At 68.2% G+C, this 57,671-nt stretch carries 41 protein-coding genes (1 of these 41 running past the window's edge); 27 read left to right on the top strand and 14 right to left on the bottom strand.

Translation table 11 applies throughout. From position 1 onward, the window contains the following. The 3 genes in view from ACW0Q9_RS01140 to ACW0Q9_RS01130 are tightly spaced (at most 43 nt apart) and all read left to right on the top strand, a layout consistent with a single transcriptional unit that may run on beyond the window. Nucleotides 1–2,374: the end of a protein kinase domain-containing protein gene (locus tag ACW0Q9_RS01140; RefSeq protein ID WP_456177802.1), read on the top strand. Its footprint begins 3,860 nt before the window's first position; only the last 2,374 of its 6,234 coding nucleotides appear in the window; the start codon falls outside the window, past its left edge; its stop codon occupies nucleotides 2,372–2,374. A gap of 43 nt (nucleotides 2,375–2,417) precedes the next feature. Beyond that, complete coding sequence (locus ACW0Q9_RS01135; protein WP_456177773.1) at nucleotides 2,418–5,339, top strand: helicase-related protein; 2,922 nt, start codon at nucleotides 2,418–2,420, stop codon at nucleotides 5,337–5,339. Further along, nucleotides 5,339–9,511: an Eco57I restriction-modification methylase domain-containing protein gene (locus ACW0Q9_RS01130; protein ID WP_456177771.1), complete on the top strand. Its 4,173-nt coding sequence runs from the start codon at nucleotides 5,339–5,341 to the stop codon at nucleotides 9,509–9,511. Before ACW0Q9_RS01135 ends, ACW0Q9_RS01130 begins: the two co-directional genes overlap by 1 nt. A 175-nt stretch (nucleotides 9,512–9,686) precedes the next feature. Here ACW0Q9_RS01130 and ACW0Q9_RS01125 read toward each other — a convergent pair whose 3' ends face one another. Next, nucleotides 9,687–10,043, bottom strand: a complete 357-nt coding sequence (locus ACW0Q9_RS01125; RefSeq protein WP_456177769.1) for a hypothetical protein — start codon at nucleotides 10,041–10,043, stop codon at nucleotides 9,687–9,689. Between the two features lie 7 nt (nucleotides 10,044–10,050). Continuing rightward, nucleotides 10,051–10,287: a GntR family transcriptional regulator gene (locus ACW0Q9_RS01120; RefSeq protein WP_456177767.1), complete on the bottom strand. Its 237-nt coding sequence runs from the start codon at nucleotides 10,285–10,287 to the stop codon at nucleotides 10,051–10,053. A 421-nt stretch (nucleotides 10,288–10,708) separates the two neighbouring features. On the opposite strand from ACW0Q9_RS01120, the gene ACW0Q9_RS01115 reads away from it, so the two are divergent. Both ACW0Q9_RS01115 and ACW0Q9_RS01110 read left to right on the top strand, forming a co-directional pair. Further along, entirely contained in the window at nucleotides 10,709–11,590 is an 882-nt protein-coding gene (locus tag ACW0Q9_RS01115) for a helix-turn-helix domain-containing protein (protein WP_456177801.1), read from the top strand. Then, nucleotides 11,583–11,777 carry a DUF397 domain-containing protein gene (locus ACW0Q9_RS01110; RefSeq protein WP_456177765.1) on the top strand — a complete coding sequence of 65 codons (195 nt, stop codon included), beginning with the start codon at nucleotides 11,583–11,585 and terminating at the stop codon, nucleotides 11,775–11,777. The genes ACW0Q9_RS01115 and ACW0Q9_RS01110 overlap by 8 nt, the downstream gene beginning before the upstream one ends. A gap of 27 nt (nucleotides 11,778–11,804) precedes the next feature. Here the strand turns inward: ACW0Q9_RS01110 and ACW0Q9_RS01105 are convergent, their stop codons facing one another. Then, nucleotides 11,805–13,223 carry a hypothetical protein gene (locus tag ACW0Q9_RS01105; RefSeq protein WP_456177764.1) on the bottom strand — a complete coding sequence of 473 codons (1,419 nt, stop codon included), beginning with the start codon at nucleotides 13,221–13,223 and terminating at the stop codon, nucleotides 11,805–11,807. 1,151 nt (nucleotides 13,224–14,374) lie between these two features. Between ACW0Q9_RS01105 and ACW0Q9_RS01100 the strand changes: the two genes are divergently transcribed. The 5 genes from ACW0Q9_RS01100 to ACW0Q9_RS01080 all read left to right on the top strand — a co-directional run bounded on the left by ACW0Q9_RS01100 (nucleotide 14,375) and on the right by ACW0Q9_RS01080 (nucleotide 21,858). Further along, nucleotides 14,375–16,918 (top strand): GmrSD restriction endonuclease domain-containing protein, encoded by a 2,544-nt coding sequence (locus ACW0Q9_RS01100; protein ID WP_456177762.1) that lies wholly within the window; start codon nucleotides 14,375–14,377, stop codon nucleotides 16,916–16,918. Nucleotides 16,919–17,025: 107 nt separating this feature from the next. Next, a complete protein-coding gene (locus ACW0Q9_RS01095) occupies nucleotides 17,026–18,573 on the top strand; it encodes a DEAD/DEAH box helicase (RefSeq protein ID WP_456177760.1) in 1,548 nt (515 codons plus the stop codon). 238 nt (nucleotides 18,574–18,811) lie between these two features. Further along, nucleotides 18,812–20,884 (top strand): UvrD-helicase domain-containing protein, encoded by a 2,073-nt coding sequence (locus ACW0Q9_RS01090; protein WP_456177759.1) that lies wholly within the window; start codon nucleotides 18,812–18,814, stop codon nucleotides 20,882–20,884. A gap of 14 nt (nucleotides 20,885–20,898) precedes the next feature. After that, nucleotides 20,899–21,573, top strand: a complete 675-nt coding sequence (locus tag ACW0Q9_RS01085; protein ID WP_456177758.1) for a DUF6308 family protein — start codon at nucleotides 20,899–20,901, stop codon at nucleotides 21,571–21,573. A gap of 18 nt (nucleotides 21,574–21,591) precedes the next feature. After that, nucleotides 21,592–21,858 (top strand): hypothetical protein, encoded by a 267-nt coding sequence (locus ACW0Q9_RS01080; RefSeq protein WP_456177756.1) that lies wholly within the window; start codon nucleotides 21,592–21,594, stop codon nucleotides 21,856–21,858. A 312-nt stretch (nucleotides 21,859–22,170) separates the two neighbouring features. On the opposite strand, the gene ACW0Q9_RS01075 is transcribed toward ACW0Q9_RS01080, so the two are convergent. Next, the gene (locus ACW0Q9_RS01075; protein ID WP_456177754.1) at nucleotides 22,171–22,794 is read right to left on the bottom strand and encodes a hypothetical protein; all 624 of its coding nucleotides are present in this window, start codon (nucleotides 22,792–22,794) and stop codon (nucleotides 22,171–22,173) included. Between the two features lie 433 nt (nucleotides 22,795–23,227). On the opposite strand from ACW0Q9_RS01075, the gene ACW0Q9_RS01070 reads away from it, so the two are divergent. Further along, a complete protein-coding gene (locus ACW0Q9_RS01070) occupies nucleotides 23,228–23,527 on the top strand; it encodes a DivIVA domain-containing protein (protein WP_456177752.1) in 300 nt (99 codons plus the stop codon). Between the two features lie 7 nt (nucleotides 23,528–23,534). Continuing rightward, entirely contained in the window at nucleotides 23,535–23,774 is a 240-nt protein-coding gene (locus tag ACW0Q9_RS01065; protein WP_456177750.1) for a hypothetical protein, read from the top strand. Nucleotides 23,775–24,043: 269 nt separating this feature from the next. Here the strand turns inward: ACW0Q9_RS01065 and ACW0Q9_RS01060 are convergent, their stop codons facing one another. After that, complete coding sequence (locus tag ACW0Q9_RS01060; protein WP_456177748.1) at nucleotides 24,044–24,445, bottom strand: hypothetical protein; 402 nt, start codon at nucleotides 24,443–24,445, stop codon at nucleotides 24,044–24,046. 598 nt (nucleotides 24,446–25,043) lie between these two features. On the opposite strand from ACW0Q9_RS01060, the gene ACW0Q9_RS01055 reads away from it, so the two are divergent. Then, nucleotides 25,044–25,868: a hypothetical protein gene (locus tag ACW0Q9_RS01055; protein WP_456177746.1), complete on the top strand. Its 825-nt coding sequence runs from the start codon at nucleotides 25,044–25,046 to the stop codon at nucleotides 25,866–25,868. A gap of 64 nt (nucleotides 25,869–25,932) precedes the next feature. On the opposite strand, the gene ACW0Q9_RS01050 is transcribed toward ACW0Q9_RS01055, so the two are convergent. Further along, a complete protein-coding gene (locus ACW0Q9_RS01050; RefSeq protein WP_456177744.1) occupies nucleotides 25,933–26,418 on the bottom strand; it encodes a hypothetical protein in 486 nt (161 codons plus the stop codon). A gap of 119 nt (nucleotides 26,419–26,537) precedes the next feature. Between ACW0Q9_RS01050 and ACW0Q9_RS01045 the strand changes: the two genes are divergently transcribed. Continuing rightward, nucleotides 26,538–32,552, top strand: coding sequence for a DUF4011 domain-containing protein (locus ACW0Q9_RS01045; protein ID WP_456177743.1), 6,015 nt, complete (start codon nucleotides 26,538–26,540; stop codon nucleotides 32,550–32,552). Nucleotides 32,553–32,847: 295 nt separating this feature from the next. Here ACW0Q9_RS01045 and ACW0Q9_RS01040 read toward each other — a convergent pair whose 3' ends face one another. Continuing rightward, complete coding sequence (locus tag ACW0Q9_RS01040; protein WP_456177741.1) at nucleotides 32,848–33,414, bottom strand: helix-turn-helix domain-containing protein; 567 nt, start codon at nucleotides 33,412–33,414, stop codon at nucleotides 32,848–32,850. Nucleotides 33,415–34,387: 973 nt separating this feature from the next. On the opposite strand from ACW0Q9_RS01040, the gene ACW0Q9_RS01035 reads away from it, so the two are divergent. Further along, on the top strand, nucleotides 34,388–34,738 hold the full coding sequence (locus ACW0Q9_RS01035; RefSeq protein ID WP_456177739.1) for a hypothetical protein: 351 nt from the start codon (nucleotides 34,388–34,390) through the stop codon (nucleotides 34,736–34,738). A 22-nt stretch (nucleotides 34,739–34,760) separates the two neighbouring features. After that, the gene (locus ACW0Q9_RS01030) at nucleotides 34,761–38,111 is read left to right on the top strand and encodes a hypothetical protein (protein ID WP_456177738.1); all 3,351 of its coding nucleotides are present in this window, start codon (nucleotides 34,761–34,763) and stop codon (nucleotides 38,109–38,111) included. A 395-nt stretch (nucleotides 38,112–38,506) separates the two neighbouring features. Here the strand turns inward: ACW0Q9_RS01030 and ACW0Q9_RS01025 are convergent, their stop codons facing one another. After that, nucleotides 38,507–39,004: a thiopeptide-type bacteriocin biosynthesis protein gene (locus ACW0Q9_RS01025; protein WP_456177736.1), complete on the bottom strand. Its 498-nt coding sequence runs from the start codon at nucleotides 39,002–39,004 to the stop codon at nucleotides 38,507–38,509. Here ACW0Q9_RS01025 and ACW0Q9_RS01020 point away from each other — a divergent pair. The 6 genes from ACW0Q9_RS01020 (at nucleotide 38,915) to ACW0Q9_RS00995 (ending at nucleotide 44,084) form a co-directional block, all read left to right on the top strand. Then, a complete protein-coding gene (locus tag ACW0Q9_RS01020) occupies nucleotides 38,915–39,559 on the top strand; it encodes an amino acid permease (protein WP_456177734.1) in 645 nt (214 codons plus the stop codon). The genes ACW0Q9_RS01025 and ACW0Q9_RS01020 overlap by 90 nt on opposite strands. Nucleotides 39,560–39,569: 10 nt before the next feature. Continuing rightward, nucleotides 39,570–40,226, top strand: coding sequence for a GNAT family N-acetyltransferase (locus ACW0Q9_RS01015; protein ID WP_456177732.1), 657 nt, complete (start codon nucleotides 39,570–39,572; stop codon nucleotides 40,224–40,226). Between the two features lie 8 nt (nucleotides 40,227–40,234). After that, on the top strand, nucleotides 40,235–40,600 hold the full coding sequence (locus ACW0Q9_RS01010) for a hypothetical protein (protein ID WP_456177730.1): 366 nt from the start codon (nucleotides 40,235–40,237) through the stop codon (nucleotides 40,598–40,600). Nucleotides 40,601–40,606: 6 nt separating this feature from the next. Further along, on the top strand, nucleotides 40,607–40,837 hold the full coding sequence (locus tag ACW0Q9_RS01005) for a hypothetical protein (protein WP_456177728.1): 231 nt from the start codon (nucleotides 40,607–40,609) through the stop codon (nucleotides 40,835–40,837). Nucleotides 40,838–41,166: 329 nt separating this feature from the next. Then, a complete protein-coding gene (locus tag ACW0Q9_RS01000; RefSeq protein ID WP_456177726.1) occupies nucleotides 41,167–41,592 on the top strand; it encodes a hypothetical protein in 426 nt (141 codons plus the stop codon). A gap of 245 nt (nucleotides 41,593–41,837) precedes the next feature. Continuing rightward, nucleotides 41,838–44,084: a tetratricopeptide repeat protein gene (locus ACW0Q9_RS00995; protein ID WP_456177725.1), complete on the top strand. Its 2,247-nt coding sequence runs from the start codon at nucleotides 41,838–41,840 to the stop codon at nucleotides 44,082–44,084. Between the two features lie 262 nt (nucleotides 44,085–44,346). Here the strand turns inward: ACW0Q9_RS00995 and ACW0Q9_RS00990 are convergent, their stop codons facing one another. Both ACW0Q9_RS00990 and ACW0Q9_RS00985 read right to left on the bottom strand, forming a co-directional pair. Beyond that, nucleotides 44,347–44,676 carry a hypothetical protein gene (locus ACW0Q9_RS00990; RefSeq protein ID WP_456177723.1) on the bottom strand — a complete coding sequence of 110 codons (330 nt, stop codon included), beginning with the start codon at nucleotides 44,674–44,676 and terminating at the stop codon, nucleotides 44,347–44,349. A 19-nt stretch (nucleotides 44,677–44,695) separates the two neighbouring features. Continuing rightward, nucleotides 44,696–45,433: a hypothetical protein gene (locus ACW0Q9_RS00985; RefSeq protein WP_456177722.1), complete on the bottom strand. Its 738-nt coding sequence runs from the start codon at nucleotides 45,431–45,433 to the stop codon at nucleotides 44,696–44,698. Between the two features lie 511 nt (nucleotides 45,434–45,944). On the opposite strand from ACW0Q9_RS00985, the gene ACW0Q9_RS00980 reads away from it, so the two are divergent. Together ACW0Q9_RS00980 and ACW0Q9_RS00975 are read left to right on the top strand one after the other, a co-directional pair. Beyond that, nucleotides 45,945–46,586, top strand: a complete 642-nt coding sequence (locus ACW0Q9_RS00980) for an HNH endonuclease family protein (protein ID WP_456177799.1) — start codon at nucleotides 45,945–45,947, stop codon at nucleotides 46,584–46,586. Between the two features lie 302 nt (nucleotides 46,587–46,888). Beyond that, entirely contained in the window at nucleotides 46,889–47,218 is a 330-nt protein-coding gene (locus ACW0Q9_RS00975; RefSeq protein ID WP_456177720.1) for a hypothetical protein, read from the top strand. Between the two features lie 105 nt (nucleotides 47,219–47,323). Here the strand turns inward: ACW0Q9_RS00975 and ACW0Q9_RS00970 are convergent, their stop codons facing one another. Both ACW0Q9_RS00970 and ACW0Q9_RS00965 read right to left on the bottom strand, forming a co-directional pair. Further along, entirely contained in the window at nucleotides 47,324–50,461 is a 3,138-nt protein-coding gene (locus ACW0Q9_RS00970; protein ID WP_456177719.1) for a caspase, EACC1-associated type, read from the bottom strand. Further along, nucleotides 50,448–50,897 carry an effector-associated constant component EACC1 gene (locus ACW0Q9_RS00965; RefSeq protein ID WP_456177717.1) on the bottom strand — a complete coding sequence of 150 codons (450 nt, stop codon included), beginning with the start codon at nucleotides 50,895–50,897 and terminating at the stop codon, nucleotides 50,448–50,450. Before ACW0Q9_RS00965 ends, ACW0Q9_RS00970 begins: the two co-directional genes overlap by 14 nt. 714 nt (nucleotides 50,898–51,611) lie before the next feature. On the opposite strand from ACW0Q9_RS00965, the gene ACW0Q9_RS00960 reads away from it, so the two are divergent. Further along, complete coding sequence (locus tag ACW0Q9_RS00960; RefSeq protein ID WP_456177715.1) at nucleotides 51,612–52,151, top strand: hypothetical protein; 540 nt, start codon at nucleotides 51,612–51,614, stop codon at nucleotides 52,149–52,151. Then, a complete protein-coding gene (locus ACW0Q9_RS00955; RefSeq protein WP_456177713.1) occupies nucleotides 52,148–55,075 on the top strand; it encodes a TIR domain-containing protein in 2,928 nt (975 codons plus the stop codon). The genes ACW0Q9_RS00960 and ACW0Q9_RS00955 overlap by 4 nt, the downstream gene beginning before the upstream one ends. Here the strand turns inward: ACW0Q9_RS00955 and ACW0Q9_RS00950 are convergent. Then, nucleotides 55,035–55,649 carry a DNA-binding response regulator gene (locus tag ACW0Q9_RS00950; RefSeq protein WP_456177712.1) on the bottom strand — a complete coding sequence of 205 codons (615 nt, stop codon included), beginning with the start codon at nucleotides 55,647–55,649 and terminating at the stop codon, nucleotides 55,035–55,037. The genes ACW0Q9_RS00955 and ACW0Q9_RS00950 overlap by 41 nt on opposite strands. A gap of 164 nt (nucleotides 55,650–55,813) precedes the next feature. Between ACW0Q9_RS00950 and ACW0Q9_RS00945 the strand changes: the two genes are divergently transcribed. Next, on the top strand, nucleotides 55,814–56,029 hold the full coding sequence (locus ACW0Q9_RS00945; protein WP_456177710.1) for a hypothetical protein: 216 nt from the start codon (nucleotides 55,814–55,816) through the stop codon (nucleotides 56,027–56,029). 222 nt (nucleotides 56,030–56,251) lie between these two features. On the opposite strand, the gene ACW0Q9_RS00940 is transcribed toward ACW0Q9_RS00945, so the two are convergent. Further along, nucleotides 56,252–57,316, bottom strand: coding sequence for a DUF6745 domain-containing protein (locus ACW0Q9_RS00940; RefSeq protein WP_456177708.1), 1,065 nt, complete (start codon nucleotides 57,314–57,316; stop codon nucleotides 56,252–56,254). Between the last annotated feature and the right edge of the window lie 355 nt (nucleotides 57,317–57,671).

Here is a 57,671-nt window from a genome sequence, read left to right as displayed (position 1 = left end):
CTTGACCGCCCGCGAGCACACGGCGCAGGTCGACCCCATGGAGCGGGAGCGGCGGGAGGAGGCCTTCCGCAAGGCCGAGTTGAAGCTGCTCTACTGCTCGCCGACGATGGAGCTCGGTGTCGACATCTCCGAGCTCAACGCCGTCATGATGCGCAACGTCCCGCCGACCCCGGCGAACTACGCCCAGCGCAGCGGTCGCGCCGGCCGGTCCGGGCAGCCGGCGCTCGTCACCACCTACTGCGCCACCGGCAACAGCCACGACCAGTACTACTTCCGGCGCTCGGAGCGGATGGTGGCCGGGGCGGTGGCACCGCCTCGGCTGGACCTGGCCAACGAGGACCTGGTGCGCTCGCACGTGCACGCCGTCTGGCTGGCCGAGGCGGGCATCAAGCTGGGCCGGGCGATCCCGGAGACGATCGACATCAGCTACCTCGAGGACACCCGGACTCCGAACCCGGCGCTGGCGCTGCAGGACCACATTGCCGCGGCGTTGCAGGACACCCACGCGCAGGAGCGGGCAGTGGCCGCCGCCCGGAGGGTGTTCGCCGCGCTGGTGCCCGACTTCGAGAAGTCGACGTGGTGGGACGACAAGTGGATCGAGGACACGATCCGGACCACGCCGGAGCGGTTCAACCAGGCGTTCGACCGCTGGCGGGACCTGTTCCGGGCAGCGCTCGTCGACCAGGCCGAACAGAACCGCCGCGTGCTCGACCACACCCTCTCCGAGCGCGACCGGCGAATCGCCGTAGGTCGACGCAAGGAGGCCGAGACGCAGCTCAACCTGCTCAAGAACGAGACGGTGGAGAACCGGTCGGTCCTGTCGGACTTCAACCCGTACCGCTACCTGGCCAGCGAGGGCTTCCTGCCGGGCTACTCGTTCCCCCGCCTGCCGCTGGCCGCGTACGTGCCGACCACCGGCCGCCGCTCCGGCGACGGCGACTACCTGCAGCGTCCCCGCTTCCTCGCCATCCGGGAGTTCGGGCCGGGCGCGCTCATCTACCACGAGGGCGCCCGTTACCAGGTCACCCGCATCCAGTTGCCGCCGGACGCGGCCGGCGAGGTGGTGACGAGCCAGGCAAGGCGATGCACCAGTTGCGGCTACCACCACGACGCTCGCAACGGCGCGGTCCGCTGCGAGATGTGCAACGAGTCGCTCGGCGACACCACCTACGGTCTGCTGCACCTGCACACCGTCTACACCAAGCGCCGGGAACGCATCTCCTCGGACGAGGAGGAGCGGCGCCGGGCGGGCTTCCGGCTGGTGACGTCGTATCGCTTCCAGGACCACGGCGCCCGGCCGGGCCGGCAGGACGCCGTCGTCTCCGACGGAGAGGACCGGCTCGCCACTCTCTCCTACGGCGACTCGGCGACGGTCCGCATCACCAACATCGGCCGGGTCCGCGCCAAGCAGGACGAGCCCGACGGTTTCTGGCTCGACCCCGCAGACGGGCGGTGGATGAACGAACGCGACGCCGGCGAGGCGTCCGGCGACTCCAGCGAGATGCCGGTGGTCGACGCCGACGGCAACGAGAAGCGCCGCAAGAAGCGAGTGATCCCGTACGTCGAGGACCGCCGGAACATCCTCGTGCTTAAGCTCGACGAGCCGCTGGACCATGACGTCGCGCTGACGCTGATGTATGCGCTGGAGCGCGGCATCGAGGCGGCCTTCGAACTGGAGGACTCGGAGCTCACCACCGAGCTGCTCCCGCCCGACGATGGCCCCCGCGACCGGATGCTGTTCACCGAGGCGGCCGAGGGCGGCGCCGGTGTACTCCGGCTCATGCAGTCGGATCCGGCGGCGCTGGCTCGTGCCGCCGCCACAGCCCTGGACATCTGCCACTTCGACGCGGACGGCACGGACCGGGGCGGCCCGCACAAGGATCGCCCCTGCGCCTGGGGCTGCTACGAGTGCCTGCTGACCTACGGCAATCAGCTCAACCATCAGTCGATCAACCGGCACCTGGTCCGTGACCTGCTGCTGCGGTTCGCTAATGCGGCGGCGCGGACCACCGGTGAAGGGGAGTCCCGCACGGAGCAGCTGGCCCGGCTCACCGCGCAGTCGGACACCAAGCTGGAAGGGAAGCTGATCGCCTGGCTGAAGGAGCGCGGCCTGCGGCTGCCGGACGACGCGCAGGTATTCGTCACCGAGGCGCTGGCCCGTCCCGACTACGTCTACCGCCTGCCCGGGGCCAACGTCGCCGTGTTCGTCGACGGGCCTGTCCACGAGCACGACTCGGTCGCCGAACGCGACCGTGAGGCGGAGGAGCGCCTGTTCGACATGGGCTGGGATGTGATCCACTTCCCGTACGACGGCGACTGGTCCGCGATCGCCACCAAGAACAAGCGCTACTTCGGCACCGGCGCCAGCGCCTGACCACCCGACCGCCACCCACCACGAAGACGCGAGGAACCACTTCATGACCACCTTCAGCGCCGGAACGCTGGTCTCCGCCCGGGGCCGCGACTGGGTCGTGCTGCCCGAGAGCGCCCCCGACATGCTGGTCCTCCGCCCGCTGGGTGGCGCCGACGACGACATCGCCGCCGTCTTCCCCGCGTTCGAGCAGGTGAAGAGCGCGGAGTTCGCCCCGCCCACGCCGTCCGACCTCGGTGACGCGTATGCGGCGAGCCTGCTCCGCTCAGCCCTGCGGATCGGGTTCCGCTCCGGCGCCGGCCCGTTCCGCTCGCTCGCCGGGATCGCCGTCGAGCCGCGCGCCTACCAGCTCGTGCCACTACTGATGGCGCTGCGGCAAAAGACCGTGCGCATGCTGATCTCCGACGACGTCGGTATCGGCAAGACCGTCGAGGCCGGCCTGATCGCCAGCGAGCTGCTGGCCCAGGGGAGCGCGAGCAAACTCGCCGTGCTCTGCTCGCCGGCCCTCGCCGAGCAGTGGCAGGCGGAGCTGCGCACCAAGTTCGGCATCGACGCCGAACTGGTCCTCGCCTCCACGGTGTCCAAGCTGGAGCGCGGCCTGGACCTGGGCCAGTCGCTGTTCGACCGGCATCCCCACGTCATCGTCTCCACCGACTTCATCAAGTCGACCCGGCACCGCGACGACTTCGTCCGCCACTGCCCAGACCTGGTCATCGTCGACGAGGCCCACACCTGCGTCGCCGCCGACGACAACACCTCGTCCCAGAATCAGCTCCGCTTCGAGCTGCTGCAGCGCGTCGCCGCCGACACCGAGCGGCACCTGCTGCTGGTCACGGCTACCCCGCACAGCGGCAAGGAGAGTGCCTTCCGCAACCTCCTCGGCCTGGTCCGGCCGGAACTCGCCACCGTCGACCTCGGCTCAGAGTCCGGCCGGCGGATGCTCGCCCAGCACTTCGTGCACCGCAAGCGCGCCGACGTGCGGCAGTACCTCACCAAGGAGGACGGCCTGGCCGACAACAGCCTCGCCGAGGAGACGGCCTTCCCGTCGGACCGGGAGTTCAAGGACGAGACCTACAAGCTTTCCCCGGCCTACCGGGCACTGCTCGACGACGCCATCGCGTACGCCAGCGAGCGGGTCGCAGCCGCTGACAGCCAGGGCCGTCGGGAGGCCCGGATCGCCTGGTGGTCGGCGATCGCGTTGCTGCGGTCGCTGGTGTCGTCGCCGCGCGCCGCCGCGCAGACCCTGCGCACTCGCTCCGCGACCGCGACCGCTGTCAGCGCCGAGGAGGCCGATCGGCTCGGCGCACCGCTGACCAGCGACTTCTCCGACACCGACGCGCTGGAAGGGCTGGATGTCGCGCCCGGCGCCGAGGCCGGCGGCGTCGAGGTGGACGCCGGCCGGCGGCTGGCCGAACTCGCGGACCGGGCGGCCGAGCTGGAGGGACCGGCCGAGGATAAGAAGCTCGCCGTGCTGGTGAAGCACCTCAAGGACCTGCTCAAGGAGGGCTACCACCCGATCGTCTTCTGCCGCTACATCCCCACCGCCGAGTACGTCGCCGAGCACCTGGAGGGCGCGCTCGGCAAGAAGACCGTGGTACGCGCCGTCACCGGCACCCTCTCCCCGCAGCAGCGCCTGCAGCGCATCGAGGAACTCGCCGAGGCGGCCGGCGATGCCCCCGACGCCCGCCGCGTCCTGGTCGCCACCGACTGCCTCTCCGAGGGCGTCAACCTCCAGCACCACTTCGACGCCGTCGTCCACTACGACCTCGCGTGGAACCCCACCCGTCACGACCAGCGGGAGGGCCGCGTCGACCGGTACGGCCAGAAGCGCGACGTTGTCCGGGTCATCACCCTCTACGGGAGCGACAACGGCATCGACGGCAAGGTCCTCGACGTCCTCATCCGCAAGCACCGGCAGATCCGCAAGGACCTCGGCGTCTCCGTCTCCGTCCCCGACGCCGCCTCGCAAGGCGTGACCGACGCGATCGTGGAGTGGCTGCTGCTGCGCGGCCACGAGCAGGAGCAGGGCAGCCTTTTCGACGTCGAGGAATACCGCGCCATCGACAAGAAGGCCGCCGCGCTGGCGACCGAGTGGCAGTCCGCCGCGGAGAAGGAGAAGACGTCCCGGTCCCGGTTCGCCCAGCACACCATCCGGCCGGACGAGGTAGCCCGCGAGGTCGCCGCCATACGCGACACGCTCGGCCGAGCCGCCGAGATCCGAGACTTCGTACGCCAGTCACTCCGCGCGCTCGACGGCGTGCTCCGCGACGAGCCGGGCGGCGACTTCACCACCGACCTGAGCGGCACCCCCACCGGCCTGCGCGACGCGCTCGCCCCGGTGCTCGGGGGCGACGTCGAGCAGGGCCGCAAGGTCCCGTTCCGGACCACGGCCGCCGTCGCACGCGGCGAGGCCGCCCTGGTCCGCACCGACCCGGCCGTGGTGGCGCTCGCCGGGTACGTCCTCAACGCCGCCCTGGACGACCAGATCACCGGGCCGCGCCCGGCCCGCCGCTGCGGTGTCATCCGCACCCGGGCCGTCGCCGGCCGCACCACGCTGCTGCTGGTCCGCTACCGCTTCCACCTCACCCTGCCGTCCCGCACCGGGACACGGCAGCTCGTCGCCGAGGACGCCCGGCTGCTCGCCTTCGCCGGGGCCCCCGCCAACGCCACCTGGCTGCCCACCCAGGACGCGTTGAAGCTGCTCGACGCGACCGCCGACGAGAACACCGACCCGGACTTCGGCGAGCGCACGATGAGCCGGATCCTCGACGGACTGCCCGAGGTCATCGACCACCTCGAGGCGTCCGGCGAGGAACTGGCCGCCGAACTGCTCACCTCGCACCGCCGGGTGCGCAGCGCCTCCGGCGAGATCGTCCGCGGCCTCACCGTCACCGCGCAGAAGCCCGCCGACATCCTCGGCGCCTACGTCTACCTGCCCGCTTCCACCCCCGCCGGAGGCAACGCCTAATGTCCGCCACCGCCCGCAACCAGGTCTTCTCGGCCGTCCACACCATCGGCGGGCTGATCCCCGCCGACATGCTGGTCCGGATTGCCGAGGGCAAGGACGTCAGCGGCTCCAAGCCCGCCGACTACCGGGTGGTCGGCTCCCGGTCGGTCCGTGACGACGCCGAGCGGCACTGGGACTACCTCAAGTCGGTGTGGAAGGAGCTGCGCGACCGGCTGCCCGTCGCCCCGGAGGCCGAAACCCCCGCCGACCCGACCGGCCTGGCGGTCACCCAGTGGCTGGAGCCGCTCTTTGCGGAGCTCGGCTTCGGCCGGCTGACCGCGCTCGACGCCGCCGGCATCACCTCCGACGACGGCGCCAAGACGTTCCCGATCAGCCACCGCTGGAACCACGTGCCGATCCACCTGGCCGCGTGGAATGCGGCGTTGGACAAGCGGCTTGCCAGCGGGGGCGTGCCGCCGCAGTCGATGGTGCAGGAGCTGTTGAACCGGTCTGAGGCCCACCTGTGGGGGGTGCTCACCAACGGCCGGCAGCTTCGGCTGTTGCGCGACTCCAGCGCGCTCGCCACTGCCGCGTACGTCGAGTTCGACCTGGAGGCAATTTTCGACGGCGAGCTGTTCAGCGAGTTCGTGCTGCTGTATCGGCTGCTGCACGTTTCCCGCTTCGAGGTCGCCGAGGGCACGGTACCGTCGACGTGCTGGCTGGAGAAGTGGCGCACGGAGGCGATCAGCGCCGGCACCCGTGCACTCGACCAGCTCCGAAAGGGCGTCCAGGACGCGATCACCGCGCTCGGCACCGGCTTCTTGCGCCACCCGGACAACACTGCGCTGCGGGAGAACGTCGACCCGCAGGCCCTGCACAACGCCCTGCTGCGCCTGGTCTATCAGCTGCTGTTCCTCTTCGTCGCCGAGGACCGCGACGCGCTGCATCACCCCGACGCCGACGAGCAGTCCCGCGAGCGGTACGGCCGGTACTTCTCGTCTGCTCAGCTGCGAGCGCAGGCGCGACGCCGCCGGGGTACGACGCACAGCGACCAGTATCAGGCGCTGCGGATCGTCCTCGACGCGCTCGGCAACGAGAGCGGCCGGCCGGAGCTGGGCCTCTCCGGCCTCGGCGGCCTCTTCGACGCCAGCGACGCCGACGCCCCGCTGCGTGGCCTGTCGTTGTCGAACGACTACCTGCTGACCGCCGTGCGGCATCTGTCGCTGGTGCGGGATGCTGGCTCGCCCCGGTGGCGGTCGGTGGACTACCGCAACCTGGACGCGGAGGAGCTGGGCTCTATCTACGAGTCCCTGCTGGAGCTGGTGGCGAAGCACAGCGCGGTGGACCGCACCTTCGAGCTGGTCGAACTCGCCGGCAACACCCGCAAGACCACCGGCTCCTACTACACCCCGTCCTCGCTGATCGACTGCCTGCTCGACTCGGCGCTGGACCCGGTGATCGACGACGCGGTGAAGCGCGGCGAGCAGGCGGCCAGCGCCGCCGGACAGCCCGACGCGAGCGATGCGATCGTTGACGCGTTGCTGTCGCTCACTGTCTGCGACCCCGCCTGCGGCTCCGGGCATTTCCTGGTCGCCGCGGCCCGCCGGATCGCCAAGCGGGTCGCCGCCGTCCGCGAACGCAACCCCGAGCCGACCGTCGGCGCCGTCCGCCACGCCCTGCACGAGGTCGTTGCCCGCTGCATCTACGGCGTCGACCTCAACCCGATGGCCGTCGAACTGGCCAAAGTGTCGCTCTGGATGGAGGCCCTGGAGCCCGGTAGGCCGTTGAGCTTCCTCGACGCACACATCAAGTGCGGCAACGCTCTGATCGGCGCCACACCCGCGCTGCTCAAGCAGGGCATCCCCGACGCGGCGTTCAAGCCCATTGAGGGCGACGACAAGAAGCACGCCAAGGGCCTGGAAAAGCAGAACGCCGAACAGCGGAAGCAACAGCTCAGCCTCTTCGACCCGGACTCCGAGGCGAAGGTCGCCAACGCCGTCTTCGCCCAGGGCCTGCGCCGAATCACCGAGGCCCCCGCCGATAACCTCGGCGAAGTCCGCACCCAGGCATCCGCCTACCAGGGCTGGAGAACCTCGCAGGAGTATGCTCGCGCCCTGCACGTGGCTGACGCGTGGTGCGCCGCGTTCATGTGGAAGAAGATGGCGGATGCCCCGCCCGCCGTCACCCACGGTGTCTTCCGTGCACTGGCGGACCCCGACGTCGCAGCCGCGCCGCAGGCAACCCACGACGAGATCGCTCGACTGCGCCAGCAGTACAGGTTCTTCCACTGGCATTTGGAGTTCCCCGAGGTCTTCGAGGTCCCCGAGGACGGCGCGGGCGTCGACCCGACGACGGGCTGGGCCGGCGGCTTCGACTGCGTCCTGGGCAACCCACCATGGGAACGCATCAAGGTGCAAGAGCAGGAGTTCTTCGCGACGCGCAGCGAGAAGATCGCCAAGGCCACCAACAAGGCCGCCCGCGAGAAGTTCATCAAAGCCCTGGCGGACAGCAATGAGGAGGCCGAACGCGCGCTGCACGCCGAGTTTGTCGCCGCCCGCCGCCTGGCAGAAGGCATGAGTCACCTGCTCCGCGACTCTGGCCGGTACCCACTTGCTGGTCGCGGCGATGTAAACACGTACTCCGTCTTCGCCGAGACTGCCTCCCTCGCCATCGCTCCGCGCGGTCGTTCCGGCCTCGTTCTTCCGACTGGTATCGCGACGGATGCCACGACCGCCCCCTTCTTCTCCAACCTTGTACGTAGTGCGCGCCTCGCTTCGTTTCTGGAGTTTGAGAACGAAGCGTTCATTCTCAGCCGGGACGTGGACCACCGCGTCCGGTTCGCCCTGTTGACGGTCACAGGCAGGGATGACCGCGTAGACCGAGCCTCATTTGCCTTCGGTACCCGCTACATCCAGGATTTGGACAGCCGTCGCTTTGCGATGCCGCCCGAGGAGATCTTGCTCGCCAATCCCAACACCGGCACCCTCCCGGTCTTCCGCTCTCGCCGCGACGCCGAGATCACTCTGAATATCTACCGTCGACTGCCCGTCCTCATTCGCGAACGGGATCCAAACAGCAACCCATGGGGCCTGTCGTTCATGACGATGTTCCACATGGCTAACGACTCCCACCTATTCCGCACGCGGCAACAGCTTGAGACCGAGGGCTGGAGCCTGCACGGGAACATCTTCGAGCGCGACGGGCAGCGGATGCTGCCACTGTACGAGGCGAAGATGCTGCACCACTTCGACCACCGGCTGGGCACGTATGAAGGCCAAACCGAGGCCCAAGCCAACATGGGCACGCTGCCCCGACTAACGCCGGAGCAGCATGACGATCGGGCTTTCGTTGCGATGCCCCGGTACTGGGTGCCCGAGTTCGATGTGCCGACGGATAAGCGGGACAAGAGAGGGAACATCGTCTACGAGCCGGGCGTCAAGTCTCGGCTCGCCCAGCGAGGCTGGGAACGCGGATGGCTGATGGGCTGGCGTGACGTTGCTCGCTCTACCGATACTCGGACGGTGATCAGCTCGCTTCTCCCTTCCTATGGTGTCGGCCACAAGTTCCCCCTGATGCTCGTGGAGTCGAACGCGCCCGCCCTCGCTGCCATCCTGGCGTCGTTCGTCTTCGACTACGTTGCCCGGCAGAAGGTCGCAGGGACCTCGATGACGTACACCTACCTAATGCAGTTCCCAGCCCCCGGGCCGAACGAGCTGTTGCCATTCGCGACGTCGGATGGGGTCGAACTGAATTCCTGGCTCACCCCGCGAGCGCTGGAGCTCGCCTACACATGCGACGAGATGGCCTCGTTTGCCGCCGACTACGGTTTCGATGGACCGCCGTTCCATTGGAACGAGGAACGCCGGGCGCTCCTCCGGGCAGAAATCGACGCAGCGCTCTTTCACGTGTATGAAGTTGCACGGCAGGATGTCGAACACGTGATGAACACGTTCCCAACGGTCAAGCGCAAGGAGGAGGCCGTCCATGGCACCTACCGCACCAAGACCTTGATTCTCAGTGCCTACGATCGCATGGCTGTGGCCAAGGAGGCAGGCGCGGAGTACAGGAGCGTCCTCAATCCGCCGCCGGGACACGGCTCTCGACACTCTGCTGGGCCCGAGCAGCCGACGAGTCAGGGGCGATCGCCTCTGAGTAGGGCAGTCGAGTATGCGCTGGATGAGCGGAACCCGTAGTACTGCGCTTCGGGTCTCTCGTCACGCACTAACTGTCTGATGCCGAAGTCACCGCCGGGTACATTGGCAATGCCTGCGACCTCGTCGTGAGTAGGGGCCGCAGAAGGCGATCAAGTAGGTTAGCATCTTGCGGCGGCAGGGCCAGCAGTGCTCTTCGCAGGTAGGTGCTCCAGGCTTATGGTTTGGGAAAGGCGGCCAACTGCTTTACAAGTGGTTGCAATTCGAGCCTGCCGGGGTACGGCACCAGGCTGTCGATTCGCAGGTCGCAACCGGAGACAAAGGTGCGGCCAGCGATCTCGATCGGTGCGGCCAGCATCCGGACAGTTGATTGGGGTGTCGCCGTACCGATGATTCGGCCGCGATCACGTGTCGGGTTGTGCCACGCGCCCCGGGTGGCGTACAGGAACATCCGGTCGTCGGCGGCAAGTGCAGCGACCTCGGCGCGCGGGGTTGCAGGGAAGGCCATCCGCTGCTCGTGTAGCACCCAGGAGATTGCGTCGCGATCACCGAGGATGACCAAGTACGTGTTCATTGGTGCCCTACGAATCATGCCCTGAGGTGTCGGCGACGAAGACGCCGACACCTTGTCGGCCCTCCAGGACGCCTGCCTCTATGAGGAGGTCGATCGCCTTCCGTACGGTGACGCCCGAGGTCTCGTATTGCTCGGCCAGTTCCTTGGTCGTGGGCAGCTTGTCGCCGGGCTTCAAGATGCCGGCATCAACCTTCGCCTGGATCTCACGCCGGATCCTTCGCCACAGCGGCTCGTAGGGCGCCATGGCCGGAGTCCATCACAACCAATCTTCGATCTTGCAACCTATGCCATCCTTACAATCTATGGCTTGATTAGCTTGTTTGATTGTAAAGTGGCGTTGAGGAGCCGAACGAGAGAGGGGAGGCGCATGAGTAAGCGGTGGAAGTGGTTCTTGCGGCCGGGGCGCATCGCAGTTGACCTGGTCGGGCAGGCCGTGCTGGAAGGCAACGTGCGTGGGCGCGACGGGCGGCCAGGCGCACCTGACGTCGTACCCGATGGGCGGGTGACATCACGGTGCGACGGCGCGGTCGTCTATGAGCGGCCCGAGCGGTGGCGGGTGGATCCAACGCGGAACCAACGCGGGGACCGCTACGACCCACGGCTGTTCGGCGAGCGGGCCGCGGGGCAGTGCCGGGGATGCAGCCCGGCCCAGGGGCGCGGACCGGATGCTTGAGGACATGGGGTCGACGGTGCCTCGCCGGCAGCTCGGGCGGGCGCTGCGGGAGCTGCGGACCCAGGCGCGGATGACGCTGGACGGCGCGGCGGACGCGTTGCAGTGCAGCCGTCAGAAGATGTGGCGGATCGAGACGGGCCTCGGTGCGGTGCGCGGCCTCGACGTGCGGGCCATGTGTGAGCTGTACGGTGCGACTCCCGAACTGACCGCCGCGCTGACCGGCCTCGCCCGCGAGACGAAAGCGAAGGGCTGGTGGCATGCGTACGGCGACACCATCCCCGACTGGTTCGAGCTGTACGTCGGGCTGGAGACCGCCGCGGGCCGGCTACGGGAGCACGACGACACGCTGATTCCCGGACTCCTGCAAACCCCTGGCTACGCGTCCGGCGTCTACCGGCACCGGTCACGCGTGGCCGACGAGGAGTGGGAGCGCCTGGTCGAGGTGCGGCGGCGGCGGCAGGCGCTCCTGCGGCGACGGCTGCCCCCACCACCCCGGCTCGACGTCATGCTCTCCGAAGCGGCGCTGCTGCGGGTCGTCGGCGGCCCAGCGGCGATGGCGGAACAGCTCCGGCACCTGGCGGAGATCGGCCGGTTGCCCCACGTCTCCATCCGGGTCGTGCCGCTAGCTGCCGGCCTGCACTTCGGTGCGGTCGCGGGATCCTTCGTGATCCTCGACTTTCCGCTTGGCAGTCGCGTCGAACCCGAGCCGTCGGTCGTCTACAGCGAGTCGTTGACCGGCGCGCTGTATCTCGACCGGAAGGAGGAGTTGGCCGCCTACGAGCGGATCTGGGCGAGCCTCGACTCGATGGCCCTGGATGAGGGGCAGTCCCGACAGTTGATGATCAAGATTTCTGAGGAGGTTCATCATGGCTGACCTGTCCGGCGCTCGCTGGCGCAAGAGCACGCGCAGTGGCGACAACGGCGGCAACTGCGTCGAGGTCGCCGACAACCTGCCCGGCGTCGTCGCCGTACGCGACAGCAAGGACCGCAGCGGGCCGATGCTCACCTTCCCGTCCGACTCCTGGGCGGCCTTCGTGCGGGCGGCCAGCTCGGAGCATTGAGGCGCCGCAAAACCCTTCTTCTGTGTCTCAGCGGCGCCGGTCGGTGACGCGGATGGTGAGGACCGTGCCGTCCCGGCCGAGCGACACCACCCCGTCGCGCGGCCGGGACCGCGACCACCGGCGGCGGATCAGCGGTGCCGCACGGAGGTACGCGGCGACCTCGCCGTCCGCGAGGTGGCGGTACAGGCTGCTTTCCACGCCCCGAAACACCTCCAGGGTCTTGCCGTTCGGCAGCGGCGCGCGATAGAGGGTGCCTTCCGCACGCAGGTCGTCCGTCACGGGCTGCGACGTGGCGGTGCTCGCCGCCCACGACGGGTCCAGCTCGAACAGCCTCAGTTGGCCGGTCTGGGGTTCCTCGTCCCCACGTTGCCGTGGCGTCGCGTAATGACGGGCGGTGGCGCTATCGCCGGCGAACAGCAGTGCGGTGGCCGCCACCGCACGGGTCAGGATCTGCGTGAACCAGCCGCGCCGTTCCTCGGGCACGTCGAACACCTCGGGCGCACCCGGCGGCAGCTCGTCCGTCGGCTCCGGGCCGTTGATACCGGGCGGCGCGGCGTTCTCAACCGCCGCCGGCCAAGTCCGTGCCTCGTCGGCCGTGGCGGGCCGGGTCCGCCAGTCGTGGTCCTCCGGGCGGGCGCGCAGCAACTCGTCGAAGTCGTCGGGGCCGCCGTCCCACAGCTCGTCGTCCCCCGGCGGATCGAGGATGTACGACTTGATCTGACGCCCCGCCAGGCAGGACGCGACCATCAATGCGGGCGGGCGGCGGCCGCTGACATTCAGCGTCCTCACCTGCACGGCGGCCCGGGCGAGTTGCCCATAGGCGAAGCTCGGTGGCTGATGGGTGCCCTTGCATTCCAGCACCACGATCTTCATCCGGCTGCGACGACCCGAACTGTGGTGCCCCACCAGGAAGTAGTCCGGACGCTTCTGGCTTTTCGAGGTGCGTTCCACCACGCCCGCCCCCTCGATGAACCCTGCCTTCAGCGCCACCTCCGCGTCGACAGCGAAGAAGGTCCACTGGCGGTATTGCCGCTGCAGCACCTTCTTCGCCACCACAAGGGCCAGGCCGATGCCCAACTGCTCGGACTGGGTCACCTTGTGGTGGTACACGAGGCTCTGGGCTGACGGAGTGAGCCCGAGCATGCCGCGTTGTCGGGTCAGCGTCGCACAGTAGCGGACGTGCGCCCAGTGTCGGGCCACCTGGGCCAGAGGCGACGCGGTCAACAGCGTGGTCGCCACCCCGAGCTCGTGCAGCACCTGTGCCGGGGTGGTTTCCACCGTCGGGCCGATCGTCACCGTGACGGGGGCCTTGCCGTACCGGTACGCCTCGTTTGTCGCGGCGGCGTCCTTGGCGTACTTCTCCACGGCGTCGACAAGCTGACGGGAGGATTCGACGACGAGCCTGGACGGTTGATTGAGGGATCGTACGAGCGACTCGATCTCCATGCCCACCCCCGATGCTGACGTACCGCATGGGCTAGAACACCCAGAGTGATCGAGAAATCATGAAGTGTCAATGGAACAATGATGCCCTCGTGTCCCGCTTGTTGGCCACGGCGTTAGGAGCACCGGCACAAGCCCAATGACCCCACAACCACGCCGCATGCCTGGCAGGCATCCGGGCGGGTCCGCGGGGTGGGCAGCGGCCGGGCGGGAATCGAAGGAGTGATGCCCGCGGGGCGAGGCGGGTGCAGCAAGCGCGGCGCGCACCTCATCCTCGGTCACGGCGGGCCAGCCGCTCTTCCGGAGCTTCTGCGTCACCTTTCGAATGCCCAACCTCGGGTGCTTGCCCTGAGCTGCCTTCGCCGCGTCCGCGAGGCTCTGAGACCTCAGCGGGTTCTTCTTGGCCGGGGCCGGCCGCCGCTGTGGCTGTCGACGGTTCAAGCCCTGCAGCACCCGTCCGACCTGGTCTGCCGTGACATCCGGCCAACCCGAGCGCCGCAGATGGCGGGCCAGCGTGTTGTCCTTCGCGCCCGGCATCGTGTCGAGCAGCTTGCGTGCGGCTGTGGCGAGGGATACGCCGCGATCGCCGGTCACCTTGCCAAGTCGGGCCTTGCAGGGCATGCACTGACAGGACGTTCCCGGACGGTGCGGGGCTCCACCCGTCCCGGACCGTCGCGCTTCGGATCCGCCACCGCCTGGCGAGTGCGCAGGCGACGCGATTCCCAGGTCGTCGAGCCAGGAGTCGGGTGTGCGGTCCGGGATATCGTTGTTCTCCCAATCGCGCCCGGGATCCGATGAGCCTCGCGTCTCCGCGTCGGCGTACCAGTCACCGATCGTCCCTCTGCTGATGCCGGCACTCTCCATGTGGGTGGTCGAATAGGACTTGCCGCGGAAGGGCAGAGGTTGCCTCGCCTTGATCGTCGCCATCACGATGTGGCGCCGCAAGCCTCGACGAGGGGAAGGTGCGTCGGCCGGAAGGAGGAGTTCGTCCCGTAGTGCTGACCTTCGAATACGTGGCAGGTAATCGTCTGTCGGGAAGCCGACAAGCGAGTAGGCGTCTTGGCGGCCTTTTGGGCCTTTCGTAGGTTGCTCCGTCCGTTGTTGATCTGGTTGTCTTGCCAGCTCAGTGCGTCAAAGTAGACGGGGGACCGGGTGTGGTTGCGGCACGCGAGACGACGCTGCAGGAGTTGCTGGAGGGTGCGAAGCAGTACCAGGTGCCGCTCTACCAGCGCACATACTCGTGGACCACGTTGCAGTTGCAGCGCCTCTGGGACGACATTCTGAAGCTGGCCGACGACCGCACCCATGACGGAAGCGCAACCCACTTCATCGGGTCCCTGGTGCTCGCCCCGAGCCCCACCAACGGGCCGACGGGCGTGGCCGAGTATCTGGTGGTGGACGGCCAGCAGCGCCTCACCACCCTGACCATCCTGCTCTGCGCCATTCGCGACTACCGCGCGCAGCACGAGGGCCCGGTGCACCGGGACCGGCTCGACCAGCAGTACCTAATCAACCCGTGGAAGCCGGAGCCGCAGCGGTTGAAGCTCGTTCCTACCCAGGCCGACCGCGACGCCTACCTGGCCTGCCTGGACTCGACGCCCCAGGCCGGGGGCGCGGACCCGGTGGGCTCGGCGTACCGCTTCTTCGTCGCACAGTTGGCCGCCGCCGACGACCCGGACGACCCGCTCGACATCGAACGCATTGAGAATGCCGTCATCTCGGGCCTGGCCCTGGTGTCGGTCACCGCCCAGCCCGGCGACAACGTGTACCGGATCTTCGAGTCGCTCAACAACACCGGACTCCGGCTCACCCAGGCCGACCTGCTGCGCAACTACCTGTTCATGCGTCTGCCCACCCGCGGTGAGGCCGTCTATCAGGCCCTGTGGCTGCCGCTTCAGAAGCGTCTCACGTCCGAGCAGCTGGAGCTGCTCTTCTGGCTCGACCTGGTTCACCGCGACCAGCGGGTCAAGCAGACCGACGTCTACGCGGCCCAGCAGGCCCGCCTGAACCGGCTGCGCTCCGAGGAGGAGATAGAGGCGGAGGTGCAGCGGTTCAGCCGGCTCGGCGCCCTGCTTCGGGTCATCCTCCACCCCGGCGAGGAGCAGGACATGGGCGTACGGCGGCGACTGGAGCGACTGAGCGCCTGGGGTACGACCACCGTTTACCCCCTGCTGCTGCATCTGCTCGACCGCCGGCAGCAGGGCACGGCGACCTCGGAGCAGGTCGCCTCGGCGATGCTGTACGTGGAGAGCTTTTTCGTCCGACGCCTGCTGACTGGTCGTCCCACCAACAACCTCAATCGAATCCTGCTTGCCGTCGTCACCGAGATGGACAACAACCTGCCCGCGGACGATGCGGTGCGGACCTACCTGTCAACGGGGCGGAAGTACTACTCCAACGACGCCAGCTTGCGTGCCGCAGTCCGGTCGATCCCGTACTACCTCAACGGCCGCGCGTCCCAACGCAAGCTGATCCTCCAGTGGCTGGAGGAGTCGTACGAGAGCAATGAGCCCGTGACGCTGGACAAGGCGACCATCGAGCACGTGCTGCCACAAACCCTCACCCCCGAGTGGCGGCAGATGCTCGCTGCCGACCTCGGGCCGGACGAAAACTTTGACGAAGCGTACGAGGCTCTGGTTCACACCCTGGGGAACCTGACCCTCACCGGCTACAACTCGGAGCTGGGCAACAAGTCCTTCGCCGAGAAGCGAGTCGAGCTCGCAAAGAGCGGGATCAGGCTGAGCCAGAAGATCGTCACGCAGGATCGGTGGGGGCGCCCAGAGATCCACGCCCGCGCCGACGCTCTCGCCGACCGCATCGTCTCCCTTTGGCCTGGACCGACGGAGCAGGCGGCCGACCAGCCGGATGCGCTGTGGGAGGTCATGACCAAGGCACTCGCCGAGCTGCCGGCCGGCTCGTGGACCACGTACGGCGACCTCGCCGCGCTGATCGGTAGCCACCCGGTGCCGGTCGGGGCTCGCCTCGCGACCCACCCGGCTCCGAACGCCCACCGCGTGCTGCAGGTCGAGGGTACCGTCTCGCCGAACTTCCGTTGGCTCGACCCGAACCGCACGGACGACCCACGGGACATCCTGCGCGCCGAGGGCGTGGAGTTCGACCAGTACGGCCGCGCAGATCAGGCGCAGCGCATCGGCACCGAGGAGCTGGCGCATCTCGCCGGCCTTACGCCGGAGGACCTACCCGAGCGGCTGCCTCGGCCGCGCTCCGGCGACGAGCGAACCTACAGCGAGCGGTTCATCGAACAGGTGGCCGCTCTGCAGAGTTCGGCCGTCGCCACCGCCACGCTCGTCGTATTGGAAGCTTGGACCTCGATGGGCGGCACCCTGCTCTACGGCACCGGCGGGGAGACCTCTTGCTTTCTCATGGCGCGCGGCAAGGAGCACGAGGTGGGCAACATCTGGCCGGCGACGATCTATCCGAGCGGCAAGTTCGAGGTGGTGTTCCAGCACCTCACCGTGCGTCCGCCGTTTGACGACCTCACGCTGCGGGAGGAGCTGCGGCAGCGCTTTAACCAGCTGCCGGGCGTCGATATCGCAGCCGCCAAGATCGCCCTACGTCCAGGTTTCCCCCTGGCGGTCCTCGCGGACGCCGACGCCCGCGAGGCGCTGCTCGACCATCTCCACTGGTTCTACCAGGTGGCGCAGATGACTCCCTCGGACAACCTGGCGACGGCCTAGCCGCGACGCAAGTTGGTTGGCCAGATCGCCGGCGAGGTCGGCACAGTCTTGAGGTAGACGGGGAGAGCTAGATGCAGCCGGGACCCTTGTGGGTACCACTATGGCAGTTGCTGGCGGCGATGCCAGGTCAGAACAAGCGGCAATTGCTCGCTGGGTTGCAGCGCATGGGTCTGCACGGGCTGACCACGACCGACGTCAACCGGACGTTGTACGCCAACACAGCGACCTTCGCTCATGACGGTGCCACACCACCCCGTTGGCGACTCACTGCAGCCGCATCAAGGAACGGTGGAGCGGTTCCTGCGGCAGTGCCGCCAGCGCTGCCCCGGTGTTACGTCGGCAAGGAGCCGAGGGCCTGGCAGATTGAGGCGTTCGCCGCATGGCGAGCTCACAACCGGCAAGGCGTGGTAGAGGCGGTAACCGGGACAGGCAAGACAACTGTAGGCGTGTTGGCAGCCGCGGGCGCAGTGGATGCCGGCCAGAGGGTGCTGGTGCTCGTGCCCGGTCGTGAGCTGCTCGACCAATGGTATGACGTGTTGCGACGTGACATTCGCGGTGCTGTTGTAGGTCGACACGGGGACGGCCATGCGGACGCGCTCGAAGACCACTCCATCGTGGTCGCCATCGTGAACTCCGCTGCCAGATATCAGATGCTGCCGCTCGGCATGCCGGGCCTGCTGATTGCCGACGAGGTGCACCGCTATGGGACGCCCTTCTTCGTGCGTGCTCTGCAGTCGCGCTTCGGTGCCCGGCTGGGGCTGACCGCGACGTACGAGCGCTCTGACGATGGGTTGATCGACTACCTGGAACCCTTCTTCGGTGGCGTGGTGGCGGTCTGCAGTTACGATCGCGGGCTGGCCGACGAGATCTTGGCGCCTTTCCGTGTCGCCTTCGTGGGCGTTGACTTCACTCCGGAGGAACAGAAGGCTCATGACGAGTACGACGATCGCGTGAGAAGCCTCCGGCGCCGTCTGATTGTCGACCACGGCTGTCCGGCGGAACCGTTCGGTGAGTTCATGGCGACGGTCAACCACCTCAGCGCCGACGGTGACGGGGACTCGCGTGCGGCCTGGGACGCCCGCAAGTACCTCAACGCCTTCAACAAGCGGCGCGAGGTTCTGGCCGAGTGCCGGAACAAGCAGGCAGCGCTTGCCGTTGTGGCGCCGGTCTTGGCTACCGCGGACCGGGGACTTGTGTTCGGCCAAACCATGCGGAGCGCGGAAGACGCGGCAGCGGTGCTCCGGGCGAGCGGTGTGCAGGCGATGGAGATCACCAGCGGCATGAATGCCCTGGAACGCAAGCAGCGGTTGGCGGCGTTCAAGGACGGGCAGGCAAAGGTGTTGGCCGCTCCTCGACTTCTGGACGAAGGGATCGACGTCCCACAGGCCGATGTCCGTGTCATCGTCGCCGGAAGCCGAAGCAAGCTTCAGATGATTCAGCGCATGGGCCGCGTCATCCGCCCGAAGGCCGACCGGCGTCCAGCGACATTCATCATCCTGTACGTCAGAGGCACGACGGAAGATCCCGACACCGGCGCACACGAGGGTTTTCTCGAGCAGATCATCGATGTAGCCCAGGAAATAGAACAGTTCGACCACTTGAGTTCTGGAACGGACCTGCTTGCCTGGCACCTCTCGGGCAGGCGGCCGAAATGACCCTGCAAGCCTCTAACGATGCCCTCGTTCGGCGGGGTCATAGCAACCAACAGCAAGGCGCGGAGGTGCGCGCTATTGCCGAAGAGCCCGGGCAGGCAAGCGACCGGTAGGGTCGCACCCACCGCCCTCGACCGATAAAGCAGGAGGCCGCGCAGTGCCGCAGCTCGCCTTCGCCAACAGCTTCTGGCAGAGCTACGACGTCCTGGAGAAGCCGGTCAAGGCCGGCGTACGCAAGGCGATGGAGAAGTTCCAGCAGCTCAGCATCGCCGAACTGTACGCCGACAAGGGCCTGCACCTCGAGTCGGTGAACAACGCCCGCGATCCTCGGATGCGAACCATCCGGATCACCGATTTCTGGCGTGGAGTGGTGCTGGCGCCCGACGACGGCAGCGACACCTTCCTGCTGCTCAACGTCGTGCCACATGACGGCGCGTACACCTGGGCCGCGAAGCGGCTCTACACGGTGAACACGGCGACGCGGGCACTGGAGGTCCGCAACGTCGTCGCCATCGAGCAGCTCACGCCGGCGCTTGAGAGGGCGGCGGCACAGGCACCTACGCTGCTCTTCGCGCGGTACTCCGACACCGTGCTGCGTGATCTCGGCATCGACGACCAGGTACTGCGGGCCGTACGCACGATCATCGACAAGCGCCAGCTGGAAGCGTTCGGCACGCTGCTGCCCGAGGACCAGTTCGAGGTGCTGCAGTACCTCGCCGAGGGCTTCACGCCGGAGGAGGTCTACCGCGACGTCGTGGCCGAGCGCCGGCCGGCCGACGCGACGCCGGAGCCGAGCGAGAGCCTGGCCGTGGCCATCGCCAACACCGCGAGCCGGATCACCCTGGTGACCCGGCCGGACGAACTCGCCGAGATCCTCGACAAGCCCTTCGCCGCCTGGCGGGTATTCCTTCACCCATCGCAGCGGCGGGTCGCCTACCGGGTCTCCTACAACGGGCCGGCCCAGGTGACGGGCGGTCCCGGCACCGGCAAGACGGTGGTGGCGCTGCACCGCGTCAAGCACCTGCTCTCCCGTACGCCTGACAGCCGGGTTCTGCTCACCACGTACACCAATGCGCTGGCCGCGACCTTGCGGGAGAACCTTGCGCTGCTCCTGGACGACGAGGAGCGGTTGGCGCGGGTCGAGGTGACCACGGTGAACGCTTTCGCGCACCGCACCGTGCGGGCCCTCGCTGGGCGGGTATCGACCCCAATCGGTGACGTGGACGAGCGGCAGGTCTGGCGGCGGGCGTGCCGACGGTTGAACCTGCCGTGGACCGAGCAGTTCCTCGCCCAGGAGTTCCGGCACGTGATCCTCGCCCACAACGTGCAGACCCGGGAGGAGTACCGCAGCGCGAGCCGCCGCGGGAGAGGGTCGGCGTTGGGCGCGCGGCAGCGCGACCGGGTGTGGGACGCCGTCGAGATGTTCCACAAGGAGATGTCGGCTGCCGGCAGTGCAACCCACCTGCAGATCTGCGCTCAGGCGGCGCAGCTGCTCGGCAACACCGACCTCGCCGTCCACGGGCATGACCACGTTGTGGTGGACGAGGCGCAGGACCTGCACCCCGCGCAGTGGCGGGTGCTGCGGGCCGCGGTGGCACCCGGGGCGGACGACCTCTTCATCACCGGTGACCCGCACCAGCGGATCTACGACTCTCGGGTGTCCCTCGGCGCCCTCGGAGTCTCCGTGGCCGGCCGCAGCAGCCGGCTGCGCATCAACTACCGCAGCACGGAGGAGATCCTCTCCTGGTCCACGGGCGTGCTCGTCGGATCCCGGGTCGAAGACCTGGGCGGCGAGGGGGAGGACAGCCTCACCGGCTACCGGTCGCTGCTGCACGGCAAGCGACCGCACGCGCAGGGGTATCCGACGAACCAGGCCGAGATCGCGGCGCTCGTGAGACGGGTGGGGGAGTGGCTGGAACAGGGCGTCCAGCCGAGCGAAATTGCGGTCTGCGTGCGGTTCAACACCCTGCTCACCACCGTGTACGACGAGCTCGCGGCGGCGGGCATTCCAGCGGTGCGAGTGCGGGACCAGCCTGGCGCCGACGTTGAAGGCGTGCGCCTCGCCACGATGCACGCGATGAAGGGACTGGAGTTCCGCTGCGTCGCGGTCGTGGGGGTCACCGCCAAGGCGGTTCCCTTTGCCAAGGAGGTCACGCCGAGCGACGTCGACCAACTGCAGCACGACAGCGACCTGCTCAGGGAACGCTGTCTGCTCTTCGTCGCCAGCACCCGGGCGCGGGAGGCCCTCTCCGTGTCATGGAGCGGGACGGCCAGCCCGTTCCTGTCGTTCACCGCTGCCAGCCAGACCAGATGAACCCGAGGAGAGACATGAGTGAGCCCCTGACACTCGCCGAGATTCTGGCCGTGCTGGGTAATCGCGGGTCCGTCCCCGACCTCCAGCGCTACTACCTGGGGGTTGGCGGTCCCGCCTTCACCGGCGGGCAGTTCGAACGACTCGGCGACGGCGGCGACCTTCCAGAGTTTGCAAACATCGTCACCACTGCCGACCTGATCGCGGTGCAACTGCTCAGCGTCCAGGTACGCCCCGATCGGGCGCTCGACCTGCTTCAGGGGCAGCTCGGCCGGCAGTTCGCGGCGCAGCTGACGCAGATCCCGGCCGATGTCGAGCTGGGCGCCGACAATGCGCTTTCCCTCATCGTGGAGGGCGGCCACGCGGACAAGGCGTGGCGGATGCTGCGCGATGCCAGCGGCATGGGCTGGGTCATCGCCGGCAAGCTGCTTGCCCGCAAACGGCCGAAGCTCGTGCCGGTGTACGACGAGGTCGTGTCGTGCGCCCTCGGCACCGGGACCGGCTTCTGGAAGTGGCTGCACGGCAAGCTCCGTGAGGAGGATGGCGTCCTGGCGCAGGGCCTTGACGCCTTGCACGCGCAGGCTGGCCTGCCCGCGGCCGTCAGCCGACTTCGGGTCCTCGACGTCGTGGTGTGGATGCGCCACAGAGACGAGCACAGCGGTAGTGGCTGCCCCGGACTGCAACTGCCCTGACGTTGAAGAAGAGATGAGATGCGAGAGATCAAGGTCCGACTCGACGGCGTGACCGAGGAGCAGTATGCCGACATCGTGAACGCGATCTGGATGCAGATGAAGGCCATCGGCTGCGACTTCACCGTCACCCCGGACAAGCACGCTGTGCCAGCGCAACTGGACAAGCGCTGGGACGAATACAGCAACGTGTCGTGGCAGGCCGGTGGTCGACGCGGCACCCCACAGGCGATCGCAGCCGGGGTAGGCCGGAGCGGCATCAAGAAGCGCGCCGATGCGGACGAATGACGAAGCCGCGTGAGAAGCGAGACTCAGCTTGCTGAACGCGTCTGCGTCAACTGCAGCGAGGGCGTTCACGGTCGGGCCAACTCATGCCATCGCGGCCCAGACATCGCCTGGTTCGTCCACTGCCACCCGTGCGCGTCCCTGGTCATGGGTCAGATGGAACCGCTTAACCTCCTGCCCGAAGGCAGCGGCGCTGACGTCCACCGGTGCCGAAGCTGCGGCACCTTCCGGGTCTGCCGCACGGGCTGGCGGACCAGATGCCACGTCTGCCTCGACGAGCGCTCCACGGGCCTGGCCCTGGCGGCCGGCGAGCGACTACTGTCCCTGCTCGCGCTTGAGCCCCTCCTCGCAGACCAGATTCGCCGGTTCGCCGGCCTGACTGCGACGGACGACATCAGCGCTCGGGTAGCTGCCGAGTTCCAGGCCGCGGTCACCCTCGGCGAAGAACTCGACCGCAGCCGGCGCGACGACTGGACGGATCTTGCGGGAGACGTTCACGGCCTCCCCTGGTGCGGGCGACGACAAGCAAACCTGTCCCACGGAACCTGGGGCGTCCATGCTCGCTGCGGGTCCTGGCAAAGACTTCGCGGCCGGACCTGCCCCGAGTGTCCGCCCGAGCGCGGCGATCGATCTTTCGCCGCGCTGAAAGACACGCCATATCTGCTGTACCTGGTCCGGCACCGCAGCTTGCAGAAATTCGGGGTCGGCGGAGTGCCTCGGGTGCGGCAGCACCTGCGGGCGGGTGCGGAGGTGGTCGAAGTGGTCGAGGCCCGTCATGCCGACGTCATCGCCGCGGAAGCCATCCTCAAGCGGCAAAAGCGGGATGCCGCGGTGCCGCTGCGAATGTGGCGTACGTGGCGAATGCCGGCGTCGTTCGGGGCCGGCACTGAGGTGGTACGGATGGATGTTCAGATTAGGCTCGCGGATGTCCTTCCCCATGGTCGTGACGTCACCAAGCGCTTCGCGCCATAGGCGGCTTTCATATATGCACCTGAGCTAGCAGCAGATTGCAGTGTTTGGCGAGGGCGGCTCGCGCCGGCTTCCTGCGGTGTCGGCGTAGCGCGCGCCGACCTGCCGGCACAGCGCGGTCAATCCTGCGTCAAATTGACAGTCGGAGCTTCGACGGTTCGCCATGCAACGCTGAACTGGGCTCAAATGCAACTCTTGAGGTTGCAGTAAGAGAAATCAACGCTTAGGGCAAGACTCCTCGTGTGAGCCATTGCATTAGGCGTTGAGGTGTTCGAAGCTGGCCATCGAAGCGCTGATGCTATGCCGTTGTTTGAGGCTGTGGTGCCAGTGCGGGGTGCGTCCGTCCGTGGGCGGAGGGCGGTTGTCCTGCCCCTGCCATCCACTGGAGAGGAATGGCAGCGAAATGAGCATGTGGAATCAGCCGCTGGAGCCGGACGTACCGGCGCTCGACCGTTCTCAAACACGCGTTCGCCTGCTGCCATGGCAGGTGCGGGAGCGCCGCTTCAAGCAGGTGGGCATTGCACGCCGCGGGCTGGAGCCCGGCGACGTCTACGCCTTCCTCGAACGGGTCGCCAACGACCTGGCCGCCGCCTACGCCACCGTCGAGGCTAGTCGGCGAGAGACTGCCACGATCAAGGACGCGCTGCACCGCTGGCAGTCCGAGCAAGGCCGGGCCCGTCTGGCCGATAGGGGCGAGCGGTGAGCCAGCGATGGTCGTTCACGTGCCCATTGTGGCCGCCGACCTGACAGCCGCGCAGCGGCTCGCCCGGGTGGTAGCACGGTGGATGCTCGTTCTGCCGCAGGTTGAAGCGGGCGGAACTACGGTCTCGGCCGAGGACGACCAGAACCTACGCCACTGGGTCTTCTGCGATTCGCCGATGCCTGGCGGCCGACGCTGTCTGCTCCGCGCCGGCCATGACGGCCGCTGCTCCCGGCGGCTGCGCCGCTGACTCTCATGTCGTAGACACCGGGACAAGTTGGCTCGTCCAACGGCAGGACGGCCTCGGCCATCGCTCCGTACAGGAGTGACCCAGGCGAGGATTTTCTGCAATACCGCACCGTCGTCAGTACCGATGCACGCAATCAGATCCATGCAGCAGCCGTTGATCTCCACCGCGGAGCCCGTCCAGGTGCGCCCCCTCTGTAATGGCGAAGCGGCTGCCGACAACCTCGGCGACCGGGCCGTGCAGTCGGCTCGAGTGACCGGGCATGGCGGCAATCATCGCGGTCGGTCCCTGGCGAGCGACTGCAACCCTGGGCCGATGTCCGCGACCGGGACTACCGCGTCGACCAGCGCCCGGAGTGCGAACTCCATCGGCTGTTCGGAGAACAGGATGGCCTTGCCCTGCCCCGCTGCGTAGCCGACCTCGATGCACACGCTCACGCCCGCGTGTCCTCCTTGGGCCACGACGAAGATCGCGTCCGACTTCGCGATCTTGGCGAGGAAGTCATGCGTGAGCTGAATCTTGTCCGACTCGCCGACGATCACATGCTGTTCGTTGAAGTCGTAGCGGGGGGTGTGGACGGTCATGCCCAGGTCGCGGAACGCAGCCTCGGCGCGCTGGGCTGTGTCGTAGAACTTGGAGCTGCTGCATATCGTGATCGCCTTGATTTCCCGCATCGATCCTCCGGGTGTCGGTACTTCTGCTCAGGGGAGCGGTACCAGATGACGAGGCCCGTCGAGGCACCCGATACCCGTGTGCCGTCGCAGAATCTTTTCCCACACCGACGAGCAGTAGCCACGCCACTGGGTCTTCTGCGATGCGCTGATGTCCGGCGGCCTGCGCTGCCTGCACCGCACCGACGACGCGGGGGCGGCTCGCGGCGCCTACGTCGCTGACCACGTCACCAACCGGCTGACCACCGTCGCCGCGACGGGTAGGCAGGCGACCTTGCGCCGGTCACGCGACTGTCAGCCTTTTCGTGTCTGTGGTGCGGCTGGCCAGCAAGTGGGCGCTAGGGCGCTTCAGCCACCGGTGGTGGCGGGCACGTCGGCGAGGCCGGGACGGGGGCTCGGCCGATTATGGCGGCACGAGCGGTCAGGGCCGCCACGACAGCGTCGATCGCAGCTGGACACCGAAAGGCGGCCTCATCGAGGCGAGGGCCACCGCCAGCGCCGTTGACACCGCCAGACGATGTGGCACCTGAACTGCCCGTTAAGGCGAGTGCACCAATGATTCTGGCGCCGTTAAGGTGCGCAGCACGGGGAGGTGGTCGGGTTGGCCGCTCGGCGTTGGGACGCCTGGTTCGACAAGGAGCACCTTGTCCTCCGGCGCAGGCGGTTGCTGCCGTGGCACAAGGCCTACGTCCGGCGCATACCGCTGGCCATGGTCCTCGACATCGGCTCGCTCACCGCAGCCGACCACGCTAAGCGGCGCGCGCAACTCACCCTTCACGGTCCGTCGGCGCCGTACCTGACCGAGCTCGTCCCGGTCCGGTTCACCCCGGAGCAGTGGGCGGTCGCCGGCGGCTTCATGCGAGAAGCGCACGGGATACCGACCCAGCCGCCGCAACCCGGCAATGTGCCATCGTGGGATGCCGCCACGTCCCGCTCGGCCGCCGACGTCCCGAAGCAGGCGCAGCGGCTGGCGCAGCCGCCGGCCGATCTACCAGCCCGCCTTCCGCCGTCCAAGCCGGCTTCCGCCACAGGAAGCGCCACGTCGACAACCCCGACGATGCGGGCTGGCGACGGCAAACGGCCGGTGTGGCTGTGGCTCCAGAACGGCAAGATTCATGCCTCACTCGTCCCGGTCGGCAACACCTCGCCGCGCCAGCTGAGCGCCGCCGATGTCGCCCATCTCCTGCTCGCCGACCCGTCTCGGGCTATGCCGGCGATACGTGCCTTGACCGGCATCGCCGACAGCGGGCAGGCTCTGGCTCGCCTGCGAAGTTGGCGCCGGTCGGACGTCGTCAACTTGAACGCCTCCGACCTCGCCGGTCGGCGGGTCACCGAGGCTCTACAGAAGCCGGGCCGGAGCAACCCGGATGGCAGCGTTCGGACCGTATCTGGCGGCCTTCCCAGCCTGAACAAGCGCCGCCGGTGAGTGCGAGCCACGGGAGACGCCGGCCGGGAAGCGATGCCGGCCTTTCCCGTCGTTGCTCAGCCGGTCACCACCCGATGCCGACGCCGTCGAGCAGGTTGATCGTTTCGTCGTCGCGGGTCAACTCGTAGCCACGCTGGCGCAGCTCCGCGACCAGTTCCGCCTCGCCGTCGAGTCGAACCTGCAGGTACTCACCGTCGTGAACCGTGAGCACGACTTCGCCGTACCGGTCCTGCAGGTCCTGCGGCAGCACGTCGAGCGCCCTCGTCGTGACCATCTTGGGCCAGTACCCGTCCACGATCGCGCCCAGCTCGGTGATGTCGAAGGGCTTGTCGTCGGCGTAGTCGTCCTCTACGTAGCATTCGGGGCCGGCGGGGTTCTCCAGGTGGGTCATCTGCACCTGCCGGGCCTCGCCCCATGTACGCGCGGCGGCGAGCGCCCTGATCTCCGCGGCCTCGCCTGCGGCGGTGTCGGCGTCGACGAAGGCCAGGCAGTCGTGATTGGTGGCGTGGCCGTAGACCAGGCGCCGGGTGTTCGGGTGGTGCGTCGTCATGGCGCACATCCTGCCCGAGGGGTACGACAACCAAGATCGGCATACGGCCGGGGGAGGATCCACCGGTCGGCTGACCGTTAGGCTGGCCCTTCCTGGCCTCGCCACCTGGAGAAACGCCCATGTCCGACAGCGTCTTCGCGCAGTTCACCGCCGACGACGACCAGCTCGCCGTCGCGCTGCTCGTGCAGCCGGCGATCAACGCCGCCCTGGTGCACAACCGGGTACCGCTGGTCCGCCACCTCACGCTGGTCAACCGGGGCACGGAACCGCTGGCGGACGTGACCCTCACGCTGGAGCTACTCGGCCCCGACGGCGCTCTCACCGAGCCGTGGACGCGTACCCTCACCGCGCCACTGCGGCCCGGGGCGAGCACCGGCTGGGACGACTTCCGGGACGTCACGCCGGACCGGGCGCTGCTCTACCGCACCGACGAGGCGTTCCCGGTCGACTACCGTCTCACCGTCGAGGCGGATGGCCAGGCCTTGACGCTGGTCGCCCCGTCACGAGTGCTCGCACACAACGAGTGGTTCAACAGCCCCGCCCTCTACGACAGCCTGGCCGCCTTCGTGCAGCCGAACACCCGGGCGGTCGAGGCCGTGCTGCGGTCGGCGGCGCAGCTCCTGCTCGCGCGTACCGGGTCCGGCTCGCTGCAGGGCTACCAGGACGGCTCGGAGCGGGCGGCGTTGATCGCCGGCGCCGTGTACGAGGCGCTGCGCCAGCAGGAGATCACCTACCAGACCCTGCCGGCGTCGTTCGAGAACAGCGGCCAGAAGGTGCGGACGACGGCCGCGGTGCTGGACGGGCGGCTCGGCAACTGCCTCGACCTCTCGGTCACTTACGCCGCATGCCTGGAGGCGGCCGGGCTGCATCCGCTCATCTTCATCAGCGAGGGGCACGCCTTCGGCGGCTTCCTCCTCGAAGAGGAGCGGCTCGGCGCCGCGGCGGTCACCGAGATCAACCTGCTGATCTCGATGGTCGACTCGGGCCGCGCGGTGCCGGTCGAACTGACCCGCGTCGGCCCCGGCGCCCAGTCGGCGACCTTCACCGAGGCGGTACGCGTCGGCCTCAGCCACTTCCGCGGCGAGGGCCACCGGCTGCAGGGCGTCGTCGACGTCCACCTCGCCCACCGCTCCGGCATCCAGCCGCTGCCCTCGGCCGACGAGATGGTCGCGCCCGCGCCCGTCGACACCGAGACGACCCCCAACGCCGGGGCGTCGCTCGACCTTCCGCCCGGTGTCGCCGCCGCGAAGCTACGCCAGCTCGCCGACGAGGGCGAGGAGGTGCCGCAGCCCTCCGACGGATCCCCGGCACGCATCCAGCAGTGGCGGAAGTGCCTGCTCGACCTGAGCCTGCGCAACCCGCTGCTCAACCTGCCCAAGCGCGGCCGGGGCCTGGACCTGCACGTGCCCGCCGGCGCCCTCGCCCTGCTGGACGACCTCATCCACGACGGCCGCCAGGTGCAGGTCATCCCGCAGGACGACATCAGCCACGTGCACGAGCTGGCCGGCGCGCGCCGGGCGCAGGACCTCGACGCCGAGATCCTCACCCGGGAGCTGCGCACCGACCGGCGGGTCTACGGTGCCGTCAGCGAGGCCCGCTACAAGACCGCCATGCGGGCGTTGCAGCGCGAGGCGCGCACGATGGAGCAGGAGACCGGCAGTAACTACCTCTACCTGACCATCGGCACCCTGGTGCACACCAAGACCACCGGGGGAGAGGCGTACGCGCCGCTGTTCCTCCTGCCGGTGCGCATTGAGGGCGGCAGCGGCCGCCGCCCGTACGCGATGGTCATCGACGGCACCGAGGTGGCCAGCCCCAACTACTGCCTCATCGAGTGGCTGCGCGTCAAGCACGGGGTGCGGATCCCGGAGCTGGAGCAGCCGGTCCTCGACGAGCACGGCATCGACATCGCGAAGACCCTCGCGGCGATCAACACCGGGCTGGTCGACAACCGGCTGAACTACCGCATCGACGAGACCGCCAGCCTGCGGCTGCTGCAGTTCTCCACCTTCCAGATGTGGCGGGACCTCGGCGACCACTGGCCCCGGTTCATGGAGAACCCCGTCGTCCGGCACCTGGTGGAATCCTCCGGCGCAACCTTCGACGACCCGGCCCGCCCGAACCACGACGCCGACGTCGCCGTGGACGAGGGGGAGCTGCACCTGCCGATCCCCGCCGATGGCTCCCAGATGCAGGCGATCGTCATGGCCGAGCGCGGCCAGTCGTTCGTGCTCGAAGGTCCGCCCGGCACCGGCAAATCGCAGACCATCACCAACATGATCGCCCGCGCGGTCGCCGCCGGCCGCTCGGTGCTGTTCGTCGCCGAGAAGCAGGCCGCCCTCGAGGTGGTGAAGCGCCGGCTCAAGCAGATCGGCCTCGGACCGTTCGCGCTGGACCTGCACGGGCGCAAGCAGTCACTCAACGCCATCCGACAGCAGCTGCGCGACGCCCTCGACCAGTACGAGCTGGGCGGCGACGGCGACTGGACGGCCGTCGAAACGGCGTATCGGACGCGGCTCGCCCCGCTGGCGGAATATCCGACGCAGGTCCACACCGCCAACCCCGTCGGGATGTCGCTCTGGTCGGCCTACGAGCAGGTCCTCGCGTACGGGGACGGCCCCGCCGCCCCGGTCCCGGTCAGCTACCTGCACGCACCCGCCGAGGTACGTGCCCGGGTGGAGACGACGCTGCGGGAGTTCCCGGCGGCCGCCCGCTCGGCGCGGGTCCGGCCCGAGCATCCCTGGGCGCTCAGCGGCTGCCGGACCCTCGACGGGCTGCACGGCGCGGCCGTCACCGAGATCGCCGCCGACCTCGAACGCCTCCGCGCCGACCTCGCCGCCCATCCCCACCTGGTTGGGCTGCTGCGCACGCTGCCTACCCCGGAAACCGTCACGGAGCTGCAGGCCGGCGCCTGGCTCGCCGTACGCGCAATGCTCCCGGACCGGAAGACCACCTTGCGCGCCGGCGACCGGCGGTGGGACGCGGCGGCGGCCCGGCTCCAGGGGGAGCTGGCCGCCTTCCACCAGGGCTTCGCCGGTGAGCTCGCCACCTTCCGGCCGGACGTGTTCGCCCGCCCCGAGCTGGCCGCCTGGCACGCCGAGGCGCAGGAGGCGGCGAAGAAGCTGCTCGGCAAGCGCAAGCGCCGACAGGCCGTCGTCGACAAGCTGGCCGTGCACCTGGTCGCCAGCGCGACGCTCGACGTCGAGCGCGTCGAGGTGACCACCGGACGCCTGGTCGCCGCCCAGGCCCAGGCCGCCGCGCTGCACCAGCACGCGGTCGCGCTCGGCGGCCTACGGATCCCGGCGTGGCAGCCCACGAACCCGGACGCACAGCAGCGGCTGGCGGAGGCCATCGAGGCCACCCGGGCGGGCCGCACCCTCCTGGCCCGGCGCCCGCAGGCCTGGGACCTGTTCCAGCGCGGCGTCACCGACGTCGACGCCGCCCTCCTGGACCGGGTCGCCTCCCGGTGGCGGGCCTGGCGCGGGGTGCTGCGTTCCGCAGAGCCGGAGCTGGCCCTGTGGTCGGCCGGCTCGCACTGGGTCGACGCCTGGCAGCGAGACGGCGCGACCTGGCTGCATGACCTGCGCGGCGAGGAACTCTTCCCGCTGCGCCGCTGGGCCACCGTCCTCACCCACGCCGACGTACTTGCCTCCGCCGGCCTCACCGACTACCGCGACCAGTTGCTGCGCGCCGAGGTGAACGGACAGTTCGCCGAGGAGGCATACCGGCGTGGCGTCGCCGCCGCCTCCCTCGGCGAGCGGGTACGGGCCGGCGGGCTGCAGTACTTCGACCCGGAACTGCACGACGACGAGATCGCCCAGTTCGAGACGGCCGCCGGTGAGCTGCGGTCGGCGCTGCCCGAGCGCCTGCCCTCGGTACTCGTCCGCCGCCGCCCGTTCAGCCCGACCGACCGACGGGGCCGCCTCGCCGACTTCGCGGCGGAACTGCGCCGCAAGCGCGGCGGCCGGTCCTTCCGGGACCTGTTCGAGCACTTCTCGGACGCCGTGCTGGCGTTGACGCCGTGCGTGCTGGTCAGCCCCGCCTCGGCGGCGAACTTCCTGGCACCGGGAAGCCAGCGCTTCGATCTGGTCATCTTCGACGAGGCGTCGCAGATCCGGGTCGCCGAGGCGATCGGCGCGATGGGGCGGGGCAGTGCCGTGGTGGTCGTCGGTGATTCCCGGCAGATGCCGCCGACCAGCTTCATGCAGGCCAGCCACACCGTTGACGACGTCGACGAGGGCGACGGCCCGGTGCTGGAGGACCTGGAGAGCATCCTCAGCGAAGCCGTCGAGTCGGGGCTGCCGCAGCGGTGGCTGTCCTGGCACTACCGCAGCCACGACGAGTCGCTGATCGCCTTCTCCAACCGCTACTACTACGACAACAAGCTCTCCAGCCTCCCGTCGCCCGGCATGAGCAGCTCCGCCGGCATCGCCTGGCGGCGGGTCGACGGCCGGTACGACCGGGGCGGCTCGCGGACCAACGACGTCGAGGCGCGGGCCGTCCTCGCCGACATCACGCGACGCCTGCACGATCCGGCCACCGCCGGGCAGTCGATCGGTGTGGTCACCTTCAACATTCAGCAGCGGGACCTCATCCTCAACCTGCTGGAGGACAGCACCGACCCGATCATCCGCGAGCAGATCTCCGGCGCGGTCGCCGAGCCGATCTTCGTCAAGAACCTGGAGAACGTGCAGGGCGACGAGCGGGACGTCGTCCTGTTCTCCCTGGCCTTCTCCACCAACCCGGAGACCGGCCAGCTTCCGCTGAACTTCGGTCCGCTCAGCCAGGCTGGCGGTGAGCGGCGGCTCAACGTGGCGATCACCCGGGCCCGCCGGCAGGTGGTGTTGTTCTCGTCCTTCGACCCGTCGGACATCGACCTGTCCCGCACCTCGGCGGTCGGCACGCAGCACCTGCGGGCGTACTGCGAGATGGCCGCCGCTGGTGCCGACCGGCTGGGCGACCTGGCAACCGATCGGACCGAGCGGCGCAGCCGCATCCGCGACGAAGTGGCCGCCGCACTGCGCGACCGCGGCCACGAGGTCCGCACCTCACACGGCCTGTCCGACTTCACCGTGGACCTCGCCGTACGCCGGCCGGGCTCGGCCCGCTGGCAGGTGGCCGTCATGCTGGACGGCCCGGACTGGAGCGCCCGGCCGACGGTGGCCGACCGGGACCTGGCGCCCGCCCTGCTCCGGACGATCATGGGCTGGCCGGAGGTGGTGCGGTTCTGGCTGCCGGCGTGGATCCACGACCCGTCCGCGCTGCTCGACCGCGTCGACGACGCCGTCGCAAGGGCCGACGCCCCAGAGCCGCCCGCGCCTGCGGAGGCCGTCGCGCCCCACGGCACGGTCGAACTGCCGTCGCCCCGCACCGCCGAGGACGTCGAGCAGGTCCACCTGGTCGAGCTGTCGGGTCCACGCGTTGCGGAGGACACCGAGCCCGCCACGGAAGTGTCGCCGGCACCTGTCACCGGCCTCGCCACCGTGTCAGCGCCCGCCCCCGTCAAGGACCTTGCCACCGCAGCCGCGCCGGCCCCCGCCGCGAGCGCGCCGGCGCTGACCGGCGCCATCGAAGTCAGCCCCTTCGTCCCGTACGCCCCGACGCCGCTCGGCGACCAGAGCGACCTCGACCTGCTCTCCACCGACCAGCGGGTGCGCGGGCTCGTCCGGGAGGCGCTGCGGGAGATCATCGCGGCCGAGGGGCCGGTCGAACAGCACCGGCTCGCCCGCTTGGCCCTGGCCCGGTTCGGCTTCCTGCGGACCCGGGAGGACCGGCGCCTCGCCGTGCTCGCGCTCGTCGACGTCCGCCGGCTGTATGACCACCCCACGGTCGGGCGGTACGCCTGGCCTGAAGGGACGGACCCGCAGACGTACCGCGCGTACCGGGTCACCCAGGCGAGCAACCACCGGGCGTTCGAGGAGGTGCCGCCCGAGGAGGTTGCCAACGCGTTCGTGCACGTTCTGCAGGACGTGCCGAGCGTGGACGAGGAGCGCTTGCTGCGCGCGGGGCTGGAGCGCCTCGGCTACCGGCGGCGCACCGACAAGATCGACAAGCTGCTCAGGTACGGCTTACACGTCGCGGTGACCAGCGGCCGAATCCGGTTCGACCAAGAGGGACGCCTCACCCTGGGTTGACCTGAGTCACGTGACCGCGCCTGAGTGAAGTCGTCCCCGGCTACGCCGGCCGACTTGCGTCTGCCCATCGATCGACCGCGATACGGGGTGTAGCCGGCTCCGTCGCATGCTGTAGCGCAGGTCGTGATCAGTTGCCCGACAGGCCGCGTCGCGCGCCGCCAGGCCCCGACATCATCCCGAGATTCGCGTGGGTCCGCTTCCGCGGACCCTCCAATTTGCAGACGACGGCGGAAGAGGCCGTCTTGACGGCGGCGATGACCCTGGAGGCCTGCGATGACCTAAGCCGCGATCGAGATCATGCCCCGCGCTCGATTGCCTCCGAGCGGCAGGGAATGCACCTGCCAGCAGGCTGGCCGATGTGCCCCGGACGCGAGCAGCGGCGGCCACCGTCGGGCATGGGCGGCGCCGTGCCGCCTCGCTCGGCGCAAGCCGGAGCGAGGGCCTGCTTCCTCTGCGCACCGAACCGGTCGCGATTCGGTGCCCGCCCGTCTTCCTTCCATTGGTCTTCAAGGCTTCGGGTGACACCCTGTCTGTCACCCCCGATGGCCGAATCTGTCACCCTGCCCTGCTGATTTGTCACCCCAGAGGCGGTTCCCGTCCGCCCGGCTCCGGTGACCAGGCGGTAGACGCGGGTGGCGATCCCGGCGACCTTGGACACGGCCAAGCGGCCGAGCTGCACCAGCTTCGTGAGGCATCGCTGCACCGTCCCCTCCGAGCAGCCGGCGTAGTTGGCGATGGTGGCGACGGAAGGCCAAGCCTTACCTTCATGATTGGCGTGTGCGGCGATGGCGATAGCCACGGCACGCTCGTTCTTCCCAAGATCTTTCGTCGCGAGAAGAGCGAACTTAACGGCCAGGCTCATGGCGTCGGACCTCCTACGTCCGTCGGGGCCACGGGTAGGTGTCCTGCACCGACGCGGCCGAGCTTCCAGTGGCATCCCGCGCCGTACAAGCGGCGGGTTTAGTGATCCACGCTCACCTATCGCTGAAGGTCAAGTCGCAAAGGCGAGGCGGGCATTCCAGCCGGCCGCTGACTGCGGCCGAATCGAACTCGGCACGAGGAACCGCACGCCCCGAAGCCCGATACGAGCGCGCTGAGCGTTGGAGGCCGGCCAGGCGGCGCGGCGGGACGGCTGCATGCGGATTTTCCGGCCGGACATGCTCAGCTCACGGGGTGGAGACGATTGGTCCAGTGAGGAGAGGCGAGTGCGAGGTCCGCGAGGCTGAGTGGACTCGCCGCGGAGCTGCCACAACGCGCCGACTCGGCTCAAATCGGTCCAGGCGGCGTGGCCCAAGCTGGCGGTGGCAACGGGCACGCGTACCGATGCGCCGGCGAGGTGCTGGTGCAAGAGGCGGGCGCGGCTGGCGGAGCACCGGCTCAGGGTCAATCGCATCTTCGCCGGCTATGCCCGCAGCAAGCCGGCTACGTGTGTAATCCGTCAGCGCTGGCGGCGGAGCAGGCGCTTGACTATGGTAAGGGGGAGGTGGGGGCAGCGGACGCAGGCATGCTCGTGGGCGCATGGGGTGCCGTATGGGCGGAAGCAGTCGCCGAGGGCGACCTGGCGTAGCTGGAGGCGCTTCTCAAACTCGACCCATTGGTTGGCGGTGACGTCGCGGTATTCAGCGAGCGGCGTCGCGTAGCGCACGGTGGCGGGTGATGAACTGCTGGTGTCGGGTGGTCACTTCGTCATGGAAGACGCAGGTGTATCCGCGGGTGGTGTCCAGGTCGAGATGGCCCAGCAGGGCGGCGGCGATAGACGAAGGCGCCGTTCCAGTAGCTCGAGATGACTATGAGGGGCGGGCCAATCGTTGATCCGGCTTGCGAGAATGGCTGTCATGAGGCGATCGACCATGGTCCTCGTTGGGACGTGTGCCGCAGTGGCGGTGCTGGGTCTGGTGTTCTGGCTCGTTGACGACAGTAGTGCAGGGAAGCTCGGCGGGGCGGTCTCGGCGCTGGCTTCAGTCGCCGCGGTCGGCATCGCGATCTGGGCTGCACTGCGTCGGCCGAGCGGAAGTACCCGGGTGTCGGGCACGGGTCCGGCGGTCGCGAGATCGTCCGGGACGGCGATCACAGGGCTGGCGGTGCGGCCGGGGCGATCCCTGTCCGACCAGCACGTCGACATCGAAAAGACCGGTCGGGCCGAGGCTTCGGACGGCGGGCAGGCAACCAGTGGCGCCACCATCTAATCCAGGACAACGAACAGCAGTGATGCCACGCCGGATCGACGCCTCGCACACTGGGCCGGCCACCGCCAGCGCCGGTGGCGTTGCCATCTCCGGCGTGCACTGTGGCGACATCCACGTGCACCCGCCGGCGCCGTGCCGGTCGCTGTACCGCGACAGCGTGGTCACCCAGATAGCGCCGCCGTCGTTGCAGGGGCGGGAGACCGAGCTGGAAGAGCTCAGCCACTTCTGCAGCGTGCCGGACGGCGAACCCTACGTGTGGTGGCAGGCGTCAGCCTGGTCGGGCAAGACGGCGCTACTGTCGTGGTTCGTGCTGAACCCACCACCGAGCGTACGGGTCGTCTCGTTCTTCATCACCGCACGGCTCAAGAGCCACTCCGACCGGTCGGCATTCCTGGAGTTCGTCCTGGCCCAGCTGTCGGAGATCCTCGACGAGCCGATGCCGACGGTCACCGACGCCTCGGGCGAGGTCGAGTTCCGCGACCGGCTGGCACGCGCCGCCCGGCTCTGCGCGGAGCGGGGTGAACGTCTCCTCCTCGTCGTGGACGGGCTCGACGAGGATCGTGGGGTTACGGCAGGCCCGGACGCCTACAGCATCGCGGCGTTGCTGCCGCAGCAGTTGCCCGACGGCGTGCGGGTCGTCGTCGCCGGCCGCCCGAACCCGCCGGTACCCGAGGACGTGCCGGCGGCGCATCCCCTTCGACGGCCGTCGGTCGTGCGGGCCCTGGCCGCCTCGCCCCATGCGACGGCGGTCCAAACGGACATGCGCCGGGAGATCAGGCAGCTACTGCTCGGGTCGGACCTGGAGCGGGACCTGCTCGGTCTGGTCACGGCCGCCGGAGGTGGTCTCAGCGGACCGGACCTCGCCGAACTCACGCGCACCCGGGTGTTCATCGTCGAGGAGCACCTTCGCACTGTCACAGGCCGCAGTTTCGCCAAGCGACCGGCCGACTGGCGACCCGACACCCATCCGGAGGTGTATCTGCTCGGACACGAAGAGATCCAGGTGGAGGCGGTCAACCGCCTCGGGGAAGCCGCGTTGCGGGAGCACCGGGAGCGGTTGCATGAGTGGGCGGACAGCTACCGCAGCCGCGGCTGGCCGCCGGAGACCCCGGAATACCTGCTTCGTGGTTACGGCCGCCTGCTGCACGAGATCGGCGACCTGCCCAGGATTCTCGCCATCGCCACCGACCGGGCGCGGCACGACCGCCTGTTCACCACCAGCGGCGGAGACTTCGCCGCGCTGGGGGAGATAAGCGCCGTCCAGGAGATGCTCCAGACCGTGGCCCCCGGCGACCTCGCGAGTCTGGGACGGGTGGCGGTGCACCGCCTGCGCATCACCAAACGAGCGGAGAGCATCAAGGTCAATCTGCCGCACGTCTGGGCCCGGCTCGGTCTGCCCGAGCGGGCGGAGACGCTCGCGCGGTCGATGCCGGACCCGGACCGCCGGGCGTGGGCGCTCGCGGGCGTCGCACGAGCGGTCGCCGCCGACGGTCACCCGGAGAAGGCATTGCGGATCACGGACTCCGTCACCGTGCCGCGCTGGCGCAGCTACGGCCTGACCGGGGTGGCGAGAGAGCTGGCCCTCGACGGTGAGCTGGACCGGGCACGGCAATTGGCGCTGCGGGCCGAGGAAGCCGCCGAGGGCGTGGAGGCGATGGCCCGCCTGATGGAGGTGTACGCGCTCTGCGGCGACAACGAGCGGGTACGGCAGCTGTTCCGCTCCTGCAAGCGTGACGATCATGACGCGTGGGCTCTCCCCGGGCCGCTAGCGACCGCCGGCGATATCGCCGGAGCGCAGGAGATAGCGGCATCGATAAACGATCCGCGGTGGCGCACGTACGCCCTCATCGGGATCGCTCACGCCCTCGCCAGGAGCGGCGATCGAGGCCGAGCTCGGGAGTTCGCCGCGCAGGCCAGCGACCAGGCCGCGTTCGACGGGTCCGACCGGCACGGATTCGCGATGGCGCCCCTGGTCACCGTCCTGTTCGAGATCGGAGAGCGGGACCAGGCCGGGCGCCTCGCCGATCGGATCGAGGAGATCATCACCGCGGCCGAGCCGACCTTCTACCGGGCATACGCGTGGGCGGAACTGGCCAAAGCCGTCGCCGCGACCGGGGACCTGGACCGCGCCGGCGAGTACGCGGAGCGTGCCGAGCAGGCCACCATGGCGGAGATCGGCATGGATCGCGAACTGGCCACCCTCGTGCAGCCGTTGCAGGCGATCGGCGAGCCCGAACTGGCCCGGCGGGCCGCTCAGCGGATCACCGAGCCGTACGTGCGCGCCTGGGCGCTGACGGCGGTGGTCGACACCGCCTCCAAAACCGACGTGGCGGAAGCGAAAGCGGCAGCGATGTCCATCGCCGAGCCAGGGTTCCGGCTCGACGCGCTCGGCGCCGTCGCCGAGGCGGCGTTGCGGGTTGGCGACGTACCGACGGCTCGGGCGCTCATCGACGAAACCGTCGAGGTCTCCGGAGCGCTCAGCGGTGACCTCCAATCGGTCTCGGGCCTGGCGCCGGCCATCGGGCTCTCCGCCCGGCTGGGCGAGAGCGGCCGGGCACGCGAGCTGGCGAACCGGGCGGAAGCGGAGGCATTTACGCTGACCGATCCATGGTTGCGGGCGGCAGCCATGGCGCCGGTGCTGACGGCCTTGGGCGGCTGCGGGGAGGTCGACCTGGCGTGGGAGATGGCTCAGCGCCTGGAACGGTTCGCCGTAGAGGCCGGCGACCGCCTCGATGCCGACGGCGTTCGGGCACATCTGGCGGCGGCACTCGCCCCGGCGTACCGGGAGCACGCCACGGAGGTCGCCCGGCGCATGGCGAACCCGGTCGTGACGTTCGACTCCGGTGTCCTTGCCGTGGTGCTGACCGGTGACTTCGATCGAGCGGAGCAGACCGCCAGAGCCATTGATGGTGGGCCGGCGGAGGTCTTCCTGGCTGAGCTGGCGGACGCCGCCGCCGCGAACGGGGATCCGCGACGGGCGCTCCGGCTGGCCCGCGAGGCGGCCCAGGCCCCCGCCACCGATGTCGAACCGTGGCATGACGCCGCGCTCGTCATACTCATCGGCGCAATGGTCCGCCTCGGTGAGCGCGCTCACGCCGCCGACCTCGCCACCAGACTCCGCAACCGCCACGAGCGGGTCTGGGCGGTGGCCAAGTCCGCTCAGGACCTCGCCCGGCGCCGCGCGGCGGTCGCCTCCGCCCTGCGGGTCACCGACTGGTCGCCGGTCTGGCAGCCGGTCTTTTCACCTCTTGATTCAAGACCGCCGGAGCTACAAAAGGATCTGGTGCTGATGCCTGCCCACATCCTCGCAGCCGCCGCCCCCGAGGCCCTGAAGACCATCGCCGAGGAGCTACTCCTGATGACGGAATCATAAGACGCGGCGGTGATCCGAATCGTCGCCGCTCACTGAGCCCTTTCAACCTTCCCACGTCATAAACCGGGGGGCGAGTCCTGTCTGCAGCCCAGCCCTTCGATCAGAGAAGCCCTTGCCCATGCTCATTCTGCCCGCTTCGAACACAGTGAGCGAGGCTAGCCCCCCGAGGTGCCGATCATGTGACCGACATGATCATTCCTGGCTATTCAAGATCTGGGTCTGGCAAAGGTCCGCGTTCGCCGGTCCTCGGTCGGGGGGACATCGCCGCCCCGGACCTCGATGCGGCCTCCTTCACCTGCCGTGATCGTACGGGGAAAGGAGCAGGTGCCCGTTCCCGCGCGAATCAGAGACCTTGCTTGTGGCCCGTAGCACCTCTCGTCTCGTCCCCGGTGCGCCTACATGCGATCTGGCAGGCGCGGATCGGGCAGGCCGAAGATGGTGTGCCGGGCCGCTTTGGCGAGGGTGGCTTGGGTGGTGGCGGGTAGTCCGATCCTGTTCCAGTGGAAGATCACGTGCAGTGTGATTACGGCGCGGAGGCCTCGGGTGAGGGTGCCCTGCTCCCGTTGGTGATGTAGGGCTGCGCCGGCGTTGGCGAATGCGGTGTGCCAGGCGCCGGTGGTGCGAGGTGCGCCGAGCAGCAGGCTCCGAACGTCTCCGGTGAACTTTTCCCACCTGGGGTCATCGGTTGTGGGTGCCTGGTTGAGGTGTGCTGCGCGGTGCTCGACGACTTGTGCCCAGACGTCGCCTTGCTCGTTGAGGTCCAGCCCTGCTGCGCGCATCAGGGCGGTGCACAAGATCAGGGAGTGTTCGCGTCGGTTGGTGGGGTGCTGGTGGAGGTAGGTGAGGAGGTGGTGGCTGTCGTGGTGGAACCCGCCCTGCTGTCCTTCCACCACACGGTAGCCCGGTACGCGTTCGCGCTCGGCCGCGAACGGGTCTTCCCCAGCGTCCTCGGCCGAACCAGCCGGCGCACCGGCGCCCCGAAAGCCGGCTCCATCCTCCAGACCGCCCTCGCCGTGGCCGTGCTCACCGGGTACGTGCTCGCCGACGCCGACCCGATCGTGCACCTGTTCTTCTGGCTCACCTCCCTCGGCGCCCTCGGCGTACTGATCCTGATGACGGCCACCTCGGTCGCCGTGCTCAGCTACTTCACCCGGACCGCGCACCGCGACGGCATGTGGCGCACCGCCGTCGCGCCCTTCCTGCCCGCCCTGGCCCTCGGCGCCATCCTCGTCGTCACCGTCGAGCAGTTCCACGCCCTGCTCGGAGTCGACCCGACCTCCCCGCTGCGGTGGATCTTCCCCGCCGGCTACCCGGTCGCCGCGGCGACCGGGCTGGCGTGGGCGTTCACGCTGCGCGCTCGGCCCGATGTCTACCAGACGATCGGCCTCGGCGCCGACAGCGCGACAGCGCCCCTCCGCGCCCCCGATCCCGTCCGCCAGCCCGCCTGAGGAGCTCCCAATGGTCACGACCCGCACCGATCTCACCGTCCGGCAGGCCACCGTCGACGACGTACCGTCGCTGCTGCCCGTGCTCGCGGAGGCGTTCTCGACCGGCACGGTCGCCGAATGGGCGGTCCCGGAGCCCGCCGACCGGCTAGAGGTGTTCACCGGCTACTTCCGGTACATGCTCGCCCTCGGCCTGCACCACGGCAGAGTCGACACCACCCACGACCTATCCGGGGTAGCGATCTGGTACCAGCGCGACGAGACACCCCCACCTCACCCCGACCACCTCTACGGGCTGGAGGAAATCACCGGCCAGTACGCGCCGAAGTTCCTGCTGCTCGACGCGATGTTCGAAGCCCGCCACCCGCGCCTGCCGCACGCGTACCTTGCCTACATCGGCGTCGACCCGGCCGTACAGAGCCGGGGCGTTGGGTCGACGCTGCTGGCCCACGCCCACCAGGCGCTGGACGCCGAGAACCTTCCGGCGTACCTGGAGGCCAGCAACCCCCGCAACCGCAACCTGTACGCCCGCCACGGCTACCAGGCCGGACCGCCGATGCAGCCGACCTCGGCCGGGCCATCCTTCTGGCCGATGTGGCGCGGCCAGCTCAACGGCGGTGTCCGCTCGTCATTCCCGCCGCCCAACCCGTACTACCGGCGCTCACGGTGAACACCGCCATGAGCAGGTCCGTACGCCGGGCACGCCCGGCCGATGTTCCCGCCGTCACCGCGCTGCTGGTCGACGCGCTCTCCCGTGACCCGGTCGCCGAGTGGCTGGTGCCGGACGCCGACAACCGGCCGGACGTCCTGCACCGGCTCCTCGCCATCGACGTCGACCACGCCATCGAGACCGGCTACGTCAGCGTGGCGGGGGACTGGTCCGCGGTCGCGGTGTGGCGGCGCCACGACCTGGACGCGCAACAATGGGCGCTCGGCGACTACCACCTGAGCACGTTCGCGGGCCGGGCGGCTCCCCGCTTCGGCGAGCTCAACGCCGCGGTGCGCAGCTACCGGTCCGACGCGCCGCACCACTGGCTGTCCTGACTGGCCGTGCAACCCGGCTACGGCTGGCCGGTCGCCGCCGAACTGCTGCGCCAGCACCACCAGGTGGTCGACCGGACCGGCCACCCGGTGTACACCGTCGTCACCACCGAGAGCGCCCGAGACCTGCTCTACCAGCACGACTACCGACCGGATCTTCCGCTGCATCTGCCCAGCGGCCCGAGGCTCTGGCCACTGACCCGGGCTGGCCGCCCGACCGGGAGCAGCAGCTCCGGCTGAACGTTCCTCCGGTGAAGCCCGCTGCCCTGCCTCCAGCGGCCAGAACACCACGAGGGCCCGGAAGGTGTGACCGCGCGACGTGCGCAGGAAGTGCGGACCCGCCACCCAAGGTCACCCTTCGGGCCCTTCGGCTCTTGTGCGCCTCCGTCAACAGAAGCCGACGAGCCTTGTCAAGTGCGGGCGTTAACAGAGTTAAGCACTCAGCAACCACCTTCATCGCCGCCCTGCGTGGCGTAGGAGATCGTGACCGTGAAGGATGTGGGCTAGTGACGGCTCGAGTTGCCTGTGTTGCTTGTCGAGTTTTGCGACGTGAGGGGTGGGGGCGAGGGATGAGCCTGGATGTAGCGGTAGTCGCCGCCGCAGCTGCTCCCTATGTGGTGCAAGCGGTTGGCGCCTATGGTTCGGCGGTGTTGTCTAAGTTGGAGGAGGCGTCGGCATCAGCAACGGTGGGCTTGGGTGGCCGGCTATTGCGGAGGGTGTTGCGTCGCGATGAGTCGGCTGATGCGGTACGGCAGGCGGTGACCGAGCTGGCCGAGCTTCCGGAGGACGCGGACCGCGTGTCGGTGTTGCGAGCAGAGCTGCGCCGGGCCATGGGCGCCGATTCCCAGTTGGCGGCGGACGTAGCCGAGCTCTTGCGAGAGTCTGGCGTGACAACGATCGTCACGGGGGACCGGGCAGTGGCTGTGAAGAACAACTCGGGGATTGTGCAGACTGGCGACGGTAGTGCCGCCTGGCAGGGGCCCGGCCCACGATGAGCTCGCCGGACGCCTTCGTCTCGGCAGAATTGCCGAGTGCAACGGGAGCACAGTCGGCGATCGTCAGCCAGAACAGAGGGATTGTCCAAACGGGCAACTACGCCCGGGCGTTTCAGACCCAGATAGTACCGTTGGGTCGGCCAGAGGATGTGTCCGTCCCTGTGCCAGGTCTTGTGCGGTTGCCGAAGCCACCTGTGAGAGCGTTCGTCGGCCGTAACGAGGAACTACAGCGGCTGGGTGCACGGGTGACTAAGGGCTCCGGGGTGGTGGCGCAATCCCAAGCGGTGCATGGGCTGGGAGGGGTTGGTAAGAGTGAGCTTGCGCTGCAGTACGCCCATGCCAACCGGCGGCGGTACACGTTGGTGTGGTGGATGGCCGCGGCTAGTCCAGCAGCGATCGAATCTGGTTTGGCCGAACTGACGTACCGGCTACGACCGGACTCGCAAGCATGGGTAACCGATCAGGAAGCGGCCCGGTGGGCGGTGGGCTGGCTGCAGACCCACCCTGGGTGGTTGCTTGTCCTCGACAACGTGGAACACCGCGCGGACATCGAGTCGCTCTTAGGTCAGCCCTCGGACGGGCATTTCCTAATCACTAGCCGACGTGATGTTGGCTGGGAGGACATCACGGACGGCTGCCTGCGGGTCGACGTGCTGAACCCCCAGGCGGCGGTTGAGCTGCTGCTGACGCTGTCAGGCCAGGAGGATCAGCAGACTGCGGCGGTGCTCGCTGGTGAGTTGGGGTACCTGCCGTTGGCGTTGCAGCAGGCTGGCGCCTATCTGCGGCAGGCCCGCGTGTCTATGGATACCTATCTGCAGGATCTGCGCCGTGATCCGGCCGGGACGCTACAGGAGTTGGCCGCCGATGCTTCAACGGAGCGGCTGGTGGCTCGGGTTTGGTCAGTGACCTTCAATCGGATCGGCGAGCAGGATCCGATAGCGGTGGCGCTGTTGAACAGGCTCTCCTGGCTTGCGCCTGACAACCTTCCCCGCGAGGTGCTACATGCAGGCGCTTCGGATCGGCCGGCGGTTGATCGCGCGCTTGGAACGCTGGCGTCCTACAGCATGGTCACGCTAACGCCTACTACGGTCGCGGTCCATCGGCTGGTGCAAGCTGTTATCCGTCATGCAGCTGTTGCGACCGGCTCGGCTGACACCTGGCAGGTGCAGATTATCGATCAGCTGAAGAACTCGGCTCCCACTGATCCAATCAACGACGTCGAGGGCTGGCCGCGCTGGGCAGCCCTCCTGCCTCACATAAGAGCCCTCGGTAGCAATCTGCCCGCCGACCACCGGTACACAACGATGTTCGAACTCCAAGAGCGGGCCTCTCTCTACCTGCGGGGTCAGGGCAATGTCGCGACAGCGATCGCCGGGTTCGAGGAGGTGTTGGCCGGCCGTCGGCGCGTGTTTGGTGAGGACCATGCCGATACATTTGCCGCTCGCGCCAACCTCGTCGGTACCCACCGGGAGGCGGGCCGGGTGACCGAGGCGATCAGTGAGTTCGAGCAGCTAATTGCCGATCATCGGCGGGTGCTGGGTAATGAGCATCCGCTTACGCTCACCACGCGGAGCAACCTAGCCATCGCTTACTTAGAGGCGGGTCGGGTGAGCGAGGCTATTAGCGAGCTCGAGCGGCTCCTCGTCGACCAGCGGAAAGTGCTGGACGACGATCACCTAGACGCCCTGGTCCGGCGAAACAATCTTGCAAGTGCGTATGGGAACGCAGGCAGGGTGATGGAATCGCTCCGGGAGTTCGAGCGACTGCTCGCTGACTATCGGCGGTTGTTCGGCGAGGAACACCCCTCCACGCTAACTTGTCGAAATAACCTTGCAAACGCCCTTCGCGAGGCGGGCCGAGCGACCGAGGCGATTAGCCAGCTTGAGCAACTGGTCGCTGACCAAGGGCGGGTGCTAGGAGAGGATCATCCCTCTACGTTGATCACCAGGGGCAACCTTGGACACGCATATTGGGCAGCGGGCCGAGTGTCGGAGGCAATTTGTGAGCTTGAGCAGGTGTTAGCCGCCCATCGACGTGTGTTGGATGAAGAACACCCGCACACAATGATGTCTCGCTACAATCTCGCCACTGCCCACTGGGCGGCGGGCCTAGTAACGGAGGCGATTGGCGAGTTCGAGCGTGTGCTTGCCGACCGGCGACGAGTGTTGGGTGAGGGGCACCCGGACACCTTGGGTACGCGTAACAATCTTGCTGGCGCTTATGGGGCAGTTGGCCGCGCGACCGAGGCGATCCTTGAATATGAGCAGCTGCTCGCCGATCAACGACGAGTGCTGGGGGTCAACCATCCGGATACCCTGACCACGCGAAATAACCTGGCGGGCTTATATATGGATACCGGTCGCACAGGGCGTGCGATCGCGGAAATGCAGCTGTTGTTAGTCGATGCCCGGCGAATATTGGGCCATAATCATCCCTTCGTCCAACTGGTTCGCAAAAACCTAAAGGTCGTGCATCAACGCGGTGCGAGGTGAAGAATATAGGCGTATACTTTGCCTATGCTGCGAAGGCCTGCCCGCTGATTTCGATCAGCGGTGGCGGGCTGTATTGAAGCACGCTGGCAGCAACTAAGGAGCCAGGTCGAGTCGAATATGGCAGGCGCAAGCGGTCGTCGGTACTGATTCCCGAGCAGCAGGGGTGCAGCCAAGGGGCGTCACGAACGGAACGTAAGGCGCCGAGTCTGGAGTCGTGATGGGTTCAGACACATCCCAGGCTCCAGGCCGCCGATAATCGTCACTATGTGACCCGGCGCGTCTGACCAGCGTCAGCAGCCGGCGGGGGAGTACCGCGGTCCTGCTCCCACCACTGGCCGGCGGTGTCGGCGCGCAGCAGGCGGTCGACCATCTCCAGGGCCTGGGGTTCCGAGTCGAACTCCCAGCGCAGCACCTTTCCGGACTCCGTGTCCCCGGCCCGGGCCATCACCGTCCAGCGCGTCTCGCGGACCAGCCAGACGTCGCGTCGGCTCAGGCGCCCCCAGTGAGATCGGGCCGAAGCGCGGTGCCGGGCTTTCGTCCGGTCCGTTTCTTCGGCCCGCCTCCCGAACCGGACGTGCAGCTCTCGCTGCATCCGGCTCTCCACGGACTCGTCACCCGCTAGAGGCCGATGAATCGAGCGATGGCCGGGGCGTGATCCGGAACAATGACGGCCTCGCGGCTGCGGGTGGAGGCGCCGATGGAGGAGATGTCGTCGACGAGGCAGTCGATGCTTCCCAGGCGCAGTTGCAGGTCGCGGGTGGCGAGGATGTGGTCGATGAGTTCCCCGCGGCCTTGGTAGATGCGGGAGTAGGCGCGGGCGGGGGCAGGCGTCGTCCGAGGTTGTACAGCCGGACCGCGTCGCCCTTGTCTGGGCGGTGAACGTCCCCGTCCGCGGGGCCGTCGAGCAGCACCGTGGTGACGGCGTCCGGTCCGTCGTTGAGGTCGCCGCTCAGGATCGTCGGCATGCCCGGCTGCCCGTCGACGGCGGCCGCGGTCAGGACCTCGTTGAGGTGCATGCGCAGCGCGACGGCCTCGGCGGTGCGGCGTAGCAGGGCGTAGCTGGCGCCGCGGGCGCGTTCGTCTTCGGTGGGTGGGTAGCGCCGCCCGCCGGGGTAGGTGAGCGGCTTGCTCTTGAGGTGGGCGGTGAGCAGCCGCAATCCTGGGCCGTCGCAGTCGACGTGCACCTGGACCGCCCCGCGACCCAGGTGCGTGAGGGTTCCGCCGTCAACGTCGGGGACCGCCGGCAGCCCGGCCTGCGGCAGCGCGACGATTTGCGCTTCCTCGGTGAGGGCGTGGCGGGCGATGACAGCGACGCGGATGTCTCGGCTGTCCGGGTGGGCGGATACCACCGTCTGCCAGGGCTGCGGAGGGCTGCGCGGAGGTCTTCGGCCGCTGTCGGGGAGCCGATCTCCTGGAGTGCGACGACGTCCGCGCCGGTGCCGGAGACGAGTCCGGCGAGATAGGCGAGCTTCGCGGCGTAGGTTTCTGCCGCCGGCGTGTCGCCAGTGTCGGGTCCGAACAGGTTCTCCACGTTCCACGTCATGACGATCAGGTCGTTGGGCGACCCTCGCTCCAAGCGTGTGCTACCAGCCTGAGAGTCGCACTGTAAGACGCCGCTGGAGCCGCGAACCGCGGCCCCGTCGCCATGTCGACACGCGCCAACCCGCCAGCAGCAACAGACACGCCTGCCCGGCCACCGGGGGCGGCGCAGGGAGGCCGGTACGGGCCAGTATTCGCAGAAGCCTCTTTCCCTCTTCACAAAGGCGACCTTCGATGGACATGCTCGGCCGAGATGGTCGCTGTTCATCGCGCTGCCGAGGAGGCCTTCATGCCCGTCACCCGAAAGTCCCCCCAACCTCGCTGCGGCGGCGAGCCTTCACCGCCGTAGCCACCGTGGCCCTGACCGGCGCCTACCTACTCGCCGTGGACACTGCGCCGGCACTGGCAACACCCCCGGGAATCCCCTCCAAGGCGACCGCCCAGTCGCAGCTCAACGCCCTCACCGTCAAGTCCGAGGGCTCGACGAGCGGCTACTCCCGCGACCTGTTCCCCCACTGGATCACCATCAGCGCAACCTGCAACACCCGCGAAACCGTCCTCAAGCGCGACGGCACCTCCGTCGTCACCGACAGCAGCTGCGCCGCCGTGTCGGGCCGCTGGTACAGCCCATACGACGGCGCGACCTGGTCCGCCGCCTCCGACGTCGACATCGACCACGTCGTGCCCCTCGCCGAGGCCTGGCGCTCCGGTGCCAACGGATGGACCACCAGCCGGCGGCAGAGCTTCGCCAACGACCTCAGCCACCCGCAGCTGATCGCCGTCACCGACAACGTCAACCAGGCCAAGGGCGACCAGGACCCCTCCACCTGGCAGCCGCCCCTGTCGTCCTACCGGTGCACCTACAGCAAAATGTGGATCACCGTGAAGTACACCTGGAGTCTGACCCTGCAGTCGTCGGAGAAGTCAGCCCTGCAAAGCATGCTGAACACCTGCAGCTCCTGACGCCCCATGGAGTCCGCGCGCTCATAGCCCCGAGCGGCCACCGGGCGGGCTGCGACCGGAAAGCAAGTGCGGGCTTCCGAGGCGAGGAGGCAAATGGCCGGATGCCAGTGACGTGGTCAACGGGCGGCAAGCTCAACCCCAGGCTTGCCGCCTCCTCCACCACCACTGCCGACTGCGACAACAGTCGCGGTGGGCGAGCCACGTGGCCGCGCCGTCCGCACGGGTGAGTGCGGCCATTCAATAGCCTTGGACCTATGGCAGGGGAGTGGCGTAGCCCCGGCGGGGACCTAGGGGAGGGACGTATGGAACCGTGGACCTTGGCGCAGGTCGATCAATGGCTGAACTGGGTGCACGACCGCCACGCCGAGTTCGACTACCGCTACATCTACTTCGCGTACTTGGCCGCTCGTGCTCCTGATCCGCGCGACGATGAAATCACCCTGACTGTCGAGCCCGACGGTGGTGCCGTGTTGCGAGCGGACAACGACGACCGTGGACTGCGGCTGGCGAACGACGACGAGCGGACCCAGCTCGTCGATCACCTGCACCGGCGGTACTGCCGAGACCGGTACCCAAGCATGCGGGAGTGGGACGAAGCCCAGCATGCGGACTTCCTCGAAGAAGCCCAGTGACGGTTCGGACGGTAATCCGCCCCCCGGCACCGACACCAACAGGGTAGGCGGCTCCGTCGTGCCGGACGGTCACCCCGTTGCGTGTGCCGAGAGACAGGGCGCCCGCTACCGTGGGCGCGAGAACCTCTCGGACACTCCGGGGTTCGGCGGTGATGGTGCTGCCGGTCGAGGGAAGTTGGCGACCAGGCGTGTGATTTTTCCGAGTAGACCGACAACCCAACCGGCGTCCACGTTGCTGCTGTTAAGCGACAACCAGTCGCGGCGGCCATGTGCCGTGATGTCGATGGTGTAGAAGTCGCGCCGGGTAAGGGTGACCTTCGCAAGGTCGCCGTAGGTGAACGTCGACCGGCGGCGAAGTCCCCGCCCGTACACGAGCCCCCTGTCGGTCAGCGCGAGGTAATTTCCGAAGAACGCGGTGCCGCATTCGATGACCAGAAGCAGCGACGCATCTTTCAACTCAAGCGATCGTCGGATGCGCTCCGCGTGTCGCTGCTCGAAGGGGTAGCGGTAGCACCGGCCTCGGGCTCCCCCTTCGTTGTGAATGATTTCGGCAATCGCCGCCGCCTTGGGGTCGCCAACAGCACTCGTCGGAAGCCATTGCCGGTCCGCGAGAACCATCTCGCACCAGCGGTCCTGCTTCCTCTGCTTGAGAAGCGACGCCAGGAGGAAGCACTCGTTGCTGTGCCCCCGGTACCGCCGGAAGGCTGCGATGACCGTGGTGGCGTCGTCGGACCGGCCGGCTCCAACGAGAAGTTGTATGAGTTCGGCGAGCGCGTTGACGTTGGCGATTCTGGCTGCGCATTCTAGGACGGCACTGGCCTCCTCTCTGCCCTGCTCTCCCGGTCTTGACAGTAGATACCGTGTGAACTCCAGCACGTCGCTGGGCGGTATTCCGGCCGCTGCGGTCAAGAATGCGGGTATGACGCCGCCGGATGACGTGCCACGCAAATTGACCAGGGCATCGGCGACGGCTCTGTGGCGTCCGGTCTGAAGCAGGGCCGTCAATGCCTGCTCTTGCGGGAGACCACCGTATTGGGTGAGTTCGCGCAACAGCGCATCGAGGAAGGCCGGCTCTGGGATAAGTGCAACGACTTCGACTACGAAACCGGGGTCGGCGGCGACGTGGTCACCTAGGGCGTTGGCGAAGACGACGGCGTCGACCTCGCCGTGCCGACTAACCGCGAGCGACAAAGCATGCTGGGCGAGATTCGAGCGCCCCGCCTCGTTGAGCAGGACGGCGGTGGCCATCAGGTCACCCAGAGGCTGCTTCTCGACAGCCCGGCGGACGGCCCGACGAATGCTGCCGCGAACGCTGTTAGGGGAGGCCCATACCAGCTCGAGGAGTGCCGCCGCGCGGTCCGGACGGCCGGTAATACCGGCGGCGAGGAACCGGTCTATCCAGTCCCCGAGATCGGCCTCTTCCAACCCGGACGAGACTGCGACAAGGTCCTCGATGCTGGACACCTCGGCAGCGGCCGTGAGCAGGGTCACCGCGTCGATTGGCCGACCCGCCTGCCGCAGCGCCTCGACGTAGGCGACGGTACTTTCTGCGGGTCGTCCGGCCGCCGCGGTGGTGAGCAGCGTGAGGGCAACGTCTGGATGCTCGTGTTCCCGTATCCGTTCGGCGAGCTGCACGAGGTCTGCGTCGGCGAAGCGGCGCGCCGCGTGGTGGAGCGCGGTCGTGACACTCGAGGCCATGCCGGCAGTCCAGAGCGCCGCCAAAAGATCGATCATCTCTGTACCGCCCTGGCATCCCTCGACCGTCGCTTCGACGAGCCGGTCGGCGATGTCGTCTTGTCCGGCCGCTCGCATCGCGGCGGCCAGCGGTACGGTTTCACTGGGCGGGCGGCGCTTAATGACGTCGATACAGGATGCGTACAAGCGGAAGGCGGCGCCTTCGATGCCGGCGTCGCGTATTGCATCGGCCACAGAGGCGGCGTCGGCCGACGCCATCCGCGCGGCGGCTCGGTCGAGCATCCTCTCGGCCGCCGCCTGCTGGCCGGTCGTCCACAGGGCCCCGACGAGCAGGATCATCGATGACGGAGCGCCCTGCCGCGCGGCGACGGCAGCGTCTAGCAGGGCGTCGGCCCGCTCCCGGTGGTGTGCGGAGAGCACTCTGGACACGGCGGCTACTTGATCTGCGTTGGTGGCGGCGACGGCTGCAGTCAGCTGGTCAATCTCGGCCATGAGATTGATGCCTTCGAACACCTCGACCAGGTCTACAATCTCAGTCCCTGGCCTGTGGGCGGCGCCGGCGACGACGGCCGCTGCGCCGGCCGTCGCCCAGGTGGTTCGACGCAGTTCGTCGAGCACGGCGGCTACCTCCTGGCCGCCACGCCACGCCCCCACTGCAGCCAGCAGGCGAGAAGCGTCGACAGATCGGCCGGTGTCGCGGAGATCGGCCACCGCAGACAAAAGCGCCCGAGGACGCAGCCCGACGGCGTGCGCGAGATCCTCGGGAGGCTGCGGCAGTGACAGTCGCGGGGTGCGATCGGTTAGGTCGGCGCGATGCGCGCCCCACCGGTTGCGGCCCAGCACGATGGTACGACCATCGTTGCGTGCCCGCTGCTGCGGGATCGGTCGGCCCTTGGCGGCCAGTTCGTTCCGCACGTGCCAGTAGATGGTGTCCAGATCGAGGAGTTCCGGGCCGTCCTCCAGGCCCCGATTCAGGAGCGCGACCAACTCGCCGGTAAATGCGGTCAGGTTTTCGTCGACCGGAGCGAGAGCCGTCGCGGTCTCGGCGGATGCCGTCATCAGGTACGTCCCGTCGACGCGGACCCTGTCGGCGATCTCCCCGGTACCGGACATGCCGCCCACCATCGCCTGCCCACTGAAGCAGCAATCAAGCAGTACCACCTTCGAAATGCACCCGCTACGCGTGACGATCCGGCGGACATCGTCGTAACGAACCGCTCTGTGTAAGCGGTCGAGGTCCGCGGCCGGGAGTCCCAGAAACAAGTTGAAGGTGTTCGGTTCAGTGAGGCCGTGACCCGCGTAGTACACCACCAAGGTGTCCTCTGCCGCTTCGGCCGCGCTGTCGATCGCCTCTAGCACCTCGCCAACGCTGCCGGGATCCTGCAGCACAGTGCAATTTTCTGCGGGCAGACCCCAGACGCCAGTGTCACAGAGTAGACCACGTAGTGAATCGAGATTGTTCTGCACGCTCGGCAGGGCTGCTAGTGCGTCATAGCTGGCGGCGCCGATAAGGACCGCACGGGACGCCATGGGGTCAGGCAGCGTCATCGGAGCTCCCTTCGACGGCCATGGCAGCTTCAATCGCGCGGGTAGCGGCAGCTACCGAGCCCGGAGAGTCGTCCAGGACGGTGACGCAAACCCCGCCAACGCGAAACGACACATGCGGACTCGCGGGACGACTGCTGCGCCACGTGAGGTAGGCGAGGATCAGATTTCCAATTGCGACCGTATGCGTAAGCACCACGTTGAGGACATCTACCGTGCCCATCTGGGTACGCGAGCCCGCCGCAATAGGGGAGATTGAAATCTGCCTACGTAGATCGTGATCGGCGCACAGCCATCCATAGAGAGAATTCATGGCAAGGGCGTCGGCGCTGGCATCGGCGACAATGGTCAAACGCACACCGCAGTCAACCATCCACCCCAAGATTTTCACAATAGGCTCTTTGGCCAATATGGACGCCGACTTCGAGGCGACCGCCATCGCTAGAGGTTCGACTACCGCTTTCGTCTGACCGGCTTGTGCCTTGACGTGGCCCAGCGCCTGAACACCGACCTCGGCCGGAGTCTCGACGAGTGGTCATGCGAGCAGGTGGGATCTCGGCATGCACGACGACTCCCACCCCGTCGGTAGTTGGCCGGCTCAGCTCGGCTGGGGACCTACCTGGCCCCGATCCCACCTGCCACCGGCACCGCTGCCGAGATCACGGCTCGGGCATTCCGGCTTCCGAACGCTGTCCTACTCGTCGAAATCCTCGATGGCCCGGGAGCCGTCGACCCGCTTCACTACCAGGACATGCACCCCCGCTGGCTTTCCGGCAGGCGTCCCTTCGTGGGCCGCCTGCATGGGCTGTCCGCGTGATCGAGACGGTGTGCGGCGCCGGGGATCTCGGTGCCTTCCACTGGACGCTGCGGTCAGGAGGTGTAAGTCGGATGGGACGGCGGGGGTCCCAGCGGATGCTGGCGTAACAGACAGGCGGTGGGCCGTCCACAAGTGCCTGCATCGAGGAATCATGCCCGAGCGCACCCCAGATTCTGGGCCCGAGGCGTCGGACGCTCCGTTCCACCGCCCGTCGCGTAGACGGGAAGTTGTCTGGTGGTGAGCCATTGCGCCCCCGGTTGGCCTTGGGAAAGATGGGGTCGTCTGCGCAAGGTAGCGTGTCTCTGACGCAGGGTTATCGTCATCGCGGAGGTGCCGATGGGCGACACCTGGGCCAAGCTGCTAATTCCCTTGATTCCCGTCGTCGTCGGAGCGGGCATTGGCTTCCTCCCCACGCTCCTGTTGGAGAGGTTCCGCGCTAACGCGGCGCTCCGCACTCGCTGGGATGTCACACTTCACACGGCGTGTGCGAAGTTCGCGGCCTGCACCCGTCGCCTCGTAGACCTCAGTGAGGAGGCGACGCCGGACCTCGACGCAGACCAGCGACGCACATTGCGGCAGGAGCTCGACACTGAGCATCGCACACTGCAGGAGTTGATGGCGGAGGTCCGGCTGCTCGGCAGTCGCGCGACGCAGGAGGCCGCTCGTGCCGTTGTCCGGGATGCATGGGCTCTGCGAACCGAGGCGCTAACCGGTGTCGATCCTCGTGCGGCGGAGTTCGGTGCCGTCACCCCACGGAGTCGGACGCTTGACGGGCTGCTTGCCTTCTACGCCGCGGTCCGTCGTCAGTTGCAGGTGCCTGAGGCCGCGGATGTCATCCCGTTGAATCTGCCGCTGCCCAAGGCGGCGAAGCCGTGACACGTGTCTTCATCTGCTATTCGCACAATCACGGCGACGCCGAATTTGCCAACTGGCTGTACCGGCAGCTCAAGAATGGAGGCTTCGGAGTAACTCCGCACCTCGACAAGTTCAGTCTCGCGATCGGCACCCTCTGGGTTGAGAGCATCCCAGCTTTGCTGGAGACCTGCGAGCTGGTCATGTTCGTGCGTTCCCGGTTTGCGGTCAACTCTCGGGTGTGCCGACGGGAACTCGACTTCGCACAGGCCAAGGGGCTCGAGGTCGTCAACCTGCGTATTGACTCGGATGGCACTGAGTTCGAGCGCACGTGGGGTCACCTCACGGTCGACTTCAGCAAGGGACGTGACGCTGGCCTGCGTGCGCTGCGGCGGGCGCTGAGATTCCGCGAGACCAACGACGGTCGGTTGCAGCGAATGCGGCATCGTCTGGCTTACCACCGCGACCAGCTGCGCGACGAGAGTCGCGGCGACCGCGACTTTCACCTGCGCCAAGCCGGCCGGTTGGAACAGGAGATTGATCAGCTCGCAGCCGCCCTCGGTCACCGACTAGCCGGGTCCGTTGGCAGTGCCCCGCCCCCCGTGAATGGCGCAGCTTCCGCTTGGGTGCCGCGCGATCGCGAGGCCGCCGCTGTCCGGGCGGAGCTGACTCGGGAGGAGCCGGGCATCGTCATAGTCAGCGGGCCGGACGGAGTGGGGAAGACGACGCTCGTGCGCGGCGAACTGGCTAGGGTCGTCGAGGACCTCGATGGGCAGCGGGGGGAGGCGCCCGTCGTCCGGTACCACCTGGTGCAGCGAGACTCGCCGCTCGGAGCCTCTGTGCTCACCGGCCGTGAACCGGGAATGGCGCGACCAGGGGATGGGGCGAACGAAGGTCTCCGCATGCAAATCGACCGGGCGATCAAGCAGACCCGCGGTGCCCGAGCAATCATCGTGCTGGACGCAGCCGATCACCTCCAGGACCCCAGCACCCATCGCCTGGTCGATCTGGAGCTGGAGGACGTTTTCGACCGCCTCTACGCCCGCCGCAAGCAGCACAGAATTACAGTCGTGCTGATCTGCCGCGAGCCGCCGCGCGCGAGCCCCGGTCACAGCTGGGCCATGCTGGCCAGACACGTCCGCATCGATGAGGGCCTTCTGCTGGAGCAATTCGGGCAGCTGTTGCGCCAGCTGGACCACGACGGTGATCTCGTGTCCGCGTCGACGCCCAACCGGGTCGTCGCGAAAGCACACCGGCTCACCCGAGGGCTTCCGCGGCTCGCAGAGCTGATCATGACATTCGGCGTACGCGGACACACATCACTTGGCGAGGTCGTCGACGGGCTCACTCGCGTGCCGGTCGCGCGCGTGCCCGGATTCGTCTTCGACCGGATCATCGAGTCCCTTGACCCGATGGCGCGTCAGGTGCTGGAGGCAGTAGCTGCGTTCGGTACCCCGGTGAACGAGCAGGCCATCCGAGCTTTACTACCCGCGGAGTATGGCAAGGAGCGCGTCGAAAATGTGCTCCAGTGGCTCGTCAAGCGGCGCATCATCGACACGGCGGCCGGGCTGTTCTATGTCCGCGATGCCGACCGGCATCTCGTCTTGGCAGCCATGCCACGTCGAGGTGAGGCGCTGCTGCTTCTTGCCGCTGAGGTCATGGCCGACCGCGGACGACAAACAGTCACGAAGGTCGAGCAACTGGATCCGCTGCTCCATGAGATTGACATCCTGCTGACAGCGGGGCGGTACCGGCGCGCGTTCGGTCGGGTCGAGGATCTGCAGTCATTGCTGGTGCAGTTCAATCGCCACGAACTGCTCCTCGGTCCGCGCCTGCGATTGCAGGGCCGTCTCGGACCGGAGGCCGAGCTCGTGACGTGCAACGGGCTCGGGCAGATTTACGTCGACAAGGGGCGGTTCGAGGATGCCCGGGTCATGTTCGAACGTGCCGTCGAATTGACGGCGTCGGCCGGCCAGCCCAAAGATCGCGCGCTGACGATCAGCAACCTTGCCCACGCATTGTGGCTACTGCACGACACCGCAGGCGCGGAACGCCGCTACCAGGAAGCGATCGAGCGTGCCAGGGAGAGCGGCGACGGGCAGGGTGAGGCGGAAGCGCTGAACGGTCTCGCTGACTGCCATCTGCGGTGGGGCGAGTACGAAAAAGCGTTTTCGCTGCAGGACCAAGCCCGCGTTCTAAAGGAACTCGGGCCGCTGGAGTCCTCGCGGCTGGATCTTGCGCGAGCGCGTAGCGCGATGGAGCAGGGCGACGCCACGACGGCCCTCGTGCTCATCGAGCAGGTTCAAAGGACCGGCCAACTGGTCGCCGAGTGCTCCGAGGCTACTGCCACCCGTCTTCTCGATGCCATTGACCCCATCGATGATCGCTTACCCGTCGTGGCGGAAGCGGTGAGGATCGCGGAGAGCAGCAGCGAACGGGCACTGGTGGACGGCGACCGGCGCGTGTTCCGCAGGGCGCGAACCACCCTTGCCCTTGCATACCTGCTCGCGGGGCGACCGAACAAGGCCGCGCAGGCGATCGTGCCCGCAGCGCGCAGCAGAGCTCACGGGGATGCGTTGATCGTTATTGCCATTCGTGCGCTGACGCGGCTGCGCAACGATCCCCCGGCGGCACGGACGGATTTCGTTCAACTGTTCGACGAGGCGAAGGCCATACACAGGAGCGACCCCAAGGACTTCGCAGCGCTCGACTTCATCGGGTTCGCCGTTTGTGGGTTGCATGTCTGCCGCGGCGACCCGCTTGCCGCCGCGACCGAGGTGTTCCACCAGGCCGGGACCCGGCGTCCCCCCGGCATGGCTCGCCGGATGCTGAAGATGCTAGTCGTGCTCAGGCAACAGTCCGCCGCGCTCACGCTGGACCCGATCATTACGTCTTTCGGGGGCGGAATCACCGCGGGTCGATCAGACCCAGACTCTGCGCCCGGATGAGGGCCTCGGTACGACTGCGGACGCCGAGCTGCGCGTAGAGGCTACGGAGCAGCCGATACATCGCACGTTCCGAGTAACCGGCCATGGATGCCAGTCTGGTAACCGTGCTGCCCCTGGCAAGAGCACGGAGCCACGACAGCTGCTCCTCCGACAACGGTCGAGGCATGTTCAGGGATTCCGCACCCTCATGCCCGCCCAAAGCGCGGAGGACCTCGGCTGGCAGGATGGACACGCCGTCAGCTGCCGCCTGCACCGCTTGCCGTAGAGCTTCCAGCGACGTCGAGCGGGGCAGAACGCAACGGGCTCCCGCCCATACCGCCCGGACGCCGACGGCTGGAATCGGGTCGGAGGTCAGCGCGACCACGGCCACGGCAGCGTAGCGGTAAGTCACAGTGGTCAGTAGTGACCAATCCCGTTCCGACCCGAGGGTCAGCACCAGGACCGAGGTCGGATGCTCTCGCGCCCAGGCGAGCAGATCGGATGGTTGCTCGACGACATGCGCAGCGGCCGCCAGCGTGGCCGCTGCGCCAGCCCGGAACACGGGCAACGGGTCGACGACTGCGACATCGACCATGTGACCGGCCTGCCTCTCCCCGACCCCGAGATCCCCACCGGGCAGCAAGCACCCTATCCGTGGCAGGAACGTGCAACTGCGCGGCGCCACCGTGACAGAAAGGTGTCCTGGATCAGCAGCCGCCTGCGCTCATAACGTCGAGAGGCCGCGGCTGGAGGTGCGCCATGACATACGGGCACACGGACCCTTACTACAAGCCCTCCCGCATCATCCGAGGTGCGGACGATCTCGACGAGTACGTCGTCAAGCTGATCATCAGGTTGCATGACGCAGATCCTGCGCTTACCGCTCGGGACATCAGCGACGAGCTCATGGAGCATGACATCCCCGTTCTGCCGGACGTCGTCTCCACCGTGCTGGCGAAGGTGGTCAACGGCTAGATGGTCCTTGCGTACGGACACCACGTCTTTCCGGGGCACGCGGCCCAATGCCGCGGGGTAGCTACGATTGGCAACAAGGGGTCGTCGGTCAAATCCACCCGCCCGACAAAGCTCAGCTGGGCACGTTCAACCGACGGATGTGACTTCTTGCCGTAGCTGGATGCCCAACCGCGGAGGAAACAGCCGGCGGGCTGTCCGTTGCGATTTACTTTCGTCGGCGGGTCACGGTGGCGGGAGCGCCTTGCCGTCGCGTGCCCACATCTGGCTGCCGTCGGGCCAGAGGACTACCGGCTCGTCCTCGGCGTGAAGCTGCCCATGCGCGTTGACCCGGAGGGTGGTGGGCCGTTCGCTCATGACGGCTACGTCGGTCAGTGGCCACCAGGGCCCGGCCGCAAGAGCCACGTCCCTGCATCCTTCCCAGGCCGCATTTGGCGTGGTGCCGAGGACCCCTTGGTAGGTGTCGATGGTGGCGAGCAGGAGCCAGTCGGGGTAGAAGTTCCAGGCTGGTTCGAAGAACCAGTCGCGGGGATTGAGGCAGTAGCGGATGACCCCGTGTCCTTCGTCGTTCTGATCGACGATGCTGCTGTCGGTGTCCCAAAACCAGGCGGGCTGCATGGTGTAGCTCGCGGTGAGGTTGCGGTCGATGGTCGCCCAGATCGGGCCATGCACTAGGTCGTACACCCGCCGAACCGCTTCCAGCACCGGCTCGAGAGCGCTGCGCTCAGGCTCGGTGACCGGGTTGCAGCGATACCGGTACTCCATGAGGTTGTAGCGGGCTTCGATGCCGTCGTAGCGCTGCTCGCCGTAGTAGCCGGTCCATTCCATGAAGTGGTGGAAGTCCCCGAACGCGGTGAACCGGTCGAGCTCGCTGGTTCGGTCCCAGATCGGCGCTCGCGCCGCGGCCAGCGACCGGTTGAGGTTGCCGCGCCGCACCGACGTGACCAGCGACGTGTGTCCGCCTTGGAGGAGGCGTCGCAGCTGTTCGACGGCGGCTGGGGGAGAGGGGCACCAGAGGAAACGGGACGGCTCGGGCTGCCCGGCCGCCTGGTAGGCGAGCCGGGCCGCGGCCTCGGCCCGCGCATGGTCGGCGGGCTCGCAGGACAAGGCTGCCTGCGTCCACCTGTTCGTTACGGCTTGTGCTTGCGCTGTCATCGGGTAGATGGCGGGCTTCATGACTTCCTCCCAGAAGAGCTTTTGATGGATGTTTGTCCATTGATGGTGCGGTCGGTGGTCAAGTCGGGGTCGGCCAGGTCCGGTGGCTGCGCCGATTTCGTCGCCGTAGGTCACCTCGCTGCGGTGGTCCGTCACCGCCAGATCTGCGGCCCCTGGTCTGTGGCTGTGAGTAATTCACGGGTGACGTGAACGTGATCCTCGTGTTTGACTGAGATCTATGCGAGCGGGGCAGGCGCGGCTGGCGATCGACTGCGGAAGCGCCAGCACCAGCGCCGTAGTAGCGTGGCCGGACGGCACGTGGGCACCACTGATGTTCGACGGGGAACCCGGGCTACCCAGCGCCGTTCTGCTCTCCCCGGACGGGGCCACGCTGACGGGTCGCCAGGCGTGGCGGGCCGCCGCCACTGCCCCTGACCGGCCTGGCCGGCGCCATCATCGCCGCCGCCGCGCTGGTCTCGGCCCACCGCCG

The sequence above is a fragment of the Micromonospora sp. I033 genome, assembly GCF_053890995.1.
This window is presented reverse-complemented; position numbering and strand designations above follow the sequence as displayed.

What these genes read in the sequence shown, in the direction of transcription:
- ACW0Q9_RS00950 (WP_456177712.1), bottom strand. Translation starts at nt 55,649, where the DNA reads ATGGTCGATGTCGCAGTCGTCGACCCGTTGCCCGTGTTCCGGGCTGGC.
- ACW0Q9_RS00965 (WP_456177717.1), bottom strand. Translation starts at nt 50,897, where the DNA reads ATGGCGGTCGCCTCGAAGTCGGCGTCCATATTGGCCAAAGAGCCTATT.
- ACW0Q9_RS01010 (WP_456177730.1), top strand. Translation starts at nt 40,235, where the DNA reads ATGAGCAGGTCCGTACGCCGGGCACGCCCGGCCGATGTTCCCGCCGTC.
- ACW0Q9_RS01090 (WP_456177759.1), top strand. Translation starts at nt 18,812, where the DNA reads ATGGAGAAGTTCCAGCAGCTCAGCATCGCCGAACTGTACGCCGACAAG.
- ACW0Q9_RS01040 (WP_456177741.1), bottom strand. Translation starts at nt 33,414, where the DNA reads ATGAGCCTGGCCGTTAAGTTCGCTCTTCTCGCGACGAAAGATCTTGGG.
- ACW0Q9_RS01015 (WP_456177732.1), top strand. Translation starts at nt 39,570, where the DNA reads ATGGTCACGACCCGCACCGATCTCACCGTCCGGCAGGCCACCGTCGAC.
- ACW0Q9_RS01135 (WP_456177773.1), top strand. Translation starts at nt 2,418, where the DNA reads ATGACCACCTTCAGCGCCGGAACGCTGGTCTCCGCCCGGGGCCGCGAC.
- ACW0Q9_RS01060 (WP_456177748.1), bottom strand. Translation starts at nt 24,445, where the DNA reads ATGCGGGAAATCAAGGCGATCACGATATGCAGCAGCTCCAAGTTCTAC.
- ACW0Q9_RS01085 (WP_456177758.1), top strand. Translation starts at nt 20,899, where the DNA reads ATGAGTGAGCCCCTGACACTCGCCGAGATTCTGGCCGTGCTGGGTAAT.
- ACW0Q9_RS00990 (WP_456177723.1), bottom strand. Translation starts at nt 44,676, where the DNA reads ATGCAGCGAGAGCTGCACGTCCGGTTCGGGAGGCGGGCCGAAGAAACG.
- ACW0Q9_RS01080 (WP_456177756.1), top strand. Translation starts at nt 21,592, where the DNA reads ATGCGAGAGATCAAGGTCCGACTCGACGGCGTGACCGAGGAGCAGTAT.
- ACW0Q9_RS01035 (WP_456177739.1), top strand. Translation starts at nt 34,388, where the DNA reads ATGAGGCGATCGACCATGGTCCTCGTTGGGACGTGTGCCGCAGTGGCG.
- ACW0Q9_RS01120 (WP_456177767.1), bottom strand. Translation starts at nt 10,287, where the DNA reads ATGGCGCCCTACGAGCCGCTGTGGCGAAGGATCCGGCGTGAGATCCAG.
- ACW0Q9_RS01070 (WP_456177752.1), top strand. Translation starts at nt 23,228, where the DNA reads ATGAGCATGTGGAATCAGCCGCTGGAGCCGGACGTACCGGCGCTCGAC.
- ACW0Q9_RS01115 (WP_456177801.1), top strand. Translation starts at nt 10,709, where the DNA reads ATGCTTGAGGACATGGGGTCGACGGTGCCTCGCCGGCAGCTCGGGCGG.
- ACW0Q9_RS01105 (WP_456177764.1), bottom strand. Translation starts at nt 13,223, where the DNA reads ATGGAGATCGAGTCGCTCGTACGATCCCTCAATCAACCGTCCAGGCTC.
- ACW0Q9_RS00970 (WP_456177719.1), bottom strand. Translation starts at nt 50,461, where the DNA reads ATGACGCTGCCTGACCCCATGGCGTCCCGTGCGGTCCTTATCGGCGCC.
- ACW0Q9_RS01065 (WP_456177750.1), top strand. Translation starts at nt 23,535, where the DNA reads ATGGTCGTTCACGTGCCCATTGTGGCCGCCGACCTGACAGCCGCGCAG.
- ACW0Q9_RS01030 (WP_456177738.1), top strand. Translation starts at nt 34,761, where the DNA reads ATGCCACGCCGGATCGACGCCTCGCACACTGGGCCGGCCACCGCCAGC.
- ACW0Q9_RS00975 (WP_456177720.1), top strand. Translation starts at nt 46,889, where the DNA reads ATGGAACCGTGGACCTTGGCGCAGGTCGATCAATGGCTGAACTGGGTG.
- ACW0Q9_RS01125 (WP_456177769.1), bottom strand. Translation starts at nt 10,043, where the DNA reads ATGAACACGTACTTGGTCATCCTCGGTGATCGCGACGCAATCTCCTGG.
- ACW0Q9_RS01075 (WP_456177754.1), bottom strand. Translation starts at nt 22,794, where the DNA reads ATGGGGAAGGACATCCGCGAGCCTAATCTGAACATCCATCCGTACCAC.
- ACW0Q9_RS01110 (WP_456177765.1), top strand. Translation starts at nt 11,583, where the DNA reads ATGGCTGACCTGTCCGGCGCTCGCTGGCGCAAGAGCACGCGCAGTGGC.
- ACW0Q9_RS01050 (WP_456177744.1), bottom strand. Translation starts at nt 26,418, where the DNA reads ATGACGACGCACCACCCGAACACCCGGCGCCTGGTCTACGGCCACGCC.
- ACW0Q9_RS00960 (WP_456177715.1), top strand. Translation starts at nt 51,612, where the DNA reads ATGGGCGACACCTGGGCCAAGCTGCTAATTCCCTTGATTCCCGTCGTC.
- ACW0Q9_RS01000 (WP_456177726.1), top strand. Translation starts at nt 41,167, where the DNA reads ATGAGCCTGGATGTAGCGGTAGTCGCCGCCGCAGCTGCTCCCTATGTG.
- ACW0Q9_RS01130 (WP_456177771.1), top strand. Translation starts at nt 5,339, where the DNA reads ATGTCCGCCACCGCCCGCAACCAGGTCTTCTCGGCCGTCCACACCATC.
- ACW0Q9_RS01045 (WP_456177743.1), top strand. Translation starts at nt 26,538, where the DNA reads ATGTCCGACAGCGTCTTCGCGCAGTTCACCGCCGACGACGACCAGCTC.
- ACW0Q9_RS00945 (WP_456177710.1), top strand. Translation starts at nt 55,814, where the DNA reads ATGACATACGGGCACACGGACCCTTACTACAAGCCCTCCCGCATCATC.